At 61.3% G+C, this 50,306-nt stretch carries 48 protein-coding genes and 1 pseudogene (1 of these 49 cut by a window edge); 20 read left to right on the forward strand and 29 right to left on the reverse strand.

Annotated features, from left to right (window positions below):
• The 3 genes and pseudogenes from M0D68_RS19345 to M0D68_RS36625 all read right to left on the reverse strand — a co-directional run.
• A protein-coding gene (locus tag M0D68_RS19345) for a DUF6516 family protein (RefSeq protein WP_266225044.1) crosses the window boundary here: on the reverse strand, positions 1–122 show its 5' portion. 91 nt of this gene lie to the left of the window's left edge; only the first 122 of its 213 coding nucleotides appear in the window; the start codon lies at positions 120–122; its stop codon lies off the left edge, out of view.
• Between the two features lie 324 nt (positions 123–446).
• Complete coding sequence (locus tag M0D68_RS19350; RefSeq protein ID WP_266225014.1) at positions 447–1,877, reverse strand: mannose-1-phosphate guanylyltransferase/mannose-6-phosphate isomerase; 1,431 nt, start codon at positions 1,875–1,877, stop codon at positions 447–449.
• A 270-nt stretch (positions 1,878–2,147) separates the two neighbouring features.
• Positions 2,148–2,621: pseudogene (locus M0D68_RS36625) on the reverse strand (UDP-glucose 4-epimerase); the annotation flags it as partial.
• Positions 2,622–2,752: 131 nt separating this feature from the next.
• Between M0D68_RS36625 and M0D68_RS19355 the strand changes: the two are divergent.
• From M0D68_RS19355 to M0D68_RS19365, 3 genes are all read left to right on the forward strand, one after another.
• Entirely contained in the window at positions 2,753–3,112 is a 360-nt protein-coding gene (locus M0D68_RS19355; protein ID WP_266225016.1) for a hypothetical protein, read from the forward strand.
• Positions 3,113–3,148: 36 nt separating this feature from the next.
• On the forward strand, positions 3,149–5,164 hold the full coding sequence (locus M0D68_RS19360; protein WP_266225018.1) for an AAA family ATPase: 2,016 nt from the start codon (positions 3,149–3,151) through the stop codon (positions 5,162–5,164).
• 105 nt (positions 5,165–5,269) lie between these two features.
• The gene (locus M0D68_RS19365) at positions 5,270–5,635 is read left to right on the forward strand and encodes a helix-turn-helix domain-containing protein (RefSeq protein ID WP_211605858.1); all 366 of its coding nucleotides are present in this window, start codon (positions 5,270–5,272) and stop codon (positions 5,633–5,635) included.
• An 841-nt stretch (positions 5,636–6,476) separates the two neighbouring features.
• Here the strand turns inward: M0D68_RS19365 and galE are convergent.
• From galE to M0D68_RS19385, 4 genes are read right to left on the reverse strand one after another with little or no spacing between them, the layout of a single operon-like run.
• Entirely contained in the window at positions 6,477–7,499 is a 1,023-nt protein-coding gene (galE, locus tag M0D68_RS19370; protein ID WP_266225020.1) for a UDP-glucose 4-epimerase GalE, read from the reverse strand.
• Between the two features lie 12 nt (positions 7,500–7,511).
• The gene (locus M0D68_RS19375; protein ID WP_266225021.1) at positions 7,512–8,660 is read right to left on the reverse strand and encodes a glycosyltransferase family 4 protein; all 1,149 of its coding nucleotides are present in this window, start codon (positions 8,658–8,660) and stop codon (positions 7,512–7,514) included.
• 51 nt (positions 8,661–8,711) lie between these two features.
• Positions 8,712–9,542 carry a glycosyltransferase gene (locus M0D68_RS19380; RefSeq protein ID WP_266225023.1) on the reverse strand — a complete coding sequence of 277 codons (831 nt, stop codon included), beginning with the start codon at positions 9,540–9,542 and terminating at the stop codon, positions 8,712–8,714.
• A complete protein-coding gene (locus M0D68_RS19385; RefSeq protein ID WP_211705755.1) occupies positions 9,539–10,801 on the reverse strand; it encodes an oligosaccharide flippase family protein in 1,263 nt (420 codons plus the stop codon). The genes M0D68_RS19380 and M0D68_RS19385 overlap by 4 nt, the downstream gene beginning before the upstream one ends.
• 304 nt (positions 10,802–11,105) lie before the next feature.
• Here M0D68_RS19385 and M0D68_RS19390 point away from each other — a divergent pair, with 304 nt between their 5' ends.
• From M0D68_RS19390 to waaA, 4 genes are all read left to right on the forward strand, one after another.
• Entirely contained in the window at positions 11,106–12,500 is a 1,395-nt protein-coding gene (locus M0D68_RS19390; protein WP_211705756.1) for a phosphomannomutase/phosphoglucomutase, read from the forward strand.
• A gap of 244 nt (positions 12,501–12,744) precedes the next feature.
• Complete coding sequence (gene waaC, locus M0D68_RS19395) at positions 12,745–13,746, forward strand: lipopolysaccharide heptosyltransferase I (RefSeq protein WP_211705757.1); 1,002 nt, start codon at positions 12,745–12,747, stop codon at positions 13,744–13,746.
• 61 nt (positions 13,747–13,807) lie between these two features.
• Positions 13,808–14,692, forward strand: a complete 885-nt coding sequence (locus tag M0D68_RS19400) for a Kdo hydroxylase family protein (protein ID WP_054041786.1) — start codon at positions 13,808–13,810, stop codon at positions 14,690–14,692.
• A 76-nt stretch (positions 14,693–14,768) separates the two neighbouring features.
• On the forward strand, positions 14,769–16,085 hold the full coding sequence (gene waaA, locus M0D68_RS19405; protein WP_266225026.1) for a lipid IV(A) 3-deoxy-D-manno-octulosonic acid transferase: 1,317 nt from the start codon (positions 14,769–14,771) through the stop codon (positions 16,083–16,085).
• 55 nt (positions 16,086–16,140) lie between these two features.
• Here the strand turns inward: waaA and ureG are convergent, their stop codons facing one another.
• The 19 genes from ureG to M0D68_RS19500 all read right to left on the reverse strand — a co-directional run bounded on the left by ureG (position 16,141) and on the right by M0D68_RS19500 (position 32,364).
• A complete protein-coding gene (ureG, locus tag M0D68_RS19410; protein WP_093636318.1) occupies positions 16,141–16,794 on the reverse strand; it encodes an urease accessory protein UreG in 654 nt (217 codons plus the stop codon).
• Between the two features lie 11 nt (positions 16,795–16,805).
• The gene (locus tag M0D68_RS19415) at positions 16,806–17,486 is read right to left on the reverse strand and encodes an urease accessory protein UreF (protein WP_093636316.1); all 681 of its coding nucleotides are present in this window, start codon (positions 17,484–17,486) and stop codon (positions 16,806–16,808) included.
• Entirely contained in the window at positions 17,473–18,153 is a 681-nt protein-coding gene (ureE, locus tag M0D68_RS19420; RefSeq protein WP_200650695.1) for an urease accessory protein UreE, read from the reverse strand. Before ureE ends, M0D68_RS19415 begins: the two co-directional genes overlap by 14 nt.
• A 3-nt stretch (positions 18,154–18,156) precedes the next feature.
• Entirely contained in the window at positions 18,157–19,863 is a 1,707-nt protein-coding gene (gene ureC / locus M0D68_RS19425) for an urease subunit alpha (protein WP_054041795.1), read from the reverse strand.
• A 55-nt stretch (positions 19,864–19,918) separates the two neighbouring features.
• Positions 19,919–20,224, reverse strand: a complete 306-nt coding sequence (locus M0D68_RS19430; protein WP_200650696.1) for an urease subunit beta — start codon at positions 20,222–20,224, stop codon at positions 19,919–19,921.
• Between the two features lie 17 nt (positions 20,225–20,241).
• Positions 20,242–20,544 carry an urease subunit gamma gene (gene ureA / locus M0D68_RS19435; protein ID WP_054041799.1) on the reverse strand — a complete coding sequence of 101 codons (303 nt, stop codon included), beginning with the start codon at positions 20,542–20,544 and terminating at the stop codon, positions 20,242–20,244.
• 172 nt (positions 20,545–20,716) lie between these two features.
• On the reverse strand, positions 20,717–21,520 hold the full coding sequence (locus M0D68_RS19440) for a transporter substrate-binding domain-containing protein (RefSeq protein ID WP_200650697.1): 804 nt from the start codon (positions 21,518–21,520) through the stop codon (positions 20,717–20,719).
• A 227-nt stretch (positions 21,521–21,747) separates the two neighbouring features.
• On the reverse strand, positions 21,748–22,629 hold the full coding sequence (locus M0D68_RS19445; protein ID WP_266225031.1) for an urease accessory protein UreD: 882 nt from the start codon (positions 22,627–22,629) through the stop codon (positions 21,748–21,750).
• A 177-nt stretch (positions 22,630–22,806) separates the two neighbouring features.
• Positions 22,807–23,499 (reverse strand): urea ABC transporter ATP-binding subunit UrtE, encoded by a 693-nt coding sequence (gene urtE / locus M0D68_RS19450; RefSeq protein ID WP_200650699.1) that lies wholly within the window; start codon positions 23,497–23,499, stop codon positions 22,807–22,809.
• A 56-nt stretch (positions 23,500–23,555) separates the two neighbouring features.
• Positions 23,556–24,419, reverse strand: coding sequence for an urea ABC transporter ATP-binding protein UrtD (urtD, locus tag M0D68_RS19455; RefSeq protein WP_200650700.1), 864 nt, complete (start codon positions 24,417–24,419; stop codon positions 23,556–23,558).
• On the reverse strand, positions 24,416–25,600 hold the full coding sequence (gene urtC, locus M0D68_RS19460) for an urea ABC transporter permease subunit UrtC (RefSeq protein WP_200650701.1): 1,185 nt from the start codon (positions 25,598–25,600) through the stop codon (positions 24,416–24,418). Before urtC ends, urtD begins: the two co-directional genes overlap by 4 nt.
• Before the next feature lies 1 nt (position 25,601).
• Complete coding sequence (urtB, locus tag M0D68_RS19465; RefSeq protein ID WP_234487539.1) at positions 25,602–27,227, reverse strand: urea ABC transporter permease subunit UrtB; 1,626 nt, start codon at positions 27,225–27,227, stop codon at positions 25,602–25,604.
• A gap of 138 nt (positions 27,228–27,365) precedes the next feature.
• Positions 27,366–28,664 (reverse strand): urea ABC transporter substrate-binding protein, encoded by a 1,299-nt coding sequence (gene urtA, locus M0D68_RS19470; RefSeq protein ID WP_171926778.1) that lies wholly within the window; start codon positions 28,662–28,664, stop codon positions 27,366–27,368.
• A gap of 475 nt (positions 28,665–29,139) precedes the next feature.
• Positions 29,140–29,928, reverse strand: coding sequence for a DUF3443 family protein (locus M0D68_RS19475; protein ID WP_308187600.1), 789 nt, complete (start codon positions 29,926–29,928; stop codon positions 29,140–29,142).
• Positions 29,894–30,334 carry a DUF3443 family protein gene (locus M0D68_RS19480; RefSeq protein ID WP_266225046.1) on the reverse strand — a complete coding sequence of 147 codons (441 nt, stop codon included), beginning with the start codon at positions 30,332–30,334 and terminating at the stop codon, positions 29,894–29,896. Before M0D68_RS19480 ends, M0D68_RS19475 begins: the two co-directional genes overlap by 35 nt.
• Positions 30,335–30,467: 133 nt before the next feature.
• Positions 30,468–30,920, reverse strand: coding sequence for a DUF2844 domain-containing protein (locus M0D68_RS19485; protein ID WP_266225033.1), 453 nt, complete (start codon positions 30,918–30,920; stop codon positions 30,468–30,470).
• 137 nt (positions 30,921–31,057) lie between these two features.
• Positions 31,058–31,282 carry a hypothetical protein gene (locus tag M0D68_RS19490; protein ID WP_200650703.1) on the reverse strand — a complete coding sequence of 75 codons (225 nt, stop codon included), beginning with the start codon at positions 31,280–31,282 and terminating at the stop codon, positions 31,058–31,060.
• 45 nt (positions 31,283–31,327) lie between these two features.
• Positions 31,328–31,651 carry a rhodanese-like domain-containing protein gene (locus M0D68_RS19495; protein WP_054042884.1) on the reverse strand — a complete coding sequence of 108 codons (324 nt, stop codon included), beginning with the start codon at positions 31,649–31,651 and terminating at the stop codon, positions 31,328–31,330.
• Between the two features lie 59 nt (positions 31,652–31,710).
• Entirely contained in the window at positions 31,711–32,364 is a 654-nt protein-coding gene (locus M0D68_RS19500) for a protein-L-isoaspartate O-methyltransferase (protein WP_200650704.1), read from the reverse strand.
• A 322-nt stretch (positions 32,365–32,686) separates the two neighbouring features.
• Between M0D68_RS19500 and M0D68_RS19505 the strand changes: the two genes are divergently transcribed.
• From M0D68_RS19505 to M0D68_RS19530, 6 genes are all read left to right on the forward strand, one after another.
• Positions 32,687–33,772, forward strand: coding sequence for a LacI family DNA-binding transcriptional regulator (locus M0D68_RS19505; protein WP_200650705.1), 1,086 nt, complete (start codon positions 32,687–32,689; stop codon positions 33,770–33,772).
• 3 nt (positions 33,773–33,775) lie between these two features.
• The gene (locus M0D68_RS19510) at positions 33,776–35,263 is read left to right on the forward strand and encodes a sugar ABC transporter ATP-binding protein (protein WP_200650706.1); all 1,488 of its coding nucleotides are present in this window, start codon (positions 33,776–33,778) and stop codon (positions 35,261–35,263) included.
• Positions 35,244–36,257: an ABC transporter permease gene (locus tag M0D68_RS19515; RefSeq protein WP_200650707.1), complete on the forward strand. Its 1,014-nt coding sequence runs from the start codon at positions 35,244–35,246 to the stop codon at positions 36,255–36,257. The genes M0D68_RS19510 and M0D68_RS19515 overlap by 20 nt, the downstream gene beginning before the upstream one ends.
• Before the next feature lie 83 nt (positions 36,258–36,340).
• A complete protein-coding gene (locus M0D68_RS19520; protein ID WP_200650708.1) occupies positions 36,341–37,303 on the forward strand; it encodes a substrate-binding domain-containing protein in 963 nt (320 codons plus the stop codon).
• 79 nt (positions 37,304–37,382) lie between these two features.
• Positions 37,383–38,432 carry a sugar phosphate isomerase/epimerase gene (locus M0D68_RS19525; protein ID WP_200650709.1) on the forward strand — a complete coding sequence of 350 codons (1,050 nt, stop codon included), beginning with the start codon at positions 37,383–37,385 and terminating at the stop codon, positions 38,430–38,432.
• Between the two features lie 62 nt (positions 38,433–38,494).
• Positions 38,495–39,646: a Gfo/Idh/MocA family protein gene (locus M0D68_RS19530; RefSeq protein ID WP_200650710.1), complete on the forward strand. Its 1,152-nt coding sequence runs from the start codon at positions 38,495–38,497 to the stop codon at positions 39,644–39,646.
• A 66-nt stretch (positions 39,647–39,712) separates the two neighbouring features.
• On the opposite strand, the gene M0D68_RS19535 is transcribed toward M0D68_RS19530, so the two are convergent.
• The 3 genes from M0D68_RS19535 to M0D68_RS19545 all read right to left on the reverse strand — a co-directional run bounded on the left by M0D68_RS19535 (position 39,713) and on the right by M0D68_RS19545 (position 42,251).
• Positions 39,713–39,973 (reverse strand): hypothetical protein, encoded by a 261-nt coding sequence (locus M0D68_RS19535; protein WP_012432018.1) that lies wholly within the window; start codon positions 39,971–39,973, stop codon positions 39,713–39,715.
• A gap of 143 nt (positions 39,974–40,116) precedes the next feature.
• Positions 40,117–41,277, reverse strand: a complete 1,161-nt coding sequence (locus M0D68_RS19540; RefSeq protein ID WP_200650711.1) for an ABC transporter substrate-binding protein — start codon at positions 41,275–41,277, stop codon at positions 40,117–40,119.
• 32 nt (positions 41,278–41,309) lie between these two features.
• Positions 41,310–42,251, reverse strand: coding sequence for a CysB family HTH-type transcriptional regulator (locus tag M0D68_RS19545; RefSeq protein WP_007175965.1), 942 nt, complete (start codon positions 42,249–42,251; stop codon positions 41,310–41,312).
• A 218-nt stretch (positions 42,252–42,469) separates the two neighbouring features.
• Here M0D68_RS19545 and M0D68_RS19550 point away from each other — a divergent pair, with 218 nt between their 5' ends.
• The 7 genes from M0D68_RS19550 (at position 42,470) to M0D68_RS19580 (ending at position 49,887) form a co-directional block, all read left to right on the forward strand.
• Positions 42,470–44,149, forward strand: a complete 1,680-nt coding sequence (locus M0D68_RS19550) for a nitrite/sulfite reductase (RefSeq protein ID WP_200650712.1) — start codon at positions 42,470–42,472, stop codon at positions 44,147–44,149.
• 22 nt (positions 44,150–44,171) lie between these two features.
• Positions 44,172–44,711 (forward strand): DUF934 domain-containing protein, encoded by a 540-nt coding sequence (locus M0D68_RS19555; protein WP_200650713.1) that lies wholly within the window; start codon positions 44,172–44,174, stop codon positions 44,709–44,711.
• Positions 44,708–45,454: a phosphoadenylyl-sulfate reductase gene (locus M0D68_RS19560; RefSeq protein ID WP_200650714.1), complete on the forward strand. Its 747-nt coding sequence runs from the start codon at positions 44,708–44,710 to the stop codon at positions 45,452–45,454. Before M0D68_RS19555 ends, M0D68_RS19560 begins: the two co-directional genes overlap by 4 nt.
• Before the next feature lie 113 nt (positions 45,455–45,567).
• A complete protein-coding gene (gene cysD / locus M0D68_RS19565) occupies positions 45,568–46,530 on the forward strand; it encodes a sulfate adenylyltransferase subunit CysD (RefSeq protein ID WP_054042851.1) in 963 nt (320 codons plus the stop codon).
• 25 nt (positions 46,531–46,555) lie between these two features.
• Positions 46,556–47,872 (forward strand): sulfate adenylyltransferase subunit 1, encoded by a 1,317-nt coding sequence (locus M0D68_RS19570; RefSeq protein WP_200650715.1) that lies wholly within the window; start codon positions 46,556–46,558, stop codon positions 47,870–47,872.
• Between the two features lie 74 nt (positions 47,873–47,946).
• Positions 47,947–48,699, forward strand: coding sequence for a uroporphyrinogen-III C-methyltransferase (gene cobA / locus M0D68_RS19575; protein WP_266225037.1), 753 nt, complete (start codon positions 47,947–47,949; stop codon positions 48,697–48,699).
• Positions 48,700–49,434: 735 nt separating this feature from the next.
• Positions 49,435–49,887 carry a hypothetical protein gene (locus M0D68_RS19580; RefSeq protein ID WP_256456159.1) on the forward strand — a complete coding sequence of 151 codons (453 nt, stop codon included), beginning with the start codon at positions 49,435–49,437 and terminating at the stop codon, positions 49,885–49,887.
• Positions 49,888–50,306: the final 419 nt, after the last annotated feature.

A 50,306-nucleotide genomic window follows, 5' to 3' on the forward strand; every position in this document is an offset into this window, starting at 1 on the left:
CGATAATGCCAGTGGTCTCCCGTTCTCCGCTCATTGTTGCAACCGATGATTCGCTCGCCATCCCGACCATAAAACAGACTGTACTTCAGGCCGTGTGGTCTTTCGTCGTCCGCGTCCGGCAGGCGTCAGATTCGCATTTCGAGGGGCGCTCCGTCCGAGTATGCTGACCGGTCCTCAAACAGTAAAGTCGCATTCTTATTCATATGGCGCATCATGCCATCCGCGACTATGGCGTCAAATGCCATACTCTGCAATTCTTCAGGCTTCTAGTTCATGCAGCTATCCTAGGTGATTCGCTCGAGTCGATCGTGACGAGTTCGACGGCCGCAGGCGGCGTTGGCACGGTAACCGGTCAGGCTGGAAGGAAAGCTCTGTCCATCGCACTATCGCGACGCGAACACCCTGATGTGACAACGCCTTATTGATCTGTCAGATTCCTATGGGGCTTACACCTTTTCCGCCCGCCCGTATGTGTCTTCGAATCGCACAATGTCATCTTCGCCGAGATAGGCGCCCGATTGCACTTCGATTAGCTCGAGGGGGATCTTGCCCGGGTTCTTCAGGCGGTGCGTGATGCCAAGCGGAATATAGGTCGACTGGTTCTCTGTGAGGATGATCTCATTGTCACCGTTTGTCACGAGTGCCGTGCCCTTCACGACGACCCAGTGCTCGGCGCGGTGATGGTGCATCTGCAGGCTCAGCTGCGCGCCAGGGCGCACCACGATGCGTTTCACCTGGAAGCGGTCGCCGCCGTCGATGCCTTCGTATGAGCCCCAGGGACGTGCCACACGACGATGCGTGACTGACTCGTGGCGGCCCGCCGCGTCTAACTGGGCAACGATTTTCCGGACGTCCTGGACCTGGTCCCGATTGGCGACCAGTACGGCATCAGCGGTCTCGATGATGACGACATTGTCGAGGCCAATAGCGGCCACCAGCCGATGCTCTGCGCGCACGTATGAGTTGCTCATCGCTTCGGTGAGGACGTCGCCGAGAAGTGCATTGCCCTGGGCATCGTGTTCCGCAATGTCAGCAAGCGCAGTCCACGAGCCGATATCGTTCCAGCCGAGGTCTGCTGTGGCAATCACCGCAGCGCGTTGCGTTTTCTCCATCACGGCGTGATCTATCGAAACGTTTGGGCAGGCGGCGAAGGCTTTAACGTCGAGGCGCGTGAAGTCGTTGTCGAGCTGCGCCCCGTCGAGCGCAAGCTCTGCCTGTGCGGCGATTCCCGGTTCGTAAAGGCGTAGTTCTTCGATGAAGGTCGAAGCCCGCAGCATGAACATGCCGCTGTTCCACAAGTAGCCGCCTTCACCAAGGAAACGCCGCGCCGTGGCCTCGTCCGGTTTTTCGACGAATGTGTCCACCGCGAACGCACGGGTGTCACCGTCAAGCTGCACGCCCGCTCGGATGTAGCCATAGCCAGTGTGCGGCTCGGTTGGTGCAATACCGAAGGTGACCAGATAACCGTCTTTGGCGATCTCAGCCGCGGCTTCGGCCGCCTCGACAAATGCCGTCTCACCGGTAATCACATGATCCGATGGCAGAACGAGCAGGATGGATTCCGCGGATTCGCGCATCGCGGCCAGTGCCGCAACCGCAATGGCAGGTGCGGTGTTACGGCTGACAGGCTCGAGTACGATCGATGCCGGTGCAATGTCTACCTGTCGCAGCTGCTCAGCGACCAGAAAGCGCTGTTCGTTATTCGTGACGACAATGGGAGCCGCGACGTTCTTGATACCGCGCAGGCGCAATACAGTTTGTTGAACCAGCGTGTTTTCGCCGGTCAACCTGAGATACTGCTTCGGATACCCTCCCCTTGACATTGGCCAAAGTCGGGTACCGCTTCCGCCGCAAAGAATCACTGGATGAATGTACATGGTGTCACTCCCTGTCTAAGATTTTCTGTATTCGGAAATGCGCATGCGAGCGCGGGCATCAAACGTGTCATTGGGGCGCGGCGTTGCTCATGGATACGTTCACGTCCGTGCGCTTTGCATGCGACGCCAAAGGCACGGGCGCGCTGCCGCCGCAGGGCGTGCCAGCGGGTGATGATGCCATTCATTGACGCGCGATTGACGGCGGCAAAGTCCTTGTCTGGCGATTCTCTGACTCCGCCTTCGAGGTGAGATCAACCCAGGCGAATCCCTCTACAGACTCGTCGACTGCTCACGCCAGTGGTCTACGCATATCCGCCTGATGTCATACCCTGCGCCAGCCGACGATTTTCTCAGCTGCCGGTGGATCGGCGAAGCACGAGGTAACGTCGCTCGGGCGGCGGCATACGATCTCGTAAAACACAGGCCGTCCGGCGGCTTTTCTTGAACACTTTTTTGACACCCGTCTCGCCATACCGTTGCCCAGTCCCTGGATTCACGACAAAGCTGGCGTCACGCTTTGGCTTGAGCCTGCAGCACATCCAGCACATCCGGCGCGGCCAGATGTCCGCGCGCAACATCCGCCAAGTGTACATAGTCGTACCCGCCTGTACCATCCGGCGTTTCATGCTGGCAGCCGAACCTCCGTAGCTTCGCGAGCTTGCCAACGGTCTTCTGCGTCGCATACGGCATCAGATTGTTCGGAATCCACGCCTGATCTTTGCAGATCAGAACGGTATCACGCGCTCGTCAATCGACGGAACCGTTCCTGCGCACCCGGATCCGTCGACTTGCATCCGTCTTTTCGTGCGTGAAGATGGACTTGTGTTCTTCGCCTCTGAACGAACCACCTGTCCCATCCATCAAGGAGAAACTTCATGCAGAGCAATCGTCCCCGTTCCCGTCTGAATTTCATTGATCCGGCTTACGCAGAAATCCCGTGGTTTTTCCAAGGGCTACTGAACACCCTGGGCACGATCGGCCTGGCTGCTCCGTACCTGACGGTGCTGATCCCGTGCTTTGCTGCGGTGTGGGGCGCAGACCAGTTGCAGGCGCTCTTCGGCTCCGCCGCATGCGGAGCCGTGTCCGCCCTGATGTCGATGATCAGGACCGGTGCGGTGATCTTTGGCATCGAGATGCTGTTCACGATGTATTCAACCCGGCTCGAGTGGGAGGAGGTCGTGCGCAGGATCATCCACGAGACGTGCGAGGAAATCCTGCAGCAGTGGCCGCGCTGAACTGCGGACGTCCTTTCACCATTACCTGGAGCAGCCATGAAACACCTCGTCCATTCTGTATCCGGATTCGTCCTGCACTTCGTGCTTGCGACAGTGCTGTATGGCTGGGCATGCGCGATCCTGCATGAACTCGCATCGGGGAAGCTGACGCTTGCCCGAAACTGGCCCTTGCTACTGTGCGTCGCCGTCGCGCTGGTGGCGGTGTTCTGGTTCCTGTTTCGCAGATATCACTTCGTTCGGCGCGTCGTCCTCTTCGTGCTCGGACTGGCGGCGCTTCAATCTCTTGTCCATCTGGATCGCCCCTGGCTTGCGGCGCTTGCCGGGTGTCTGGTGTTCGCGGTGGCGGCCGGCGTCTGGTACCGGCGTGCCCACCCGCTCTTGCCGTCAACTCACAGGGCAAACGCTCCCGACGTCAGACGCGATAGCGATTTCCAGGCTGTCTTTCCCGGAGTAGCGTCATCGAAGCGGCCGTCGCAACCAGCAGCGTCTGCGTCTGTCCCTGATTCAGTTCGTGCCGCTGAACCTGCCTACAGTTTTGACGAACTCATCGCGCAACCGCGTTTCGATTTCTCCCGGATTGTCGGAATGGCTCAGACGAAAGCGAGATTGCTCGGCGCCGCACGCGACGTCATCGGAAATCCGGAGCGCGCGCGCAACGGCATCCTCCTGTTCGGCGAGCCCGGGAGCGGCAAGACCATGTTCGCCGAGGCGCTCGCCGGCGAACTGGGCGTGCCATTTTTCGCACTCGACTACGGTTCGGTCGCAAGCAAGTGGATCAACGAGACGCCAGTGAAGATCAAGGCTGCATTCGCTCAGGCGCTAAAGCTCGGCCACGGGGTCTTCTTCATCGATGAATTTGATAGCTACGTTAAACCCCGCGCGGAGGGAATACACCATATGGACCGCGACCTCACGAATGTGATGCTCACTGAGATCGCACGCCTGCACGGCACGCGAATCGTTCTCGTCGCCGCGACAAACAACCTCGCCGCGCTGGATGGCGCGGCAATTCGCGAAGGCCGGTTTGACTTCAAGGTCCAGGTGCCTGCGCCAGATCTCGAAGCCCGCAAGGCCATACTCCGTCACGCGGTCGCCGAAGCAATGGGGTTCCATGCGCTTACCGCACCGATCCTCACAAATCTCGCAGCCCGCTGGGAGGGATTCAGCGCCGCACGCCTCACATCGATCGGGCGCGAGCTGGCCGACATGCGTCGTGAGGGTGCTATCGGCGAAGGCAGCTTGAGCTTCGATGTTGCGATGCGTGCGATGCGACGCTTGCAGGGCTCGAAAGGCCGGCTTCCTGAAAACGTGAAGTCGATCGACGAAATCATCATGCCGGATGTCTCGCGCAACGATCTGCATGATCTCGCTTTCAGGTTGCGACATACCTACGGCCTCGAGCGGCTTGGCGGCAGCCTGCCGCGCGGCGTGCTCTTTTACGGGCCGCCTGGTACTGGCAAGACACAGGCGGCTCTGGCACTGGCCAAAGCCAGTGGGTACATATTTCTGAAGACGACGGGAGCCGAGCTACTCGCGAACCCTGGCGCATGGGACGGGCTCGTCAGGGACGCGAAGGACCTGCGCCCGGCGATCGTCTTCATCGACGAGGCGGACGATGTGCTGGGCGAGCGCCGTATGTCGGGTGTCGCTCCGGTCACGAACAAGGTGCTGACGACACTGGACGGTGCGGACGGGCGGCTGCCGGACGTTCTGTACATTTGCGCAACGAACCATCAGGACACGCTCGACCCGGCTGCGCTTCGTGGCGGGCGACTTGAAGAGAAGGTCGCGTTCTCGGTACCCGAGTATGACGCCCTGGCGTCTTACGTCCGCATGCGTTTCAAGGTCATGGCGGGCACCGTGTTCGCCGTCTCACGCCACACGATGGACTGCGCTGTCGCCGGTCTGAAAGGACATTCGATTGCTGATGCTGATGCGGTGTTGCAGCGAACCCTTGACGCAGCAGCCGTGCGGCATCTACGTGAAGGCACTGTGGTGATCACCGCGGAGGATGTGCGTACCGCGTTGCGCAGCAGGTTCGCCCTAGGTTGAAGACAATACCGCAAGCCTGTCTCCTTGCGCGCCAGAGTTGGCGCGATATCGTCACGATGTGCGCCATAACTACGGCGCACATCTCCCTATAGAGAAGGAATTACGATGCGACTTCTTATCCTCGAGACCATTCCATTTGACGCCGTGAAAGAGCGTATGGATGCAATCCTCAATGGCCAACATCCTGATTCAACGTGGATACTCTTTGACGAGCCAGAGGGTTTGCTTGGGACCGTTACTGCGAAACGCATGGAGATCATCCGGCTGCTGCACGACGAAGGACCGATGACGGCGGAGGCGATTGCCGTGCGTCTGAAGCGTGGCAGGATGATGATGAGCCACGACCTCGAAGCGCTTCTCGAGTCGGAAATCATCGACCTCGATCGGGATGCACGTTACCTGTTCGGGTTCGATGGCATCATGATCCGGTTGCAATTCCCACACGCTGAACCCAGGGGGGCGCAGTCCTGAACACGGACGCACGCGAAATGGTATTTGCGTTCCATCAATCGGGCACCGTCCGAATCAGCCCTCTCGGGTATCAGTCGGTTCCGGCGGACGGGAAGCTGCACCTCCGGTGCATTCATCGAATCAGATGGCCTATACCTCGCCAGTGCTCCCCATGGCGGCGAAGGTATGGACGGGTTCGTGCGTGACCGTGCGCACCGGGGCGGTGTGTCTTGTCCCGCTCGACGCTCATGGCGACGTCTTGGGCTGGTTCATGAAATCTGGTTCACGACGCGAACTCGTTAACGCTCCGGGAGACGGCATCCCGACAAGCGCGATCATGTGGCTGCCGTGGCGAACGGGACGACCATGTTGCGGCGAGCACGAAAACCCTGGGGGCCCCTCGCCCCCGGGCGAAGCGTCCCGCGACGCTAAACACTGCGGAGGTCGGCGGGCTGGGACGACGGTGCGACCGATCTTTGCCGAACTGTTTCCGCCAAGCGTCCGCGCTACCGCTCGAGGTCCTATGGCTCAAGATTCTGTGGCTCAGGATCTTATGGCCAGCCCTGGCCGTGCGCCGAGCACGCTTGCGTCCGCGCCCGTCCCGCCAATGCCGATGGGCCACGATGTCGGCACCACACTCGGAGCGACAGCGGGCTTCTTTACGCACGCAGCGGACATCCTTGGCTTGGATCAGGCGTTGGACTAGCGGCTCAACGGGAGCATCGTGGCGGATGCGGAAAGAAGAGGGGAGGAAGCTGGGAGGAGGAAGCCGGGGAACAAGCAGGAGGATGCGGCCGGCAGAGTGCCGCGGTGCACGGATGCCGCATTTCGCGGCATCCGTGTCACGTTGCTACGATAGGGATCAGTTAAAGCCGTTCGGATTCCCCTCCTGCCACCGCCAGTGATCCGCACACATCCGCTCGATCCCAAACTCAGCGCGCCATCCGAGTACATTCAAAGCCGCCGCCGGATCCGCAAAACACGAAGCCACATCGCCCGGCCGGCGCGCCACAATCTCATAAGGCACAGGGCGCCCCGAAGCCTTCTCGAACGCCTTGACGACGTCGATCACGCTATACCCTTGCCCCGTCCCGAGATTTACGACAAAGCTGGCATCGCGCTTAACCAGCGCATCCAGCGCCGCCAGATGCCCACGTGCCAGATCAACAACGTGGATATAGTCCCGCACGCCGGTGCCATCCGGCGTCTCATAGTCGCCGCCGAACACCCGCAGCTTCTCGAGCTTGCCGACAGCAACCTGCGCCACATACGGCATCAGGTTATTCGGAATACCCGCCGGATCCTCGCCAATCAACCCGCTCTCATGCGCGCCAACCGGATTGAAATAGCGCAGCGTCGCGATCCGCCAGGACGCATCCGCCAATTCCAGATCACGTAATACCTGCTCGGCAATCAGCTTCGACTGCCCATAAGGATTGGTTGCCGACAGCGGAAACGATTCGTCGATCGGCGAGCTCTTCGGCACGCCATACACCGTTGCCGATGAACTGAACACGAACTGCTTCACGTTGCGATCGCGCATCACGCCGAGCAGCGCCAGCAAACTGCCGACGTTATTGCTGTAGTACTCGATCGGCTTCGCGACCGATTCGCCCACCGCCTTCAGCGCGGCAAAGTGAATCGCGCCGGTGATCGGGTGTGCGTCGAAAATACGATTGAGCGCCGCTTCATCTCGCGCGTCGGCCTCGTAGAAGCTCACGGCCTTGCCGGTGATTTTCTCCACGCGCCGCAGCGATTCGCGGTTGCTGTTCACGAGATTGTCGATTACCACGACGTCGTAACCGCCGTTGAGCAGTTCGACACATGTGTGCGAGCCGATAAATCCTGCACCGCCCGTTACCAGAATCGTACCCTTCGTGGTCATGCTGTTGCTCCGTTAAAGTAAAACGCCCGTCATTTTCTGCACCAGGTCTTTATACGTTTCGACGACCACGCGCTCGTCGAATTCTTCCGCGACTTTCTGTCGGCCGCGTTCAGCCATTGCACGGCGCTCGGCGCCGCTCATGTCGAGCATCTGCGCCAGCTTCTCCGCGAGACTCGCGGCATTGCGCACTTCGCACAGCAATCCATTGACGCCGTCCGCCACCACTTCACGGCAGCCGGGCACATCCGTCGTAACAATCGGCCGGCCCATCGCCGATGCTTCCATCAGCGTGCGTGGCACGCCTTCGCGATAGGAAGGCAGGACGACGCAGTCCGCTTCGGCGATAAAAGGCCGCACGTCGTGCGCCTCGCCAAGATACTCGATGATGCCTTCCTGCTCCCACGCGGCTACTTCTTCGCGTGTGATCGCGCTCGGGTTGTCGACGCCGACCGGACCGAGCAATTGGAACCGCGCCTGAGGATAACGTTCACGCAAGCGCCGCGCGGCTTCGACATATTCGGCCACGCCCTTGTCCCACAAGAGCCGCCCGATCAGCACAAACTTGAATTCCGCCCGCTCCGGCAGCGGCGTGAAGCTGAATTGTTCGAGATCGACGCCTTCGCCATGCAGGAGACGCGCACGTTCAGGATGCACCAACAAATTATGCTCGACAAACGCGGCCTGGTCGTCGCGATTCAGAAACCAGATTTCGCGCGGGAAGCGGAAGGCGAAACGGTACAGTTTTTTGGCGACTTGCGCAGCGCGGCTCTGCTGGATGAATACGTAGCCGAGCCCGGTCGTCACCGCCACCGACTGCACACCCGCCAGTTTCGCGGCGACCGAGCCGTAAATGTTCGGCTTGATCGTGTAGTGGAACACAACGTGCGGGCGGATGCTTCGATACAAACGATACAACGACAAAAGTGTGCGCAGGTCCTCGCGCGGACTGGTGCCTTTGGAGGCCACCGGCAATTCGATGCAGCGGCACCCCATCGCGGTGAGCAGTTCGAACGTGCGGTCGCGCGGCGCGAGCACCGTCACGTCGACGCCGCGGCCAACCAGCATGCGGATCAGCCCTTGCCGATACGTATAGATTGCCCAGGCGGTGTTACAGACGAGTGTAATGCGTAGCGCGGGCGTCGATTTCAAGGCAGGCTTCATGCGGGAACGGGCTCGACGGTGAATGACAGGGTGAATGACGGCGTAACGGAATCAGTGGCCCGCACGTGGCGCGAGCAGCGTGCGTTTGACCCGCTGCAAGGCGCGGTAAGGCGTCACGAAGTGCAGCAGATTTTTGGCGAGACCCAGCCAGTCGTACAGGTTGGTGACGTTGAAGTAGCGCAGTTGCAGTCGCAGCGTCGAGCTGACCTGGCGGCGCCGTTTGGTCGCGCTGATGCCGCCTTCGTTCAGCTCGTAGTAGAGCCCGAGTTCCGGAAGATTCGCGCAGTCGTAGCGCGCCATCAGGCGCAGGAACAGATCGAGGTCTTCGGCGGAAGGATAGGCCGCGCGATAGTTGCCGACCGCACGAACCGCGTCAACGCGCAGCATCATCGAAGGATGCGCGAGGCATGAGCGGAAGAAGCGCAGACGCCGGATCTCGTTCGGTTCCGCTGGCGGCGTCAGCATGAAAAGCGGCTTGCCTTCACGCGTGACGACCTGCGTCCACATGCCGAGCCCCGCCACTTGCTGATGCAATTCCATGAACACACGTTGTTTCGCGAGGCGCTGCGGCACGCTGCGGTCGCCCGCGTCGATGCGTGCTGCGTAGCGAAAGCCGCGCTGCGCAAGGGCGTCGATGCCGGTTTGCAGCGCGCGCTCGATGCCGCCGTTCTGCGGCATGCGCAGCACTTCGATCTTCATGTTGGGGATTGCCGGCGCGACGATCGGCGGCGTGCTGCCGTCGTCGACGATCAATACGTGGATCAGCGCGCCTTCGCTGAAGGAGGCCAGCGTGAGATCGACGTCGGCCTGGCCGTTGTACGCGGGCATCAGGACGGCGACGTCGTCGAGAGAAATTTGCGCGGTGGCGGATGAATTCGTCATGGGCGCAATTTGAAACGAATGTAATAAAGATTAACTGACGCGGCGGCGAGATAACCGGCCGCGAGACCGACCAGCGCACCGTAAGCGCCAAGCCGCGGAATCGCCAGCAGATTGACCACGAACGCGACGGCCAGCGCCAGCAGCCACTTCGAGAGCAACACGAATTTGGCCTGATATTTCAGCACGATCAGATTGCCGATCGCTTCGATGCCGGCCGGCACGGAAAGCCACACGGCCCAGCGGAAAATCTCGATGGCGCCTTCAAAATCCGCCCCGAACACGCGGCGGATGATGAAACCCGCCAGCAGATCCAGCACGATCGCACCGCTCACCATCAGCGCGGCGGTCATGGCGGTGAGCCGCCACACGTTGCGGCGCAATTGCGCGGCGTCCTGCACGCGGTAGATGAAGGCGGGCGCAATGGTCTGCGCAAGCATCAGCGCGAGCGTGATCCAGTTTTCGTTCAGCTGCTGTGCGGCGGAATAGCGCCCGAGGTCGGCGAAGGAAATGGCCCGCTCGAGCATCAGTCGGTCCAGTTTCAGGAACAGATACATACAGATCAGCCCGATCCAGAACACCGTGCCCGCGGTCGCGAAGTGCTTGAAGAGCGAACGGTCAACGTGCCAGCCGAGCTTGCCGCCATGCCGGCGGGTGTAGTAGATCAGGAGAACCGCACCAATGAGCGCCGATTCCGCGGCCCACAGCCAGCCAAAGCGTGCGGGCGTTGCTATCGCGCGCACCATCAGATAGACGACGCCGGCCTTCAGCACCGCGGTGCTCATGCTGGTGAGCAACTGCGGCTTGCTGTACGTCATGCTTTGCAGCCACGCATTGATCACGCCGACGAACGGTTCGCGAAACAGCATCGTGACCGCAAGTCCGGCGAGCATGGCGCCCACCAGCGGGTCGAAGAAGTGCAGCGCAATGCCGAGCCACGTGAGCAGGAGGGCCGCGACGGACACCGAAAAGCGCAGCGCGAAGGCGCTGCCAAGCACAGTGCCCAGCTGAGTTGACGGCCGGCCGACGATGGTTGGAACCAGAATTTCCGCCCCGCACACCCAGGTGATCGGCGACAGCACCAGCAGCAGCGTGTTCGCGTACTGCCATTTGCCGAAGGTATCAGGCCCGAAGTAGCGCGCCAGCATGCCGCTGATCGCGATCGCCACGCCGATCTGCGTGAGCCGCTCCAGCCCGAGCCAGACGATGTTGGTGAAGGCGCGGGTGACGTCGGGATTGGCGAAGCGTTTGAGCGTCAGCATCCGGTGGACACTCGCCTATGCGGTTGCACGCGTGGTAGGTGTTGCAGGTGTTGTGCGGGTGACGCAACGTGCGCTAGGGCGCAATGTGTAACAGCCCACCTGGCCGACTGTCGCGGCAACATTGCAAAAGCAGGGCGTCTAAGCATTAGAATGGGCGTCTATTAGGGCATGTCCGGAAGGCGCAATTATAAGTTGGAACCGGATCGCTTCCGGCAAGGGCGCATCGCTCGGTTTAGCAGGTAGTTTTACCGATCCCTCGGCTATACGCCGGTCAAAATTTTCCATTGCACGCAAGTGAGCCATCATGATCTCCAAATCTATTTTCAAGGCGTATGACATTCGCGGTGTGATCGGCAAGACGCTCGACACTGACGCAGCGCGTTCGATCGGTCTCGCTTTTGGCAGCGAAGTGCGGGCGCAAGGCGGCGACGCCGTGGTGGTGGCGCGTGACGGACGCCTGTCGGGTCCCGATCTGATCCAGGCGCTATCGGACGGTCTGCGTGCGGCCGGCGTCGACGTGGTCAATGTCGGCATGGTGCCGACGCCGGTCGGCTATTTCGCGGCCAGCGTGCCGTTGAAGCTCGACGGCGGCGAGCGCCGCGTCGATTCGTGCATCGTCGTGACGGGTAGCCATAATCCGCCTGACTACAACGGCTTCAAGATGGTCCTGCGCGGCGCGGCCATCTACGGCGAACAGATCCTCGCGCTGCATCAGCGCATCGTCGACGAAAACTTCTCTGCAGGCAGCGGCACGTACACCGAGTACGACATCGCCGACGCCTATCTGGATCGCATCACCAGCGACGTCAAACTCGCGCGCCCGATCAAGATCGTCGTCGACACCGGCAACGGTGTGGCAGGCGGCCTCGCGCCGAAGCTTTTCAAGAAGCTCGGCTGCGAACTGGTTGAACTGTTCACCGAAATCGACGGCAACTTCCCGAACCATCACCCGGACCCGGCTCACCCGGAAAACCTCCAGGACGTGATCCGCGCGCTGAAGGAAACGGATGCTGAAATCGGTTTCGCCTTCGACGGCGACGGCGACCGCCTCGGCGTCGTCACCAAAGACGGCCAGATCATCTATCCGGACCGCCAGTTGATGCTGTTCGCCGAAGAAGTGCTGTCGCGCAACAAGGGCGCGCAGATCATTTACGACGTGAAGTGCACGCGCAATCTGGGCAAGTGGATCAAGGAGAAGGGCGGCGAACCGCTGATGTGGAAGACCGGCCACTCGCTGGTCAAGGCGAAGCTGCGCGAAACCGGCGCGCCGCTGGCGGGCGAAATGAGCGGCCACGTGTTCTTCAAGGACCGCTGGTACGGTTTCGACGACGGCCTGTACACGGGCGCGCGTTTGCTGGAAATCCTCACGCGTGTAGCGGATCCGAGCAAGCTGCTCAACTCGCTGCCGAACTCGAATTCCACGCCGGAACTGCAATTGAAGCTCGAAGAAGGCGAAAACTTCGAACTGATCGCGCGTTTGCAGCAAAACGCGAAGTTCACGGGCGCGGACGATGTGGTGAAGATCGACGGTTTGCGTGTCGAGTATCCGGACGGCTTCGGTCTGGCGCGTTCGTCGAACACCACGCCGGTGGTGGTCATGCGTTTCGAAGCCGATAGCGACGCAGCGCTCAAGCGCATCCAGGAAGACTTCCGCCGTGTGATCATGGCCGAGAAGCCGGACGCGAAGCTGCCGTTCTAAAAGCTCCAGCGGCGGCGCGGTTCTTCGTGAACCGCGGTTGTCATCGAACGCGGCGCGGGTTTCAGTTACCGCGCCGCGTTTTTTCATGCCATTTACTCGTGTCGCGATAGAATTGCCGTCCTCGTGAGAAAACGCCGGGCCGCCCCAAGTTTTCTCACTCCCCCTCGGGGGGGCCTGGCGCGAAGCGACAGGTTTGGGGGCTTTCTCAACGCTTCTTCGGGCCGGATAGCCGGTTTTCCCACACTTGAGCGTGCAAAAGATACTAATCGTGAGGGTGTCGTCATTGGGCGACGTCGTTCACAACATGCCGGTGATCGCCGACATTCGACGCCGCCATCCCGAGGCCCAGATCGACTGGCTCGTCGAGGAAAGCTTCGTGGGGCTCGTGGAGCTCGTCAGCGGCGTGCGGCGGGCGATTCCCGTGTCGCTGCGGCGCTGGCGCAAGCGCATCCTTTCGGTCGACAACTGGCGCGAGATCGGCGCGTTTCGCCGCGCGCTCGCCGCCGAGAACTACGACCTCGTGATCGACTGCCAGGGGCTCATCAAGACCGCGTGGGTCGCGAGCATGGCGCGCGGGCCGCTGGTCGGCCTCGCGAACCGTACCGACGGCGCGGGCTACGAATGGCCGGTGCGCTTCTTCTACGACAAGCGCGTGCCGATCGAGCCGCGCACCCATGTGGTCGAGCGCACGCGCCAACTGGTAGCCGCCGCGCTGGACGACCCGCAGCCGCAACCCACCGACGAAATCGACTTCGGCATCGACACCGGGCGCGCAGCGCTGGCTTTGTCGGAAGCGAATCTGAACCTGCCGGTGCCTTACGTGGTGTTCGTGCACGCCACCTCGCGCGCCGACAAGCAGTGGCCCGATACCGCCTGGATCGAACTCGGGCAGTCTTTGGTGCGGCGCGGCGCGTCGATCGTGCTGCCGTGGGGCAGCGAGGAAGAGCGCGTCACCAGCGAGCGTCTGGCGAAGGAATTCGGCGGTGCGGCGATCGTGCCGCCCAGGCTCTCGTTGCCGGCGGTGGTCGGCCTGATCGAAGGCGCCGCCGCGACAGTCGGCGTTGACACAGGTCTAGTTCACATTGCGGCGGCGCTGAAGCGTCCGACGGTCGAGTTGTACAATTTCGCCACCGCGTGGCGCACCGGCGGTTACTGGTCGCCGAATGTCGTCAATCTCGGCACCGCTGGCAAGCCGCCCACGCTGCAAGAGGTCAAGTCCGCGCTGGCCGGATTCGGCCTGCTCTAGTGTCGTAACGCTGTAATGCGGTGTGCTTCGCCTTACGCTCCATCCGTTTTTAAGGGCGACCATGAACGAAACCCAGATCATCGAAGTAGCGAACGCCGACTGGCACGGACGCAATCTGTCCGTGCCGCGCGAGACGCTGCTGGCCGGCGTCGAACGCGGCAAGGTGCTGTATTTCCCGAATCTGCGCTTTGCCATCGAAGGCGGCGAACAGGCCTTGCTCGATCCTGCATTGGCCGATCCGAATCGCAAGAACATCAGTCTTGAGCCGAATGGCGGCGCGCTGCATGGGGTGGCCGGTGATGCGGTCACGCAGTCGGCCGTGCGCGCGTTGATCGCGCGTTATCAGGCCAATGCGCGCACGCTGGTCGATGGACTCTTTCCCGAATACAACAGTAAATTGCGCGTCGCGCCGACCAGCCTGCGGCTGCATCAGGTGGAAGGGCGCGAGACGTCCTGGCGTAAGGACGATAGCCGTCTGCATGTAGATGCCTTTCCGTCGCGGCCGAATTACGGCGAGCGCATTCTGCGCGTGTTCACCAACGTGAATCCGCATGGCGCGCCGCGCGTGTGGCGAGTCGGCGAACCGTTCGAGGATATGGCCAAGCGCTTCCTGCCGCGCATCAAACCGCAGATGCCGGGTTCGGCGTGGCTGCTGAACCTGCTGCATGTGACCAAATCGCCGCGCAGCGAATACGACCATTTGATGCTGAATCTGCACGACGGCATGAAGGCCGATCTCGAGTATCAGAAGTCGAGCCCGCAGGAGACCATGCCGTTTCCGCCGGGTAGCGTCTGGGTGTGTTTCTCCGACCAGACTTCGCATGCGGTGATGTCCGGCCAGTTCATGCTGGAGCAGACCTTCTTCCTGCCGGTCAAGGCGATGGCGCAGCCGGACTGCGCGCCGCTCGGCATTCTCGAGCGCCTGAAGGGCAGGGCTCTCGTTTGAGCGCCGCTGTCTGTTTCGATCGCGCGGTGAAACGCGCGCTTGCTTTCGGGTTCGCGCTCGAGCGTGCGGAGTCCCGATGCTGAGGGCGATTTATAACGCGCTCTGGTGGGTCGTCGCGCCGCTCGCCGTGCTGCGCTTGCTGATCCGTTCGCGCAAGGAGCGTGGCTATCGTGAGCATATCGCCGAGCGGTTCGGTTACTCGCGCGGCCGGTTGCCGGAAGACAATGCGCCGTTGATCTGGGTGCATGCGGTGTCGGTGGGCGAGACGCGTGCCGCGCAACCGTTGATCGATGCGTTGATGAAGGCGCGTCCCGACGCGCGAATTCTTTTGACGCATATGACGCCGAGTGGCCGTGCCACCGGTGAGCAGATTTTCGGCGACCGTGTGTTGCGCAGTTATCTGCCGTACGACATGCCGCATGCGGTGCGGCGGTTTTTGCGGGCGTGGCGGCCGTCGCTCGGTCTCGTGATGGAAACTGAGGTGTGGCCCACGTTGATCGACGAATGTCGTCGCGCGGATGTGCCGTTGGTGCTCACCAATGCGCGGATGTCGGCGCGTTCGTACCAGCGTGCGGCCAAGTTCGGTCATGCGACTAAAGGCGTATTCGGTGGGTTTGCGCGCGTGCTGGCGCAGAGCCCTTCGGATGCGGAACGGCTCACTGCACTCGGTGCGCGTAATGTCGCGGTGCTTGGCAATTTGAAGTTCGATATGAGCACGCCGCCGGAACTGGCGGCGCGTGGCCATGCGTGGCGTGCGGCGATCGGCACGCGGCCGGTGTGGGTCGCGGCGAGTACGCGTGAAGGCGAAGAGGAACTGGTGCTGCAAGCGTTCGCCGCGCTGGGTATCGAGGATGCGCTGTTGATCCTGGTGCCGCGGCATCCGCAACGGTTTAATGAAGTGGCGGGGCTGGTTGAGAAGGCTGGTTTGCGCCTTGAACGGCGCTCGGCTTGGGCGCCTGCTGCGACGGTGGCGTCGGGTGCTGCTTCAGCTGTGGGCGGTGGGGTGCCTGCTTTGCCTTCCAACGTCAATGTGCTGCTCGGCGATTCGATGGGCGAGTTGGGCGCTTACTATGCCGCCTCGGATTTGGCGTTTATCGGTGGGAGTTTGCTGCCGTTGGGCGGGCAGAATCTGATTGAGGCATGCGCGGTTGGGGTGCCGGTGCTGATCGGGCCGCATGTATTCAACTTCACTCAAGCGACGGCGGATGCGGTTGCGGCGGGTGCGGCGGTGCAGGTGCAGGATCCGGCTGATCTGGCGCGAGCGCTGCGTGAGCTCTTCGGCGATAAGGCGAGGCGGCTCGCGATGGGCGGCGCGGCTTCGGCGTTTGCCGCGCGCCATCGTGGCGCGACGGCGCGGACTGTTGATGTGTTGATGGCGGTGTTGCCGGAGTGAGGGAATGGGCGCTGAAGCGCCCTGACTTCAAAGCTTTGAAGCGCGCCTCTCGGGTTTAGACCTTCAACAGCCCCTTCTTCTCGATAAATTTCACCACCACATCCAATCCGTCGAGCGCCTTCAGATTGCACATCACGAAGGGACGCTCGCCGCGCATCTTCTTCGCGTCTGAAGCCATTACCTCCAGGTTTGCGCCGACCATCGGTGCGAGATCGGTCTTGTTGATCACCAGCAGATCCGACTTCGTAATGCCTGGGCCACCTTTGCGCGGAATCTTTTCGCCGCCAGCTACGTCGATCACGTAGATCGTCAGGTCCGACAGTTCCGGGCTGAAGGTTGCCGCGAGGTTGTCACCGCCCGATTCGATGAACACGATGTCCGCATCGGGAAAGCGCGTCAACATGCGATCGACGGCTTCGAGGTTGATCGACGCGTCTTCGCGAATCGCCGTGTGCGGACAGCCACCCGTTTCCACGCCCATGATCCGTTCGGCCGGCAACGCGCCCGCTACGGTCAACAGACGCTGATCTTCTTTCGTATAGATGTCGTTGGTGATCGCGACGAGGTCGTACTGTTCGCGCATCGCCTTGCAGAGCATTTCGAGCAGCGTGGTCTTGCCCGAGCCGACGGGGCCGCCGACGCCGACGCGCAGCGGCGGCAGTTTCTTCGTGCGGACAGACGAGTGAGCGGGGTGATGAGGTGCGTTCATGATGGATCTTTTTAAGAGCGAAAGAGCCGCGAATACTGCGACTCGTGACGCGCCGACAGAATGCCCAATTGCGGCGCGAAGGTGTTGATGTTGTCGGGTGAAGTGGCCAGGGCGCGTGTGACGGCGGCATCGATCGGCTCGCGTAGCGCGACGATGATGCGTTGACCCGCGAGTTGACCGAGCGGCACCGCCTTCAATGCGGCAGCGGCTTGGTTTTCTACCCAGCTGAATGCGTAGGCGGCAAGAGCGGCGTCAGGCGCTGCGTCGTGGGCGAAAGCGGCGAAGGCGAAAGCCGTGGGTTGGGCCAGGGGTTTGAGTGATGCCAGCGTCATACGTCGGTCTGCGCCGCCCCATTCGAGCGAGACGCACAATTGTCGCAGCGACCAGCCCATCTGTTCCGTTTCGCGTCGTAGCTCAGCGGACTCACGGCTTGCCAGGAACTCGCTGTTTGCTTCGCGCAAGCCGTCTGCGTCATGCGCGCGCCAGCGTTCCATTTGATGTGCGAGAAACGGCAATTCGCCACGTGCGAGCACGTCGGTTAGACCGCTCGCGATCCAATCGCGTGCGGAATCCGCATCGGTGATGAGTTGCGCTTCGATCGCCGCTTCGAGACCCTGCGAGTAGCTGAACGCGCCGATCGGTAATGCCGGCGACGCGAGATGCAGCAGCGCTGTGAGTTCAGCGATGCGCATGGTGATGATGCCCGTGGCCGCACGATTCGTCGTGGACGTGATCGTCGTCTTTGGGATCGTGCGAATGGTCGTGGCCGTGGTCATGCGAGTGACCGTGCGCGTGGCTGTGACCATGTTCATGATCCGAGTGATCATGTCCATGCTCATGCCCATGATGCTCGCCGAACACCTGCTGAGCTAACGCATAGTCCTCAGCAAAGGTCTCATCGTGACCATGCTTGTGACCGCCGCCATACGCGCCCGATTCAGGCTGGAACGGCATCGACACCTGGTCCACACTTGCGCCGATGCGCTTGAGCATATCGGCGAGAACCGGATCGTATTCAAGCTTCAGATAATCCGCACCGACTTCAACGGGCGTATGACGATTGCCAAGGTGATAAGCGGCGCGCGTCAGAGTCAGCGCATCTTTCGCGCGGACAACCAGCACGGCTTCGGGAGCAGCGACTACGCGCACCAAACCACCATCATCAGCGACCAGAACATCGCCGTCGCGCAGCACCGTGCCGCGCGGCAACAGCAGCGCGACCTCCTCACCGTTATCCAGCGTTGCCGCGAGACGGCTCTTACGGCGGTCATCGAAAGCGAGCGTCAAAGTCGGCGCGCGCTTCACCAGAACAGGTGCGAGCTTCAAATGCGGCGCAATCAGTTTGTCGAGAGTGCGCATGGTTTAGAACAGGAAGTAACGCTGCGCCATCGGCAGCACGGTGGCCGGTTCGCAGGTCAGCAACTGACCATCAGCGATAACCTGATACGTCTCAGGATCGACGCTAATTGCCGGACGCCACGCGTTGTGAATCATGTCTGCCTTCGTGATCTTGCGGCAGTTCTTCACTGCAACGATACGCTTGTTCAGACCATAACGTTCGCCGACGCCAGCATCCGCAGCCATCTGCGAAACGAAGGTCAGGGAAGTCCGTCCCAACGCACCGCCACGCGTCGCGAACATCTCGCGATAGTGGACCGGCTGCGGCGTCGGGATCGACGCATTCGGGTCGCCCATCTGCGCCATCGCGATCATGCCGCCCTTCAGAATCAGCGACGGTTTGATGCCAAAAAACGCTGGCTCCCAGAACACCAGATCGGCCCACTTGCCCGGCTCGATCGAGCCGACTTCATGTGAGATGCCATGCGTGATGGCCGGGTTGATCGTGTACTTGGCAACGTAACGCTTCGCGCGGAAATTGTCGTGCCGTGCGTTGTCTTCAGGTAGCGCGCCGCGTTGCACCTTCATCTTGTGGGCGGTCTGCCACGTGCGGATGATCACTTCGCCCACACGCCCCATCGCCTGCGAATCCGACGATAGCATCGACAACGCGCCGAGGTCGTGCAGGATGTCTTCGGCAGCAATGGTCTCGCGACGAATGCGTGACTCGGCAAAGGCGATATCTTCCGCGATCGACGGGTCCAGGTGGTGGCACACCATCAGCATGTCGAGATGCTCTTCGAGCGTGTTGACGGTATACGGGCGCGTCGGATTCGTGGAGGAGGGCAACACGTTCGCTTCGCCGCAGACCTTGATGATGTCCGGTGCGTGGCCGCCGCCTGCGCCTTCCGTGTGATACGTGTGGATCGTGCGGCCCTTGAACGCGGCCACGGTCGCTTCCACGAAACCGGCTTCGTTCAGCGTATCCGTGTGGATCGCGACCTGCGTGTCGGTATCGTCGGCGACGGAAAGACAGTTGTCGATCGCAGCCGGTGTCGTGCCCCAGTCTTCGTGCAGCTTCAAACCGATCGCGCCCGCAGCGATCTGCTCCAAAGCAGGCTGCGGCTGACTCACATTGCCCTTACCGAGAAAGCCGAGATTCATCGGATAACCATCGGCCGCTTGCAGCATGCGTTCGAGATGCCACGGGCCCGGCGTGCAAGTCGTCGCGTTCGTGCCCGTTGCCGGACCCGTGCCGCCGCCGAGCATCGTCGTCACGCCGCTCGCGAGTGCTTCTTCGATCTGCTGCGGGCTGATGAAGTGGATGTGCGTATCGATGCCACCCGCGGTCACGATCAGGCCTTCACCCGCGATCACTTCGGTGGACGCGCCGATCGCGATCGTTACGTTCGGTTGAATGTCGGGATTGCCCGCCTTGCCGATTGCGGCGATGCGGCCGTTCTTGATGCCGATGTCGGCCTTGACGATGCCCCAGTGATCGAGAATCACCGCGTTCGTCACGACAGTATCGACTACGTCGGCATGCACGCGTTGCGACTGGCCCATGCCGTCGCGAATCACTTTACCGCCGCCGAATTTCACTTCTTCGCCGTAAGTCGTGAAGTCGCGTTCGACTTCGATCAGCAACTCGGTGTCGGCGAGGCGCACGCGGTCGCCAGTGGTGGGGCCGAACATTTCCGCGTATGCGCGGCGGCCGATGCGTAATGTCATGGTGAGGGTCCGGAAATGAGCAGAGTGGTCAGAGCAAGCGTGCGCGGGTCGCGCATCAGAGCTTGCCCATCACCTTGCCGTTGAAGCCGTAGACGACGCGGTCGCCCGCCAGTTCGACCAGTTCGACAGTGCGTTCCTGGCCGGGCTCGAAGCGCACGGCGGTGCCCGCTGCGATGTTGAGCCGGAAGCCGCGTGCCGTTTCACGATCGAAGGAGAGCGCCTCGTTCACTTCATAGAAGTGATAGTGCGAGCCGATCTGCACCGGACGATCGCCGGTATTCGACACGACCACCGTGACGGTGGCGCGGCCCGCGTTGAGTTCGTGTTCGCCGTCGTCGACGAGGAGTTCGCCGGGAATCATGGGGCTGCCTTGCGTGATTAGGGGATCGGGTGATGAACGGTGACGAGCTTGGTGCCGTCGGGGAACGTGGCTTCGACCTGGATGTCGGGGATCATTTCCGGCACGCCTTCCATCACGTCGGCGCGCGTCAGCAGCGTGGTGCCGTAGTGCATGACCTCGGCGACGGTCTTGCCGTCACGGGCCGCTTCCATCAGCGCGGCGGTGATGAAAGCGATCGCTTCGGGGTAGTTCAGTTTGAGGCCGCGAGCACGGCGCCGTTCGGCGAGCAGCGCGGCGGTGAAGATCAGCAGCTTGTCCTTCTCGCGAGGTGTCAGCTTCATCGGATATCAGGTTGGGTTACGCCTGTCCCAGCCAGGACAGGCGTTGGATGCGATCGAGGTCGCGTTTCGTTGTGCGCCATCGCGGCCGCATCGAAATACGACGCGAAACAAACCGCGACAAGCTTACTGCCAGATCAGCTTACAAAGATATCAAGCTGAATTAACGACCCGCTTACAGACTGGTCGGCAAGGGCGCGCCGAACCACTTCTTCGACATCGTGTTGAGCGTGCCGTCCGCCTTCGCTTGGGCGATGGCGGCGTTGACCTTCGCCTGCAGCCGGCTTTCATTCTTGTTCATGCCGATGAAACATGGCGAATCCTTTATAACGAACTTAGGTTCCGGACGGCGCGGCGGATTCTTCGCATTGATCGCGGCGGCGACGATATTGCCGGCAGCGATCAACTGCACCTGGCCCGAGAGAAACGCGGCGATGGTCGCGTTGTTGTCTTCGAAGCGTTTGATGGTGGCGTTCGGCGCCATTTGCGTGAGGCCGATTTCTTCGAGCGCGCCGCGCGTGGCGCCGACCGTCTTGCCGGTGAGATCGGCGGGGCCGGTGACCTTGATGTCGGCGGGACCGAACACGCCCTGGTAATACGGCGCATAGGCCGTCGAAAAGTCGATGACCTTGTCGCGCTCAGGCGTTTTGCCGAGCGACGAAATCACCAGATCGACCTTCCCCGTTTGCAGATACGGAATGCGGTTCGCGCTATTGACCGGCACGAGTTCGAGCTTCACGTTCATCGACTTCGCGAGCATTGCGGCGGTATCGATGTCATAGCCTTGCGGCTTCATATCCGCGCCGACCGAGCCGAACGGCGGATAGTCTTCGGGAACCGCGACTTTCAGCACGCCGGCTTTGGCGATGTTGTCGAGCGTATCCGCGTGGGCGGCAGGCGCATTGATGGCGAGGACGGGCGAGAGCAGCAGTGCGGCGAGCCAGGCGCGACGCGCAGGGCGAAGGGTCGATCGGGTCATGTTGTGCGAGCGGTGGTGGCGGGTGGTCGGCTGCCGTCAGGACGCGGCAGCATCGTGGGGGATTCGATGCAAGGTATGTGCCATGGCGGTGCAGCATGGCTTGGCGGGGCGAAAAATGCGACGTCGCACCGACTTGGAGCAGTCGGATGCGCCGGATTGGTGCTTGTGACGTCTTACGAAGGTGAAAGGCGCGCTCGCGCTGCGAGGCGCTTTTGCTGATGAGCGGATCAGGTCGACCAGATGCGCAGCGGCACAGCGTCGACGCCATGCACGACCGGGCGCAACTGGAGCCAGCATTGCGTCAAGGCCCGCTGCAGCGTCTCCATTGACCGCGACACCGCCCGCACGAGTAAAACCCCGTCAGTGACACAGGAAGCCGCCGCCCGCAACGAATCATCAAACGGTAGCTGGGCAGTGAGCGCTTCAGCGAGTGCATCATCGCAGGCCGCCCCGACCGCCCAGAGCGTTCCATACGCAGGAAACCCGGCAAGTCCTTGCGCGGCGTCCCGCAATGAATCTTCCGCGCTGAGGCCCGCGCGTTCGAGCCACAGTGCCTCGCCGTTCGCCCCAACGATCCGCGATACGGCTCGCAACTGCCCGTTTGACCACCGCTCGCCAGCCGCCTGCCGCCCAAGCTGAGTCGCATCCCACCCAATTGCAGTAGCGTCTTCGCCAAGCGTCAGCGAAAAATCCAGCATCGCGTTGGCTTGATCGAAAACGATATTGTTCTGCGGCAGCCAGTCGAGCTTTGCCTGTGGGCCGACACGCACCGCAATATTCTGCCGTGCCGCACGGCCATTGGACTTGTACCATTTGGTTGCGCCGGGCGTGGTGATCACGGCATGCGCACTGTCGCCGACATCCACGTCGATATCGAGTTGATCGCCGCCCGCGATCCCACCCGGCGGATGCACGATCACTGCGTGGCAGATCGCATGGCCCTCCGGATAGAGCGGCCGTTGCACGCGCAACGGACCGTCATGCAGCCGATGCTTGAGCGTCGTCCGTTCGCCGTCTTTGACGAAGCCGAGTTCGAGGCGTGCGCGCCATTGCGAGTGAGCCGTGGGTTGCGCGGTAGCGAGTGCAGCGTGGTTTTCGTGCAGCGACATGCGAGCGGATTTGCGAATGAATGAGCGGCTGGGTGCGGTATTGGGCACAGTAGCGGACGCGGCAACTGACGCGTCAATGCGCAGCGTGCCCGCACGCGTTAGGCAACGACGACGAGCCGCGTTGCCGCAGGATGCGGCGAGAATAGCACGCTGTGCGGTTTGTGCTCCTTGTGCCGCTCAGACGGCGATCAACGCCCGTACGCCATCCGTATCCATGTTGGCGCCGTCACCGCCCGCGACGATTTCACCACGGCTCATCACCCAATACCGATCAGCGATCTCTTTGGCGAAGTCGTAGTACTGTTCGACGAGCAGCACGGTCATGCCCATTTCTTCGACCAGTTGACGCAGCGTGCGGCCAATGTCCTGAATGATCGAGGGCTGGATACCTTCGGTGGGTTCATCGAGGATCAGCAATTGCGGATCGCTCATCAGCGCACGGCCGATCGCGAGCTGTTGTTGCTGACCGCCGGAGAGATCGCCGCCGCGGCGGCTGCGCATGTCCTTCAGGACGGGGAAGAGTTCGTAGATACGATCCGGGATTTTCTTCGGGGCCTTTTTGCTGGCTGCACCGACCAACAGATTTTCTTCGACGGTTAGCCGCGGGAAGATGTCGCGGCCTTGCGGGACGTAGGCGAGGCCTTTTTCTACACGCGAGTAGGTCGGCAGCTTGGTGATCGGCGCGCCGCGCCAGGCGATCGAGCCGCTCTTGGTTTGGACCACGCCCATCAGGCATCGAAGCAAGGTTGTTTTGCCCACGCCATTGCGACCCAGCAGCACGGTGAGCTTGCCGTCAGGCACGGTGAGTTTCACATCACGAAGAATGTGGCTGCCGCCGTAGTACTGGTTGAGGTTTTCTACTTCTAGCATGTCGGTCGATCCTTGAATTCTGGTGGCTTTTTTCGGCCTTGATCTGATTGCGGCCGTTACCGCCCGAGATAAGACTCGATCACCGTCTCATCTCTCTTCACCTCATCAAGCGTGCCGTGGGCGAGCACTCGCCCTTCGGCCATCACCGTGACCTTGCCCTTTTCACCCGATAGCGCCGCGACAAACTCCATATCGTGTTCGACAACCATCATCGAACAACTCCCACGCAAGTGATTGAGCAGCTCAGCCAACTGCATGGTCTCGTCATCGGTCATGCCCGCTGCGGGCTCGTCGAGCAACAGCAGCGCCGGTTTCTGCATCAGCAACATGCCGATCTCGAGCCGCTGTTTCTGTCCATGCGACAACTCGCCGGCAAGCCGGCGCGCTTCGCTCTCCAAGCCAATCAAGGCCAACGTCTCTTCAATTCGCGCTTGCGCCTCACGATCCAGTCGCGCACGCAAAGAAGCCCACCATCCCTTGTCAGCCTTCATGGCCAACTCAAGGTTCTCCCACACAGGATGCTGTTCAAAAACAGTAGGCTTCTGAAACTTGCGCCCAATCCCGGCGCGCGCAATAGAAGGCTCGTTCATCCGTGTCAGATCGATCGACTGCCCCAGAAAAACCTTGCCGGAATCCGGCTCGGTCTTCCCGGTGATGACATCCATCATCGTCGTCTTGCCGGCACCATTCGGCCCGATGATGCAACGCAACTCACCCGCATTGATCGACAAAGTCAGCGCATTCAACGCGCGAAACCCATCGAAACTCACGGTCACGTCTTCAAGGTACAGAATCGTCCCGTGCGAAATATCGATCTCGCCCGGCACCACCGCGTGCCCCATGCTCGCGACACCGCTCAGCGACCGTTCAGCAGGCTCTTCGGGCAATGCAAGATCAGGAACCATCGGGTTTTCGTTCATGAGCGGTTCCTCTTGCGCGTGACCATTTCGATCAGGCCCATGATGCCGTTCGGCAACAACAGCGGGACCAGTACGAAAATCAGACCAAGAAAGAACAGCCAGTATTCAGGGAAGTTCGCGGTAAAGAAGCTCTTCGCGCCATTCACCGCGAACGCGCCGATGATCGGTCCGATCAACGTGCCGCGTCCACCCACCGCTACCCAGATCGCCATCTCGATCGAGTTGCCCGGCGACATCTCGCCCGGGTTGATGATGCCGACCTGCGGCACATACAAGGCGCCAGCAATCCCGCACAAAACAGCGGAGACGGTCCACACGAACAGCTTGTACGCGAGCGGGCTGTAGCCGAGGAACATCAAACGCGTTTCGCCATCGCGCACCGCAGTGACCACGCGGCCGAGCTTCGACGTGACGATTGCCCGCGCGCCGATGAAGGCCAGGATCAACACTGCGAACGTGATCAGCAGGAGGGCAGTGCGCGTGCCCGGATGCGTAATCGGAAAACCACCGATACGTTTGAAATCGGTAAAGCCATTGTTGCCACCGAAACCTGTTTCATTGCGGTAGAACAGCAGCATGGCGGCAAACGTCATCGCCTGCGTAATGATCGACAGGTACACGCCCTTCACCCGCGAACGGAATGTGAAGAAGCCGAACACCCATGCGACCACCGCCGGCACCAGCACTACCAGCAGCAGCGCATACCCGAGATGCTGCGTGCCTTCCCAGTACCACGGCAGTTGATGCCAATCGAGAAACACCATGAAGTCGGGCAGGTCGCTGCCGTATTTGCCTTCGTGGCCGATCGAGCGCATCAGGTACATGCCGATCGCGTAACCGCCCAATGCAAAGAACAACGCGTGACCCAGACTCAGAATGCCGCAGTAGCCCCACACGAGATCGAGTGCCAGCGCAGCGATTGCGTAGCACATGAACTTGCCAGTGATCGTCATCGCGTACGCGGACAGGTGGAACGCGCTCGTTTCCGGGACCACCAGCGTGGCGAATGGCACGCCAAGACCGAACACGATGATCAGTGCGATTAGCGCGAGCCACGCGCGTCGTGACAGCAGCGCGGGACGCGGCGGCAAGCCGAGCGCGAAGCCGGACTGCGCTTCGCGTCCGGCAATAGCGCCACTGCTAGCTGAGCCGACGTGAGCCGGAGAGGTAGCCGATGTCATCTCATGCCTCCGCGCTGCGGCCCTTGAGGGCGAACATGCCCTGCGGACGCTTCTGGATGAACAGCACGATCAGCACGAGCACCGCGATCTTGGCGAGCACCGCGCCCCAGAACGGCTCGATCGCCTTGCTGATCAAACCGAGACCGAAGCCGCCGATCACCGTGCCGGCGAGTTGACCGACACCGCCGAGCACGACGGCCATGAACGAATCGATGATGTAGCTCTGACCGAGATCCGGGCCCACATTGCCGATCTGCGAAAGCGCGCAGCCACCCAGCCCGGCAATGCCTGCGCCGAACGCGAACGCATACGAATCGACGCGCGCGGTCTTCACACCGACGCATGCTGCCATCCGCCGGTTTTGCGTGACGGCTCGCACGAACAGACCCAGGCGGGTTTTAGTCAGGACAGCCCACGCAATCCCGACGACAATCAGCGAGAACGCCAGAATCGCCAGCCGGTTGTACGGCAGGATCAGATTGGGCAGCACGGTCACGCCACCGCTCATCCATGCCGGGTTGATCACCTGGACGTTCTGCGCGCCGAACACCATACGTGTCGCCTGAATCAGAATCAGGCTGACGCCGAAGGTGGTCAGCAAGGTTTCGAGCGGACGGCCATACAAATGCTTCAATACCAGCCGTTCGAGTACGATGCCGACCAGTCCGGCGGCGGCGAATGACGCCGGCACGGCCAGCAGCGGATACCAGTCGAACGCGCCGGGCGCAAAGCGCTGGAACAGGTTCTGCACGACGTAGGTGGCGTAAGCGCCGATCATCAGGAATTCGCCGTGCGCCATGTTGATCACGCCGATCAGCCCATACGTGATTGCGAGACCCAATGCAGCGAGCAGCAGCACGCTGCCAAGCGACAAGCCCGCGAACAACGTGCCCGCGATCTGGCTGCGGCGCTGGATCGAATCGAGTTCGTCGATGCCGCTTTGCGCGGCGGAGCGCACGCGATCGTCCACTTCATTGAAGGTGCCGTCCGGCTTCTTCGCGACGAGCGGACGCAGCAGTTCGTTCATGTCGAGATCGTGCCGCGCGGCGACCAGTTGCACGGCTTCGAGGCGCTTGGCCGGGTCGGCGTCGTGCAATGCGGTCATTGCCCACAGCGTGTCGAGGCGCTTCTTCAGCGCCGGGTCGGTTTCCTTCGCACGTGCCGCATCGACGAGCGGTTTGATCGACGGATCCGGGTTTTGCAGCAGTGCGGTGACGGCGGCGTCGCGCGTCGCTGCATCGGGCGAATCGAGTTGCAGACCCGAGAGTGCGCCCGCTACTTTCGAGCGCAGCAGGTTGTTCAGAGTGACCGGTTGCGCGTCGCCCGCGGCGACCGTTTTACCGGTGACGGCATCGCGCGCCGTGTCGCCGTCTTGCAGCAGCACTGCGCCGGAATCGGTGGAGAGCGCGCTGTCTTCGGACAGGGCTTTGAGCACCGCGAGAGATTCTTTGTCGTGGTTGGCAATCAGTTTGTCGATTGCCGCGGATTTTGCATCGAAGTCGTCACCGGCGAGCGGCGCGACATCGGCCGGAGCGAGCGCAAAGGCGCTAAGCGGCGCGCTAACGATAAGCGCGAGCGCAAGGCCGCCGATGCTGCGTCGTGCGAATTTCGGAAATGAAAACGCCATGATGGCCTTTGAAGAAAAACCGGCGAGGCGGCGCGGCATCGAGGTGATGCACCGGTGCCACGCCGTTGTCTTGCGTCTTGCGGTGTCCTGCCGGACAGAGCCGTGGTTCAGTTCCGGCTCTGCCCAGAAGGTTCAGGCTCAGGCGACTCGCGAGCGCTTCAGGAATGCGGGAATCGAACTGACCACATCCGGCTTGCTCGAATTGCCGGCAATGAATGGGCTCCACGGTTGCGCGCGAACCGCGGTCTTGGTACGCCACACCACGTTGAATTGTCCGTCAGCACGCACTTCGCCGATCATCACCGGCTTGTGCAGATGGTGATTGCCGTCCATTTCGAGCGTGAAACCCGACGGCGCCGCAAACGTCTGGCCGACCATCGCCACGCGCACCTTGTCCACGTCCGTGCTCTTCGCTTTTTCGACGGCCTGCTTCCACATATGGATGCCGACGAACGTCGCTTCCATCGGGTCATTCGTCACGCGCTTGGTGCCGCCCGGCAGGTTGTTGTCCTTGACCCATGCCGCCCATTGCTTCTTGAACTTCTCGTTGGCCGGGTTGCGAAGCGACATGAAGTAGTTCCATGCCGCGAGATTGCCGACCAGCGGTTTCGTATCGATGCCGCGCAGTTCTTCTTCGCCGACCGAGAATGCGACGACCGGCACGTCCGACGCCTTCAGCCCCTGGTTACCCAGTTCCTTGTAGAACGGCACGTTCGAGTCGCCGTTGACGGTCGAGATCACCGCGGTCTTGCCGCCCTGCGAGAAGGTCTTGATGTTCGCGACGATGGTCTGATAGTCGCTGTGGCCGAACGGCGTGTAGACCTCCTGGATATCGGCTTCCTGCACGCCTTTCGACTTGAGGAACGCGCGCAGGATCTTGTTGGTCGTGCGGGGGTACACATAGTCGGTGCCCAGCAGGAAGAAGCGCTTGGCGCCGCCGCCTTCCGCGCTCATCAGGTATTCGGTTGCCGGAATCGCTTGCTGATTCGGCGCGGCGCCCGTGTAGAACACGTTGCGCGACATTTCTTCGCCTTCGTACTGCACCGGGTAGAACAGCAGGCCGTTCAGTTCTTCGAACACCGGCAGCACCGACTTGCGCGACACCGACGTCCAGCAGCCGAACACGACCGCGCACTTTTCCTGGGTGATCAGCTGGCGCGCCTTTTCGGCGAACAGCGGCCAGTTCGACGCAGGGTCTACGACCACCGGCTGCAGTTGGCGGCCCATGACGCCGCCGTTCTTGTTGATGTCCGCGATGGTCATCAGCGCGGTGTCTTTGAGCGATGTCTCCGAGATCGCCATCGTGCCGGAGAGGGAATGTAGAACGCCTACTTTGATCGGACCGCTGCCCGATTGCGCCTGAGCAAACGGAACCTGACCTGCAAGCGCCAATGCGCCCGACATGGAGCCGAACTTCAACAGACTACGACGTTTCATGTATTTCCCCTTGCCATTGATGGTGAATGTTTATGGGCGTCGATTTCAGCCAGCAGGGCTTATCCCGCATGACTTGCCGCTTGTGTACTGCAAGGCACATGCCATGTAGTAATTTCGACTTGAAGTCCACGGATCACGTGCTGCGACGCGGTGGTGCGCCGGGTAAGTTATGCGCAACGCGGCGCAAAATTGGTGCAGGAGTGGGGTGTGCGCCTCGTTCAGGTGCGTGCCGCGCCGCAACGAAGCGTATCGATCGGCCAGCGAGCGTCTGCGGTGCATGGTCGCTGCGCCGTTGTGCATGGCAGTGCTCTGCCGGGGCTGCGCGTGGTGATGGGCAGCGCATGAGGTTTATCGGACGCGAGCGTGGATATCACGGTGTGGCATTCGGCGGGATTTCAGGGGGAGTGGTAGCAAGAAAAGAGGCCGGCGCCTCCCGGCGCCGGCCTCATGTGTCACACGTACACGGTTTCGGAAATCAGAAGGCGGCGAACGGCCCGGTTTGAGATCCCGCACGGGCGCCGTCCAGTACCGTGTATACGTCACGGCCGAAGAAGAACGGCAACCCCCAGAGGAACAAGCCAGAGTATGGAGTGGCGAGGTTGTCGTAGGCCGCATTCTGATTCGCCGTCAGCGCCCATCCATTCGCTACCGAGAATGGCACCGTGACTGGTGTTGCGCCCTTGACAACACCTGTTAGGATTGCCGATAGGCTGTGCGTAGTCGAAGGCGTATGCATATAGCCCGTTCTGTCGGTTCCCCAATAGGGAATCGCCGTATCCCAGAAGTAGGTGGTATTGCTACCACTATCAATCGTGCTGCTATACGAGACGCCCTTATACGTGGTCGTAAAGTAGCCGTTCTGATCAAGCGACACGATGTTTGCCTTCGATGGCAACGCGTTGTTCTGCTGCGTGCCGACGCCGAACACGAGTTCGCCGGTGACTCTCGCCTGACCATCTGCGGGCAACGCGGGCAGACGGATGATCGTGCCGTTGTTGTCCGAAGTAAAGTTGGCGACCGGGTTCATGACCTGCGTGTCGAGCGGTACTCGCGTGTTCGTGCATGAACCCGTAGACGGACAGTAGTAATAGGTTGCCGATAGAGGGTATTGGGCTGCGCGCGGAAAGCCGCGGACCATGGATCTGATGCCAAGCACCCCGTTGGCGCCGAGATCAGCCGCCGCGCCGATATTCCCGAGGCCCTCTCGACGCGCAATCCGATGGGACGGCTTATGAGCCGTCGATGATGACCTGGATCGGCAGATTACCTGCCACTTTGCCGCCGATCGTCACGTCGGCACGCTTGATAGACCCCCATGTCTGGCCTGACACAAAGGGTGCGCATTTGGCTATAGGCGCGCCGCTCGTTGGGTCGTCGGTTGCACCGGTCTGCGCCGGCAAGCGGCCCGCGAGCGCTGGGCCCAACGCGCTTGCCAGGACACGCACGCCGGTTGATCCAGTGTCGATCAACATATGGTCGATCGTCGCGCATTGATTGGCGCCCTGCACACCAGGGATGCAGATGGTGACGGTCACGTACGGCTGGTTGGCAAAGTTTACCGCCCACCGCTCGATGCTGATCGGGACGGTATTTGCGTCGGCGACCGGCGACCGGCGTTGGAGTCGGAGTCGGAGCCGGCGTCGCCGGCTTTTCGTTGTCCTTGGTCGCATTCGAATTGCCGTCGTCGCCACCGCCACCACCACCGCATGCTGAAAGAGCCAGGCTAGCCGTTAGCGACGCGAAGCAAAGTTTCTTATTGAGGGTCGTCATGTTTCTTGTGTTCCGTGAAATCGATGTGCCGAGTTACTGCAGATCGTCAACACGAACATTCGCGGGAACGAGGTGCGGCAGAACGGCCTTGCCGAAGAAGTTTCCCGCCCGGCCCGCGGACTCGATCTGAAAGTCGCCGTTGCGTTCGATCAACGGATCGGTGCCGCGTGCGCGGCCAGCGCCCGCGGAGACTGCGTTCGGGAAGTAACTGCCAAGTAGCGCAACCATGTCGGGGCGCACTGGCCCTTGCCACGTGACGGCAAACACGACTTTGGTCGGCAGCACGTATTCGCGAATCCTGACGCCGTCGGTGTCATGCGACTCGCGCACGGTATAGGCCGCGGCGGATAGGGAAGAGGAAGCGGGCGCTGCCGATTGGAGCAAGGACTTCGGAGCCGAACCCGCACCGGGCGCCCCACCCAACGCCGCATACGACGCGAGCGGCAAAAGAGCCGACACGGCCAGGGCGATCTTTACAAATCTCATCACATTGCTCCAAAAAACAGGTCGGAGCATGGTGCCTGTGGGCAATTAATGAGAGATGCTGAAATGTCCTAAAGAGGAGTCGAAAACGACTTGGGGCAGACAGTCAATCGAAGGAGGAAAAGACTAGAAGAACCGGCTTACTGCGGCGCCGCCGCATTCGGCATAGCCTGCCGACCAAGCTTCCCGGCAGCACCTTTAGCCGCAACACCCGGATGCGGCACATTCGGCACCTGCGGAAGCGCAGTCAACGAACCATCATCGACCGGTGACAGCAGCGCGCTCAACTGCAACACGTCCTGATCAGTCAGATTGGCAGTGGAGGCCTTCAGCTTGAGACTATCAATCAGCGTGTCATAACGCACCTTCGCCAGATCGGCACCCGCCGACGGATCATAGCGACCATGCGATCAATAGGTGGGAACGGTCGGATCGACCTGACGCGACCACGCGTCGATCCCGCCTTGCAGATTGAAGACGTTGGTATGGCCGCGCGATTCGAGGAACATCGCGACCTGGGCGCTGCGCGCGCCGTGATGGCACACGCAGACGATTTGCACGTCGTCGTCGAGCTCTTCGCTGCGCGCGGGAATCTCACGCATCGGGATCGACACGGCGCCGGCGATCGACGCCGTCTGGATTTCCCACGGTTCGCGCACGTCGAGCAGCACGGGGGCAGGGCGCGATTGATCGGCGAGCCATTCAGCGAGCGCGGGAGCAGTCAGATTTTGCATCAGCAGGACATCCAGTTCAGAGGACGGCGGCGTGCCGGCCGTCCAGAAAAACGTGCGAATTAAAACTTGAAGCGCGGCGGCTGCACGGCGTTGATCAGCGGTTCGACATAGGTTTCGAACACATCGGCAATGCGGTACTGCTTCTCGTCGATACGCGTGATGATCTGCGCCTTCATGACCGGAGCAGTGCCGACGAACGCCGCCAGGCGGCCACCGACCTTCAGGTGTTCGAGGATTTCCTGCGGCAGTACCGGCAGGCCGCCCGATACGCAGATCACGTCGTACGGTGCGGCGTTGGCCCAGCCGCGCGAGGCGTCGCCCGTGACGACTTCGGCGTTCAGCACGCCGTTGGCGATGAGGTTGTTCTTCGCCAGTTCAGCCAGTTCCGGTTCGATGTCGACCGTCAGCACGTGCTGCGCGCGATGCGCGAGCAGGGCGGCCATGTAACCCGAGCCGGCGCCGATTTCGAGCACGCTTTCGTGTTTCTTCACCGCCAGTTCCTGCAGCACGCGCGCTTCGACGCGCGGCGCCAGCATGTGCTGGCCGGCCGGCAGCGGCACTTCGAAGTCGACGAAGGCCAGATCGCGGTAGGCGGTGGGGACGAAGTTTTCACGCTTGACGATCGAGAGCAGATTCAGCACGTCCTGGTCGAGCACTTCCCAGGGGCGGATCTGCTGTTCGATCATGTTGAAACGCGCTTGCTCGATGTTCATGGTGGATTCGGCAGTGTGGTTTGGCGAGTTTGCGATTCTTTGCCACTGGCCGGCGGCCTCGGGGGTACGACTCCGGGTGTAACGCCGGGGTACAGCCCGCGGGGTATAGCCTCGTATGGCAGGCCACGGCAGGGTAACTGCGGGATTGTACCAAATGGCGGCGCGAATCCACGCCGTCGCGGGCAGTGCGCCGCCGTGTCGCGCCTCGGACCGCTCTCGCCATGCCTGCTCGACCCCGTGTTAATCCCTAGCGATCCGTCCTTGCGATTCCTGCCTCCATCGCGCAAAAATGTAATCGATTACATTTTTGAGGCAGATTCCCTTGTCCAAGTCGGTGTCCAAAGCGGCCCGAGCGACTTCGTCGCCGTCGTCGAAAGCGCGCCCGCAGCCTGACGCTCAGCCGCAGCGTCCGGCTGAGGGCCTTTCGATTGCTCAGGTGGCGGAGCAGGCGGGGGTCTCGGTGGCGACGGTGTCGCGCGTGCTGAATGGTCACGAGAACGTGCGGCCGGCCACGCGCGACAAGGTATTGGCGGCCGTCGACGCCAGCGGCTATCGCGTCAACGAACTCGCGCGCAACCTGCGCACCGCCGAAAGCCGCCTGCTGCTGACGATGGTGCCCGACGTCGGCAACCCGTTCTATGCCGAGATCGTGCGCGGTATCGACAGCGTCGCGCGCCAGCACGGCTATTTCATGCTGCTCTGCGACACGGGCGCCGATCCGGGACGCGAGCGCAGCTACTTCGATCTTCTGCGCCGCCGCCGCGCGGACGGCGCGATCTGCCTCGATCCCGCCACCATCCAGCAGGCGCTCGGCGAGGCCTCCAGCGCGCTGCCGTGGGTCGCGTGCTGCGAGTTCGATCCGGAGATGGGCGTGCCGTATGTCGGCATCGACAACTACAAGGCAGCGGGCGACGCGGTGCGGCATCTGCTCGCGCGCGGCCACCAGCGCATCGGCCTCATCAATTCGGATGTCGACTATCTGTACGCGCGGCAACGTCAGCAAGGCTACCTGGACGCGTTGACCGAAGCGGGCATCACGCCGGACGAGCGTTGGCGCATGAACCTGAACAGTCTCGACTACGAGGCGGGCGCATCGGCCGCGGCCTTGCTGATGCAGCAGCCTCACGCGCCGAGCGCGATCTTCGCCGTCTCCGACACGCTGGCGATCGGTGTGATCCACGGCTTGCGCAGCGTCGGCAAGCGCGTGCCGGACGACGTCGCGGTGGTCGGCTTTGACGACATCTCGCTCGCCGCGCAAGTCGATCCGCCGCTGACCACCATCGCCCAACCGATGCGCGAACTCGGCGAAACCGCCGCGCGTCTCCTGCTGCAACGGCTCGCGAATCCGTTGGCGAACGTGCCGGGCGTGCTGCTGCCGCATCGGCTCGTAATTCGCAGGAGCGCGTAAGCCATGAGCCTCGCCATCCGCTTCGACGATATCCGCAAAGACTTCGGGCCAGTGCGCGTGCTGCACGGGGTGAGCTTTGACCTGGCGCCCGGGCGTATCTACGGTTTGCTCGGCGAGAACGGCGCAGGCAAGTCGACGCTAATGAAAATCCTCGCCGGCTACGAAACGGCGACCTCGGGCACCTTGCTGGTCGACGGCCACGCGCAGCAGTTCATCGGTTCGCGCGACGCGGAAGCGGCCGGCATCGTGCTGATTCACCAGGAGTTCAATCTCGCCGAGCATCTGACGATCGCGCAGAACATGTATCTCGGTCATGAGAAAAAGCGCGGCTGGTTCGTCGACGATGCTGCGATGCGCGCCGAGGCGGCACGTTTTCTGGCGCAGGTGGGTCTCGAGAAGGCGCCGGATACGAAGGTGCGCGAGTTGATCGTCGCGGAAAAGCAGATGGTGGAGATCGCAAAAGCGCTGTCGCGGCGCGCGCGTTTGCTCATCATGGACGAACCGACCGCCACGCTCACGCCGTCCGAGACCGAGCGTCTCTTCACGCTGATGGCGAAGCTGAAAACCGACGGCGTAACCATCGTCTACATCTCGCACAAGCTCGACGAAGTCGAGCGCATCACCGACGAAGTGATCGTGATGCGCGATGGCCGCTTCGTCGCACGCAGTGAAACGGCGGGACTTGCGCGGCAGCAGATGGCGAATCTGATGGTCGGGCGCGACGTGTCCGATATGTTCCCCGACAAGATCACCGTGCCTGCCGACGCGCCGATCGCGTTAAAGGTAGAAGGCCTTGCCGTACCGGACTGGGTCGAAGACCTGAGCTTCGACGTGCGCGCCGGCGAAGTACTGGGTTTCGCGGGCCTCGTCGGCGCAGGCCGTACCGAGGCCTTCGAAGCGCTCATCGGCCTGCGCAAACGCACGGCGGGCCGCGTCGAAATCGCCGGCCGCCGCGCCGATCTGAAGAGCCCGCGCGACGCCATGCGCCACGGCATTACGTATCTAAGCGAAGACCGCAAAGGCAAAGGCCTGCATGTGAATCTAAGCCTGCAGGACAACGTCACGCTGATGACGCTCGAGCGTTACGCGCATCCTTTGCTCGATATGAAAGCGGGGCGCGCGGCGTTGACCCAGGCCGTTCACGACTTCGGCATTCGCACAGGCGATTTGTCGAGCCGCGCGCGCATGCTCTCTGGCGGCAATCAGCAGAAGCTCGCGCTCGCCAAGTTCCTGCAACCTGATCCAAACGTGATCGTGCTCGACGAACCGACTCGCGGCGTCGACGTCGGCGCGAAACGCGACATCTATTTCCTGATTCATCGTCTCGCCGCGCAGGGCCGCGCGGTGATCGTCATTTCATCCGAACTGATCGAGCTGATTGGTTTGTGCCATCGCGTCGCCGTGATGCGCGCGGGACGCCTGCAAACCACGCTCACGCTCGAACACCTGACCGAAGAGGAGTTGATCGCCCATGCGACCGGCACCCACTGAAGCTGTCCAATCCGGCCGCGCGTTGCGCTTCGCGCATCGTCTGTATGCGCTCGGGCCGCTCGTTGGGCTGATCCTGCTGTGCATCGTCGGCACGCTGCTCAACCGCGATTTCGCGACGCTCGACAATATGATGAACGTGCTCACACGCACCTCGTTCATCGGCATCATCGCGGTCGGCATGACCTTCGTGATCATTTCGGGCGGCATCGATTTGTCGGTCGGGTCGATGGCGGCGTTGATCGCGGGCAGCATGATCTGGCTGATGAACGGACTCGCTGCCGGTGTGGGCGGCCATTCGTTCGCGCCCTTGCTGATTCTCACGCTCGGCATTGTGTTCGCGCTGGTGCTCGGCGGTTTGTTCGGCTGCGCGCACGGGCTGTTGATTACCAAAGGACGCATCGAGCCGTTCATCGTCACGTTGGGTACGTTGGGCATTTTTCGCGCGGTGCTGACGTGGCTCGCGGATGGCGGCGCGCTGACATTGGATAACTCGCTGTCCGATCTATACGGACCGGTTTATTACGCGAGCTTCTTTGGTGTACCTGTCCCGATCTGGGTGTTCCTCGTCGTTGCGGCGGGCGGCGCGTTGATCCTCAATCGCACGGCGTTTGGCCGCCACGTGCAGGCGATCGGTTCCAACGAACAGGTTGCGCGCTACGCGGCGATTCGCGTCGATACCGTGAAGATCGTGACGTATGTGCTGCTCGGTATCTGCGTCGGCGTCGCGACGGTGTTGTATGTGCCGCGGCTCGGTTCGGCTACGCCGACCACGGGTTTGCTGTGGGAACTCGAGGCGATTGCGTCAGTGGTGGTGGGCGGCACTGCGTTGAAGGGCGGCGAAGGGCGCGTAGTCGGCACGGTGATCGGCGCGATCCTGCTTTCGGTGATCGCCAATATTCTGAATCTGACCAGCATCATCAGCGTGTATCTGAACGCGGCGGTGCAGGGCGTCGTGATTATCTTCGTCGCGTTTGTGCAGCGCGGACGGCGGTAGGTGGTGGGCGTTGAGCTTCAAGGAATACAGCGGCAAGTTCGAGAATCGGGGCGCATGAACGCCTCACAATAGGAGACACAACCATGAAGCAGGTCATTCGAGTGGTCGGCGCCGGCATGCTGGCGTTGGGAATACTAGGCACGGCAGGCGTTGCGCGTGCCGATGAAAAGGTCACGCTGGGCGTCGCGATTCCGACTGCCGACCACGGCTTTACGGGCGGCATCGTCTGGTGGGCGAACAAGGCGAAAACCGATCTGGAGAAAGCACATCCTGATCTCAAGGTGATCGTGAAGACTGCAGCCGGCGCGCCCGAACAGGCGAACCAGCTGCAGGATCTGGTGACGGTGAACAAGATCAACGCATTGGTGATTTTCCCGTTCGAATCGGCCTCGCTCACGCAGCCGGTGGCTCAGGTGAAGAAGAAGGGCGTGTACGTGACAGTAGTGGATCGCGGCCTGACGGATACCACCGCACAGGATGCGTATGTTGCGGGTGACAACACCGCGTTCGGCAAGATTCCCGCCGAGTATCTGGCGAAAGCGCTCGACGGCAAGGGCGACATCGTCGCGCTGCGTGGCATTCCGACGACGCTCGACAATGAACGCTGGACCGCGTTTACGGGCGTATTGAAGGCGTATCCGAACATCAAGATTCTCGACGGTAAGTATGCGAACTGGAATCGCGACGACGCCTTCAAGGTGATGCAGGATTACCTCACGCGCTTCAAGCACATCGACGCAGTCTGGGCCGCGGACGACGACATGGCCGTTGGCGTCATTAAGGCGATCGAGCAGGCCAAGCGTACCGACATCAAGATTGTGTTCGGCGGCGCGGGTTCGAAGGGCATGGTGAAGAACGTGATGGACGGCGCGCCGATGATCAAGGCTGACGTGTCGTACTCGCCGAAATTCATCTACGACGCGATCAAGCTCACCGCAGAGGCGCGTCTGAAGGGCGAAAAACTGCCGCCGACCACGATCATTCCGTCGGTGCTGATCACGAAGGAAAACGCACAGCAGTTCTATTTTCCTGACTCGCCGTTCTGATCCTGGGCATCCCGCGCGCGCTTGCCATGTCTCTGTCGTAGAGGCGTGACAGGCGCGTCACAGTTCGAGGAACCGTACGATGAAAACCATCAAAGGGCCGGCGATCTTTCTCGCCCAATTCATGGGCGACGAGGTGCCGTTCGACAACTTCGCGCATCTGGCCGGCTGGGCCGCGAGTCTCGGCTTCAAGGGGATTCAGGTGCCGTGTGATATCCGTCTGATCGATCTCGAGCAGGCGGCAGCGAGCCAGACGTATTGCGACGAGTTGCACGAGGTCGCGGAAGATGCCGGCGTGACGATCACCGAACTGTCGACGCATCTGCAAGGGCAACTGGTAGCCGTGCATCCGGCCTATGACGTGTTGTTCGACGGCTTTGCCGCGCAGCATGTGCGCGGCGATCCTGCCGCGCGCACGCAGTGGGCAGTCGAGCAGATGAAGCTCGCAGCGAAGGCTTCGCAGCGTTTGGGTCTCGATACGCACGTGTCGTTTTCCGGCGCACTGGCGTGGCCGTATTTGTACCCATGGCCGCAGCGTCCCGCAGGTTTGATAGAGGCGGCGTTCGAGGAACTCGCACGTCGCTGGACGCCGATTCTCGATGCGTTCGACGAAGCGGGTGTGAACGTGTGCTACGAACTGCATCCGGGCGAGGACCTGCATGACGGCGTGACCTTCGAGCGCTTTCTGGACGCCGTGAAGCAACACTCGCGTGCGAACATCCTTTATGACCCGAGCCATTTCGTTTTGCAGCAACTCGACTACCTTGCGTTTATCGACATCTATCACGAGCGCATCAAGGCGTTCCATGTGAAGGACGCGGAGTTTCGTCCGAATGGCAAGCAAGGTGTGTATGGCGGCTATAGCGGTTGGGTCGAACGCGCAGGGCGTTTTCGATCGCTTGGCGACGGGCAGATCGATTTTGGCGCGATCTTCTCGAAGATGGCGCAATACGATTTTCCCGGCTGGGCGGTGCTGGAATGGGAGTGCGCGCTGAAACATCCCCAGGACGGCGCGCGTGAAGGTGCGGAGTTCATTCGCCGCCACATCATTCGCGTGGCTGATCATGCATTCGATGATTTCGCGGGCAGTGGCGTGGATGCAGCGCAGCTAAAACGCGTGCTAGGCATTTGACAACGAGTTGGCTGCGAGCTAACCGTGAAGTGGATGAAGCAGATCGCAAAGGAGCGAGTGCGATGGCACAAAGAAGACTCAGGCTCGGCATGGTCGGTGGCGGGCAAGGCGCATTTATCGGCGCAGTGCATCGAATCGCCGCGCGGCTCGACGACCGGTTCGAACTGGTAGCGGGCGCGTTGTCGTCCGATCCGCAGCGCGCACAGGCGAGCGCGGCTGAGGCCGGCATCGCGCGCAGCTATGCAGACTGGCGCGAGATGGCGCGCGCCGAAGCCGCGCGCGACGACGGTATCGACGCGGTCGCGATCGTCACGCCCAATCATCTGCATGCACCGGTGGCGACGGCTTTTCTCGAAGCGGGCATTCATGTGGTGTGCGACAAACCGCTGGCGATTTCGTTGGCGGAAGGCGAGGCGCTCGCGAAGCTCGCGCGCGAGAAGAACAAGTTGTTCGCGCTGACGCATACGTATTCCGGTTATCCGATGGTGCGCCATGCTCGCGAACTTGTTGAACAAGGTGAACTCGGTGAAATACGTGTGGTGCAAGTCGAATACGCGCAGGACTGGCTGGCTGAACCGATAGAAGTGAGCGGCACGAACAAGCAGGCAGGCTGGCGCACGGATCCTTCTTTAGCGGGACCTGCCGGTTGTCTCGGCGATATCGGCACGCATGCGTATCACCTCGCTGCCTTCATCACGGGGATGACGCCATCGTCGCTATCCGCCGAATTGCATACCTTCGTGCCAGGACGCCGTATCGACGATCACGTGCAGGCGATGCTGCGCTATTCGAACGGTGCGCGCGGCATGCTGTGGGCGAGTCAGGTGGCAAGCGGCGCGGAGAATGCGCTGCGTCTGCGGGTGTATGGGACGAAAGCGAATCTCGCCTTCGATCAGGAAAATCCGAACGAACTGTGGTTCACGCCGCTGGGTGGTTCGGCGGAGCGGCTGACGCGCGGACGGGTGACAAGTGCGATCGCGGCGCACGCGACGCGTGTGCCACAGGGGCATCCTGAGGGTTATCTGGAAGCGTTCGCGCAGTTGTACAAGGATGCGGCGTTACAGATCGAAGCATTGAATGCAGGTCAACCGTTGCCGGCTGAAAGCCTGTTGCTCACGACGGTGGATGACGGTGTGGCGGGCCTACGTTTTATCGACGCCGTGTTGGCAAGCAGCGCGGCGGACGGTCAGTGGCAAGAGATTGCGAACGGTTGAGCGTAGTAGCCGAGCTACCTCCGCCGCCGCTAAAAGCCCGGTGTTGGCGTCGCGCGCCTCACTTCCTCAACCGCCCTTGCTTTTCTTGATCTGCTCTTCAAAAGCAATATCGAGCTTGCTCGCTTTGCGCGGCTTCGGCGGTCCGAAACCATCGACGAATTTGACGAAGTCGTCGAGCGTCAGCGGATCGGAGACTTTCTTATCGGTACCGCTCGATTTGTCGACCAGATAAAACAGGCCGCCGGACAGGCTGATTGCCGCGAACTGCGGGTTGCCGCTGCGGGTTTTCAGCCGCTCGACGGCGTGGATGGCTCGGGTGGTGCGCATGATGTGGGACGGCTGGTCGGGGAAAGGCTTCCACTGTAGCAACTTCGCGCGGGGCGTGCGAAGTTGCATCATTGCGCGGTCTTATCCCTGATGGCGTGATCCTTCACGGTGTCCACTTTGCGTCCGAACTTGCGCCGCAACCCTCACTGGCTCAAATAAACGAACTTGCCGTTCTTGATGATGCCCATCACGCTCGCGCGCTGATCCAGCCCAACGTGATCCTTCGGGCTGGTGTTGACCACGCCGTTCGGCACGACCAGCTCATGCGCATGCTCCAGTTCGTCACGCAATGCCGTGCGGAAAGCCGGCGTGCCGGGCTGCGCCGTCTTCAACGCACGCGCAACGGCATCCTGCAAACGCGGGTACACGCCCGCCGCATCGCCCGCAAATTGGGTCACGCTGCCTAGGCCATACTTCGCTTCGTATTCGTTGGTGAAGGCGAGCGCCGCCTTTTTCGCCGGATGATCGGCCGGCAACGTGCGCGCCACCACGACCGGCTGCGTCGGGAACAGCGTGCCTTCCACGTCCTTGCCGCCCAGCTTGATGAACTCGGGCGTGGCGATGCCGTGCGTCTGATAGATCGGGCCTTTGAAGCCGCGTTCGATCAGCGTGCGCTGCGGCAGCACGGTCGGCGTGCCGGCGCCGGCGATCAGGATCGCGTCCGGCTTCGCAGCCATCAGCTTGAGAATCTGGCCGGTGACGCTGGCATCCGTCCGGTTATAGCGTTCCGTCGCCACCAGTTGAATATGCCGCAAGGCCGCGAACTTGCTGAACTCGTTGAGCCAGCTCTCGCCGTAGCCGTCCGCGAAACCGATGAAGCCCACCGTCTTCACGTTGTGGTTGGACATGTAGCGCGTCATCACGTCGGCCATCGCGCTGTCGGTCTGCGCCATCTTGTAGGCCCACACCTTCTTGCCTTCCTGGGGCTCGACCACGCTTGCCGAGCCGATCAGCGTAATCATCGGCGTCTGGCTTTCGGCGACCGGATCGAGGGCGGCCATTGCCGCCGGCGTGATATTCGGGCCGACGATCACGTCGACGTGGTCCTCATTGATCAGCTTGCGGATATTGCGCACCGCCGCGCCCGGGTCGGACGCGTCGTCGAGGAAGATGTAGTCGGCTTTCTGGCCGGCGATCGTGGCCGGCCACATTAGCATCGCGTTCTTGCTCGTGATGCCGATCACGGCCGCGGGGCCGGTGCTCGACAGATCGATGCCGACCTTGACGTCGGCCTGTGCTGCGGTAGCGAGCAAGAGCGCGCCGAGAGCGGCCAGGCCGCGAAGTTTGTTCTTATGCGACGTCATCAAGGGTCTCCGTAGCAGGAAGCGTAGTCAGTTCAAAGTTCGTAGGTTTCGTGTTCGCCTTTGAGCGCCTGTTCGATCAGCTTGCGGTTCATGCTCGGCGACAGTAGTTCGACGAGCGTATACACATAGCTGCGCAGATAGGCGCCCTGTTTCAGCGCGACTCGCGTCACATTGCTGCCGAACAGGTGGCCGACCGGCATGGCGCGCAAATGGCGGTCGCGTTCGGCGTTGAACGCGATATCCGCCATGATGCCGACGCCCAGACCCAGTTCCACGTAGGTCTTGATCACGTCGGCGTCGATCGCCTCCAGCACGATGTCCGGATGCAGCCCGCGCAGGCGGAACGCCTCGTTGATCTTGGTGCGGCCGGCGAACGCGTTGTCGTACGTAATCAGCGGATATTGGGTCAGATCATCCAGCGACAAAAGTTTGCGGTCGAGCAGCGGATGATCCGGTTGCATCACGGCGACGTGGTGCCACTGGAAGCAGGGCAGCGAAACCAGCTCCTTATAGTTAGCGATCGCTTCGGTGGCGATGCAGAGGTCGGCCTGGTCGTGGATGACCATTTCGGCCACTTGGGTCGGGCTGCCTTGCAGAATTGAAAGGTGAACTTTCGGGAAGCGCTTCTTGAATTCGGCGATGGCGGCCGGAAGTGAGTAGCGCGCCTGGGTGTGGGTGGCGGCGATCACCAGGTTGCCCTGATCCTGGGCCGCGTAATCTTTACCGACTCGCTTGAGGCTCTCCACTTCCTGCAGAATCTTCTCAACCGACTGAAGAATGATGCGCCCCGGCTCGGTCAGCGAGCGCACGCGCTTGCCGTGTCGTGTGAAGATTTCGACGCCCAGCTCGTCTTCCAGCTCGATGATCGCCTTGGAGACGCCCGGCTGGCTTGTAAACAGTGCTTTGGCCGCTTCGGTCAGGTTGAAATTCTGCCGCACAGCCTCGCGGACGAAGCGGAATTGATGCAGGTTCATATATAACCTCTCCGCATATCAAAAGAATTTTTTAGTCGTTTGAAATATAAGGCGAGTTTATTACGATCTGTCCATCTTTTTCAATATGGATATCTGTATTTGTCATAAGCAAATGAGAGATGGGTCTAAACCCTCATTCGCCTGACCTGACAAATAGAGGTATTCAAGCCGCGACGTAACCGGAACGTCGTGTGTCACGCAAAAATTGGGGTCCCCGAATGTACCAATACGATCAGTACGACCAGACCATCGTCGATGAGCGGGTCGCGCAATACGCCGATCAGGTTCGCCGCCGCTTGTCGGGCGAATTGAGCGAAGAGGAGTTCCGTCCGCTGCGCCTGCAGAACGGCCTGTACATGCAGCGCCATGCGTACATGCACCGCATCGCGATTCCGTACGGCAACCTGCGCAGCGACCAGATGCGCGTGCTGGCCCAGATCGCGCGCGAGCACGACCGCGGCTACGGTCACTTTTCGACGCGCTCGAACATCCAATACAACTGGATCCAGCTCGAAGAGACGCCGGAAATCCTGCGCAAGCTCGCGGCCGTGCAAATGCACGGCATCCAGACCTCGGGCAACTGTATCCGTAACATCACGGCTGACCAGTTCGCGGGTGTGGCGCCGGATGAAGTGGTCGATCCGCGCCCCTGGGCAGAAATCCTGCGCCAATGGTCGACGTTCCACCCGGAATTCGCGTGGCTGCCGCGTAAGTTCAAGATCGCCGTGTCGGGTTCGAAGGAAGACCGCGCCGCCGTGCAGATTCACGACATGGGCGTGTACCTGAAGACGAACGAGCAGGGCGAACTGGTGGCCGACATCCTGGCCGGCGGCGGCATGGGCCGTACGCCGATCATCGGCGCGATCATCCGCAAGGATCTGCCGTGGCAACACCTGCTGACGTACTGCGAAGCCGTGCTGCGTGTGTACAACCGCTACGGCCGCCGCGACAACATGTACAAGGCGCGCATCAAGATTCTCGTGAAGGCACTGAGCCCGGAGAAATTCTCGGCGCAGGTCGAAGAAGAATGGCAACACCTGAAAGACGGTCCTTCGACGCTGACGCAAGCCGAAGTCGACCGCGTGTCGCAATACTTCCAGCCGCCGGTGTACGAAAAGCTGCCCGATACGGATGCTTCGTTCGAGAACCATCTGCTGGAAAACCGTGCGTTTGCCCGTTGGGTCGAACGTAACGTGCGTCCCCACAAAGTGTCGGGCTATTCGTCCGTCACGTTGTCGCTGAAGCCGACCACGATCGCCCCGGGCGATGCTACCGACGCGCAGATGGAAGCGGTCGCCGATTGGGCCGACGAGTACTCGCTCGGCGAAATCCGCGTGTCGCACGAACAGAACCTGATTCTCGCGAACGTCAAGAAGCGCGACCTGTTCGCGCTGTGGGAAAAGGCCAAGGCGCAAGGTTTCGCGACGCCGAACATCGGCTTGCTGACCGACATCATCGCGTGCCCGGGCGGCGATTTCTGCTCGCTCGCGAATGCCAAGTCGATTCCGATTGCCCTGGCGATTCAGGAACGTTTCAACGATCTCGACTACGTGTACGACCTCGGCGACGTGTCGCTGAACATCTCGGGTTGTATCAATGCTTGCGGTCACCACCACGTCGGCAACATCGGCATTCTGGGCGTCGATAAGGACGGCTCGGAGTGGTATCAGGTGACGCTCGGCGGCGAGCAGGGCACGGGTGCAACTGGTGCGCATCTCGGCCGCGTGATCGGCCCGTCGTTCTCGGCGGAAGAAATGCCGGACGTGATGAGCAAAGTGATCGACACGTTCGTGGAGAATCGCCACGAAGGCGAACGCTTCATCGAAACGTACAACCGCATCGGCATGGCCCCGTTCAAGGAACGTGTGTACGCCTCGCGTCAACCGGCTCACGCGTAACCGCGAAAAGGATACTGAACAGATGGCTTCTATTATCAAGAATCGCGCGATCGTCAACGATGACTGGACGGTGGTGCGCGCCGCTGAAGACGGCACGCTGCCCGCAGTCGACGCATTGCCGGCCGGCAAGGTGCTGGTGCCGCTCGCGCTGTGGCAAGCTTCGCGCGACGCGCTGATCGCTTCGCGCAGCACCGCTGAAATCGGCGTGTGGCTCGCGCCGGATAGCGAACCGGCAGATATCGTCGGCGATTTCGACACAATCGCACTGATCGGCGTGGACTTCCCGGTGTTCCGCGATGGCCGCGGCTATAGCATCGGCCGCCTGTTGCGCGAGCGTTATGGCTACAAGGGCGAATTGCGCGCGATCGGCGACGTGCTGCGCGATCAGCTGGCGTTCATGTTCCGTTGCGGCTTCGACGCGTATGCGCTGCGTGAAGATAAAGACTTCGACGACGCGCTCAAGGCATTCGACGAATTCAGCTTCAACTATCAGGGCGCGGTGAACTCTTCGCCGCTGTTCCGTCGCCGCGAAGCGGGCGAACTGGCGAAGGCCTCGGCATGAGCGGCGCACAATTGCTCACGCCGGAACTCGCTGCGAAGGTCGAGCGCCTTGATGCGCTACTCGATTCGATCGCCGCGCGTCACGCGAACGTGAAGCTTGCCAGCAGCCTCGCAGCGGAAGACATGCTGCTCACGCACGCGATTCTGTCGCGTGGCGTGAAGATCGGCATTTTCTCGCTGAACACAGGCCGTCTGCACGCGGAAACGCTGGGCATGCTCGATCGCGTGAAAGAGCGATACGGCTACGACATAGAGCAGTTTCACCCGCAAGCCGCCGCAGTTGAAGAGTATGTCGGCTCGCATGGTCTGAACGCGTTTTATGAAAGCGTCGATCTGCGCAAGCGTTGCTGCGAAATCCGCAAGGTCGAGCCGTTGAACCGCGCGCTGTCGGATGTCAGCGCATGGGTGACGGGCCAGCGCCGCGAGCAGTCGGTGACGCGTGCCGAACTGCACGAGGAAGAACACGACGCCGCTCGCAATATCGCCAAGTTCAATCCGCTGACGGACTGGACCGAAGCCGAAGTGTGGGACTATCTGAAAGCATTGGACGTGCCGGTCAATCCGCTGCATGCGCGCGGTTATCCGAGCATCGGCTGCGAGCCTTGTACCCGCGCAATCCGTCCCGGTGAAGACAGCCGGGCAGGGCGCTGGTGGTGGGAGTCGCGCGATACGAAGGAATGCGGCCTGCACATCACGACGATTACGCCGATTACCGTCATCAGCAGCGAAAACGCTTCGGCATAGAGCATTCAGGCAGTTCAGGCCTTGGTTTCCGACCTGAACGCCTCACATACCGATTTGAATACTTCCGCGACGCGAGCAACCGCTGGCGACGCGAATCAACGAAGGACCCAAACATGAGCACCACGCTCGATTCCACTGTGAATGCACCGCTTACCAACACGGCGAACCGGATGGATCACCTCGATTGGCTCGAGGCCGAGTCGATCCACATCCTGCGCGAACTGGTCGCCGAATGCAGCAAGCCCGCATTGCTGTTTTCGGGTGGCAAGGATTCGGTCGTGGTGTTGCACCTCGCACTGAAAGCCTTCGGCATCGGCGCAAATCGCAAGACTGTGCTGCCGTTCCCGCTCGTGCATATCGACACCGGTCACAACTACGACGAAGTGATCGACTTCCGCGATCGCCGTGCGAAAGAGATCGGCGCTGAACTGGTGGTGGGTCACGTTGAAGATTCGATCAAGCGTGGCACCGTGCGTCTGCGCCGCGAACTGGATTCGCGCAATGCCGCGCAAGCCGTGACGCTGCTCGAAACGATCGCTGAACATGAGTACACCGCGCTGATCGGCGGCGCGCGCCGCGACGAAGAAAAGGCTCGGGCAAAAGAACGGATCTTCTCGTTCCGCGACGAATTCGGTCAATGGGATCCGAAGGCGCAGCGCCCGGAACTGTGGAGCCTGTATAACGCGCGTCTGCATAACGGCGAACACCTGCGCGTGTTCCCGATCTCGAACTGGACTGAACTCGACGTGTGGCAATACATCGCCCGCGAACAACTCGAGCTGCCGTCGATCTATTACGCGCATCAACGCGAAATCGTGCGCCGCAACGGCCTGCTCGTGCCGGTTACGCCGCTTACGCCGATGCGTGAAGGCGAGACCAGCGAAACCGCGCTGGTGCGTTTTCGCACCGTGGGCGATATCAGCTGCACGTGCCCGGTGGAAAGCGATGCGGATGATCTCGAGAAGATCATCGCCGAAACGGCCGTGACCGAAATCACGGAACGCGGCGCGACGCGGATGGACGACCAGGTCTCCGAAGCCGCGATGGAACAGCGTAAGAAGCAAGGTTATTTCTAAGCACACGAACCAAGGTAAAGCAATCATGAGCGGTATTCACCAACCAGAAGACCTCGGCGTGCTGCGTTTCATTACTGCGGGTAGCGTCGACGATGGCAAGAGCACGTTGATCGGCCGCCTGCTGTACGACAGCAAAGCGGTGTTGAGCGATCAGCTCTCGGCACTGTCGCGCGCAAAGAATAAGCGTACCGTTGGCGACGAAATCGATTTGTCGCTGCTGACGGACGGCCTCGAAGCCGAACGTGAGCAAGGCATCACGATCGACGTCGCCTACCGTTACTTTGCAACGGCTAAGCGCAAGTTCATCATCGCCGACACGCCGGGCCACGAGCAGTACACGCGCAACATGGTGACGGGCGCATCCACGGCACACGCAGCGATCATCCTGGTCGATGCAACGCGTGTGACGTTCATCGATGGCGTCGCGCAACTGCTGCCGCAAACCAAGCGCCACAGTGCACTGGTAAAGCTGCTCGGCTTGCAACACGCGATCGTCGCGATCAACAAGATGGACCTCGTCGACTACAGCGAAACGCGTTTCAACGAGATTCGCGATGCGTATGTCGATCTCGCGCGGCAACTCGGTCTGAACGATGTGCGCTTCGTGCCGGTGTCGGCGCTGAAGGGCGACAACATCGTGACCGCTAGCGAAAGCATGCCGTGGTACGCGGGCGAGCCGCTGCTCGATTTGCTCGAAGCCTTGCCGGTGGAAGTTCCGACGGGCCAGGCGCTGCGTTTCCCGGTGCAATGGGTGGCGCGCCAGGACGGCAGCCAGGCCGACGATTTCCGCGGCTACATGGGCCGTGTCGAAGCGGGCGAGGTGAAGGTTGGCGACACCATCGTCGTGCTGCCGGCGAACCGTGAAGCGACGGTTGCCGAGATTATCGCGCCGGTGACGGGCGGTACGGCAGCGGTGGACCGCGCGTTTGCCGGCCAAACCGTGACGATTCGCCTGGCGGAAGACGTCGACGTATCGCGCGGCGACACCTTCGTGCTGCGCGAAGCAGCGCCGGAACCGGCCAAGAAGCTGGAAGCCGATCTGTGCTGGTTCGATGACACGCCGCTGTCGACGCAACGCAAGTACCTGTTGAAGCAGACCACCAATACGGTGTTCGCTCGGATCGGCGCGATCAAGGAAGTGCTCGACGTGCATACGCTGTCGCAGGCAACCGATCGCAAGGACCTGACGATGAACGACATCGGCCGCGTGTCGCTGACGTTACAAAAGCCGCTGGTGTGCGACGTGTACGACTCGCATCAGGGCACGGGCGCATTCGTGCTGATCGACGAAGCGACGCATCACACGGTCGCGGCCGGGATGATCCGGGCGTTTTCGGCTTGAGTCACCGACTGGGCAACTAACGCGCGCTCTCGGTTTCGGGTTTCGCACGAACTGGACGAATGGGGTTAAGGCGAATGGGTAAGGTGTATCTGATCGGTGCAGGGCCAGGGGCCGCGGATCTCATCACGGTGCGCGGCGCGCGGCTGCTCGGCACGGCGGATGTGGTGTTGCACGACGCGCTTGTCGAGCCGGCGATGCTCGACTACGCACCTTCCCACGCGCGGCGGATTGCGGTTGGCAAGCGGTGCGGGCAGTTGTCGACGGCGCAGCAGTTCATCAACAAGCAGATCGTGGATGCGGCGCTTGAGCACGATGTGGTGGTGCGCCTGAAGGGCGGTGATCCGATGTTGTTTGGGCGTGCCGATGAGGAGATGCGGGCGCTTGAGGCGGCGGGCATCGAGTATGAGGTGGTGCCTGGGATTACGGCGGCACTTGCCAGTGCGGCAACGTTGAAGCGTTCGTTGACGCTTCGCGGCGTGTCTCGCAGTGTTGCGTTGGCTACGCATAGCCGGGCGGCTGATACTGCGGCGATTCGGGAGCAGGTGAATGCGGATTCGCTCGTGTTCTATATGGGGCGGGATAGCGGACCTGAGATCGCGCAGCAGTTGATCGACGCTGGGCGCGATGGCGCGACTCCTGTGGCGATTGTCGAGGCTTGTAGTACGCCTCGTGAGCGGATGCTGACTCTTACGCTTTCGGGCCTCGCTTGTGGCGAGGCTCAGCAGTGGCTTGATGCTTCGCAGCCTAGTCTTTTGATGATCGGGGATGCGTTTGCTGCTCGGCAGCAGGTGGGGCGCTCCGCGGATGGGATGTTGGTGGCTGCTTGAGGTTTTTGTTTTGCCTTTTGCGGCGGCATTGGCCGTGTTCTTAGGGCTTTGGCCTTTCCTTGTTCTGGCTTTGGTGCCTTTCCTTGAATTGTTAGTGGTCTATAGTGTTGCCCCTGTGCGGGGCGGCACTTACTTTCTTTGCCGCCGCAAAGAAAGATAAGCAAAGAAAGCGGCTAGAAGCCCCTGCTAAGTGGGCACTGTGGTCTGCTACGGGTAGTGGTGCATCTGGAATCTGTGCTCTCTCGCATTCGGCGTTAGTGACAAGGGCGTCATACTTCCCGTCTCACACTTCGTGCTCGCCGGAAGCGTTTGCCCCGTCGCGCTTCGCGCGACGTCGCGGTCGGTTACCTATCAATACTCAGTTTCATTGCTGAAATTTCTTCGGTGCTGTAGTTCTGTGTTCGGGCGCGCGTTTGGGAAATTTCGGAAATAGCGATTTCCCGCGCTCCTTAGCCCAGGCAGGCGATCACTCGCGAAACGATACGTTTTAAACTCAATTCGCCGTCAAAACAACGACGGTCAGGCTTGGCGGCCTGTTGCCAAACGCAGACCTGTCTCGGCAGGTCTGTGTCTATCTCTGCGCGTCTTATGGGCGGGCCGTGATGGGGAGGCCTTCGGGCCTGCCGGTTTTCGTTTGGCACCGGTCGCCAACCTTGTCATTGAGCCCGCTCACCACTTTGCAAACTACAGGCTAGTGCGTCGGGCGGTCCAGGTAAGTTTCAGGGAGATCGCGCCATGAGTAAATCCGCCAAGAATTCACGAACCACATCGCGCCCACCTGTTGACGCACTTCAATACGAAAAACTTGCCCTGTCTGCTTTCAGACTGGTTGACCGGCAACTAAGCCAACTGGACAAGTTGGTCACGCTTGCGGCCTCGATATTCAGGAGTCCGGCGGTGACGCGGGAAGAGAGGCATCGTCAGCGAAAACTGCTGGAAGTACTGATCGACACTGGCGAGGATTATCGGCGAGAAGTCGAGATTGATCGCGAGTTGTACCAGATCATCGCGCTTGATGCGAAGGGAGTACCCCAACGCTGCATTACCGCGCGTCGCGCAGCGAACCTTCTGGCGAAGGCCACGCAGAGGGCACCGGAGAACTGCAGAGGCATGCGCGCAATGGGAACCATGCGCAACAGGCAGGGACGCTTTAAAACGATCACGCGCCCTATTGCAACAGCACACTGACAAAAACCCGCGGTACTAGGCTACGAACATAGAAAGGCGCTAGCGCCTTTTTATGTTGTAAATAGATGGTTTTGCCGTGACTGGCTTAATCTGGAGATATGACTGCGTTGCTACCAAGGCGGAGTGTGCGAGAACACTGTTGGAACGACAACCGCAACCGCAACCAAGATTCAGCACAACCGGACATGTCATTTGAGGCGACGGGGGCACTGGAGGGCGCAGAGGCGTGTCGCCGAGGCGAAGCCGACGGCTCCCATAGATCTTGAACGAAGCCCTTGGTTTCCCATGCAAACCCGTCCGCGACGCACGTAGTGCGGAGTGGGAGCTGATGACTCCTTTGTCACTAGCGCGGAGTGTGCGAGAACACGGATTCCAGTCGCACCACTACCCGTAGCAGACCACGGTGCCCACTTAGCAGG

The sequence above is a fragment of the Paraburkholderia sp. SEWSISQ10-3 4 genome (genome assembly GCF_030464785.1).
Taxonomy (GTDB): domain Bacteria; phylum Pseudomonadota; class Gammaproteobacteria; order Burkholderiales; family Burkholderiaceae; genus Paraburkholderia; species Paraburkholderia aspalathi.

Excerpts from the sequence above, each read along its gene's own strand:
- M0D68_RS19360 (WP_266225018.1), top strand. The coding sequence starts at position 3,149 with ATGAAACACCTCGTCCATTCTGTATCCGGATTCGTCCTGCACTTCGTG.
- M0D68_RS19580 (WP_256456159.1), top strand. The coding sequence starts at position 49,435 with ATGAGTAAATCCGCCAAGAATTCACGAACCACATCGCGCCCACCTGTT.
- cysD (WP_054042851.1), top strand. The coding sequence starts at position 45,568 with ATGAGCACCACGCTCGATTCCACTGTGAATGCACCGCTTACCAACACG.
- urtD (WP_200650700.1), bottom strand. The coding sequence starts at position 24,419 with ATGAACGAAAACCCGATGGTTCCTGATCTTGCATTGCCCGAAGAGCCT.
- M0D68_RS19480 (WP_266225046.1), bottom strand. The coding sequence starts at position 30,334 with ATGCGACCAAGGACAACGAAAAGCCGGCGACGCCGGCTCCGACTCCGA.
- M0D68_RS19375 (WP_266225021.1), bottom strand. The coding sequence starts at position 8,660 with ATGAAGCCTGCCTTGAAATCGACGCCCGCGCTACGCATTACACTCGTC.
- M0D68_RS19555 (WP_200650713.1), top strand. The coding sequence starts at position 44,172 with ATGGCTTCTATTATCAAGAATCGCGCGATCGTCAACGATGACTGGACG.
- urtB (WP_234487539.1), bottom strand. The coding sequence starts at position 27,227 with ATGGCGTTTTCATTTCCGAAATTCGCACGACGCAGCATCGGCGGCCTT.
- M0D68_RS19560 (WP_200650714.1), top strand. The coding sequence starts at position 44,708 with ATGAGCGGCGCACAATTGCTCACGCCGGAACTCGCTGCGAAGGTCGAG.
- ureC (WP_054041795.1), bottom strand. The coding sequence starts at position 19,863 with ATGACATTACGCATCGGCCGCCGCGCATACGCGGAAATGTTCGGCCCC.
- urtC (WP_200650701.1), bottom strand. The coding sequence starts at position 25,600 with ATGACATCGGCTACCTCTCCGGCTCACGTCGGCTCAGCTAGCAGTGGC.
- M0D68_RS19415 (WP_093636316.1), bottom strand. The coding sequence starts at position 17,486 with ATGCGCATCGCTGAACTCACAGCGCTGCTGCATCTCGCGTCGCCGGCA.
- M0D68_RS19520 (WP_200650708.1), top strand. The coding sequence starts at position 36,341 with ATGAAGCAGGTCATTCGAGTGGTCGGCGCCGGCATGCTGGCGTTGGGA.
- M0D68_RS19570 (WP_200650715.1), top strand. The coding sequence starts at position 46,556 with ATGAGCGGTATTCACCAACCAGAAGACCTCGGCGTGCTGCGTTTCATT.
- urtE (WP_200650699.1), bottom strand. The coding sequence starts at position 23,499 with ATGCTAGAAGTAGAAAACCTCAACCAGTACTACGGCGGCAGCCACATT.
- waaA (WP_266225026.1), top strand. The coding sequence starts at position 14,769 with ATGCTGAGGGCGATTTATAACGCGCTCTGGTGGGTCGTCGCGCCGCTC.
- M0D68_RS19515 (WP_200650707.1), top strand. The coding sequence starts at position 35,244 with ATGCGACCGGCACCCACTGAAGCTGTCCAATCCGGCCGCGCGTTGCGC.
- M0D68_RS19540 (WP_200650711.1), bottom strand. The coding sequence starts at position 41,277 with ATGACGTCGCATAAGAACAAACTTCGCGGCCTGGCCGCTCTCGGCGCG.
- M0D68_RS19365 (WP_211605858.1), top strand. The coding sequence starts at position 5,270 with ATGCGACTTCTTATCCTCGAGACCATTCCATTTGACGCCGTGAAAGAG.
- galE (WP_266225020.1), bottom strand. The coding sequence starts at position 7,499 with ATGACCACGAAGGGTACGATTCTGGTAACGGGCGGTGCAGGATTTATC.
- M0D68_RS19355 (WP_266225016.1), top strand. The coding sequence starts at position 2,753 with ATGCAGAGCAATCGTCCCCGTTCCCGTCTGAATTTCATTGATCCGGCT.
- M0D68_RS19500 (WP_200650704.1), bottom strand. The coding sequence starts at position 32,364 with ATGAACATCGAGCAAGCGCGTTTCAACATGATCGAACAGCAGATCCGC.
- M0D68_RS19530 (WP_200650710.1), top strand. The coding sequence starts at position 38,495 with ATGGCACAAAGAAGACTCAGGCTCGGCATGGTCGGTGGCGGGCAAGGC.
- M0D68_RS19510 (WP_200650706.1), top strand. The coding sequence starts at position 33,776 with ATGAGCCTCGCCATCCGCTTCGACGATATCCGCAAAGACTTCGGGCCA.
- M0D68_RS19550 (WP_200650712.1), top strand. The coding sequence starts at position 42,470 with ATGTACCAATACGATCAGTACGACCAGACCATCGTCGATGAGCGGGTC.
- M0D68_RS19545 (WP_007175965.1), bottom strand. The coding sequence starts at position 42,251 with ATGAACCTGCATCAATTCCGCTTCGTCCGCGAGGCTGTGCGGCAGAAT.
- M0D68_RS19485 (WP_266225033.1), bottom strand. The coding sequence starts at position 30,920 with ATGAGATTTGTAAAGATCGCCCTGGCCGTGTCGGCTCTTTTGCCGCTC.
- ureA (WP_054041799.1), bottom strand. The coding sequence starts at position 20,544 with ATGAAGCTGACACCTCGCGAGAAGGACAAGCTGCTGATCTTCACCGCC.
- M0D68_RS19430 (WP_200650696.1), bottom strand. The coding sequence starts at position 20,224 with ATGATTCCCGGCGAACTCCTCGTCGACGACGGCGAACACGAACTCAAC.
- M0D68_RS19350 (WP_266225014.1), bottom strand. The coding sequence starts at position 1,877 with ATGTACATTCATCCAGTGATTCTTTGCGGCGGAAGCGGTACCCGACTT.
- M0D68_RS19525 (WP_200650709.1), top strand. The coding sequence starts at position 37,383 with ATGAAAACCATCAAAGGGCCGGCGATCTTTCTCGCCCAATTCATGGGC.
- M0D68_RS19385 (WP_211705755.1), bottom strand. The coding sequence starts at position 10,801 with ATGCTGACGCTCAAACGCTTCGCCAATCCCGACGTCACCCGCGCCTTC.
- M0D68_RS19400 (WP_054041786.1), top strand. The coding sequence starts at position 13,808 with ATGAACGAAACCCAGATCATCGAAGTAGCGAACGCCGACTGGCACGGA.
- M0D68_RS19535 (WP_012432018.1), bottom strand. The coding sequence starts at position 39,973 with ATGCGCACCACCCGAGCCATCCACGCCGTCGAGCGGCTGAAAACCCGC.
- M0D68_RS19390 (WP_211705756.1), top strand. The coding sequence starts at position 11,106 with ATGATCTCCAAATCTATTTTCAAGGCGTATGACATTCGCGGTGTGATC.
- M0D68_RS19495 (WP_054042884.1), bottom strand. The coding sequence starts at position 31,651 with ATGCAAAATCTGACTGCTCCCGCGCTCGCTGAATGGCTCGCCGATCAA.
- M0D68_RS19440 (WP_200650697.1), bottom strand. The coding sequence starts at position 21,520 with ATGACCCGATCGACCCTTCGCCCTGCGCGTCGCGCCTGGCTCGCCGCA.
- M0D68_RS19445 (WP_266225031.1), bottom strand. The coding sequence starts at position 22,629 with ATGTCGCTGCACGAAAACCACGCTGCACTCGCTACCGCGCAACCCACG.
- ureG (WP_093636318.1), bottom strand. The coding sequence starts at position 16,794 with ATGAACGCACCTCATCACCCCGCTCACTCGTCTGTCCGCACGAAGAAA.
- ureE (WP_200650695.1), bottom strand. The coding sequence starts at position 18,153 with ATGCGCACTCTCGACAAACTGATTGCGCCGCATTTGAAGCTCGCACCT.
- M0D68_RS19380 (WP_266225023.1), bottom strand. The coding sequence starts at position 9,542 with ATGACGAATTCATCCGCCACCGCGCAAATTTCTCTCGACGACGTCGCC.
- urtA (WP_171926778.1), bottom strand. The coding sequence starts at position 28,664 with ATGAAACGTCGTAGTCTGTTGAAGTTCGGCTCCATGTCGGGCGCATTG.
- cobA (WP_266225037.1), top strand. The coding sequence starts at position 47,947 with ATGGGTAAGGTGTATCTGATCGGTGCAGGGCCAGGGGCCGCGGATCTC.